Source organism: Paenibacillus sp. F024 (assembly GCF_057814255.1).
This window is the reverse complement of sequence record NZ_JBVASZ010000009.1, coordinates 1-57671: the sequence shown is the minus strand read 5'-3', so window position 1 is coordinate 57671 and position 57671 is coordinate 1. Positions and strand designations below refer to the sequence as shown.

The window sequence follows — 57671 nt, the reverse complement described above, 5'->3', positions numbered from 1 at the left end:
GCCCAAGCGGTATTTTCCGCTCTCGGGATTTTGTTCAATATAGCGATGAACCTGAAGCGTCTTTAAGAGAGAATGAACGGTACTCTTGTGCAGAACCATGCGATCGCTGATTTCAGTGATTTTCAACTCGGTATCATACTCATCGAACAAATCCAAAATCAAAAGTGCGCGTTCTACAGCTTGAATCATCGGCATGTTTGTTCACCCTTTTTACGGAAACCTTTCATTTTACTCGATGACAGGAACACCCAAGCCTGCAGCGCCTTTTTCCGAGGTTTTCAAATCAGGACTGTACCGCTTGATCATATCCAAACCGATTCTTGCGCGTCTGACGCGCTCTTTGCACAGTGCAATCGACGTTTGCTCCAAATGCGTGCCGGAAGGGTAAATGTTAGGCGAGTTGCGCAATCCGAATTTAATATATACCGGAGCGGCTACACGGATGATTTCCGGAATTTCGTAATGCCGGATAAATCCGCCGATATCGTCCGGAACTTCCACGTATATGTCGATCGGAATATCAATGGCCTGACGAATCGCAGCAAGACGGGCCAGGGTAAGGTCGGTCGGAACGTTATAGGTGTCAGCCCCTACGCTTTCGATCAGTTTAATGGAAACGGGGTTGGCCTGCGCCATTTGCACGGAAATTTTCACAACCAGATCTTCCGGCAGCTCGCCCTTCTTTTTAAACTCATTGACAAGCCAAAGCAGCCCTTCATCCGCTACGAGAATACTGCGAATGCCCATGTCGCAGGCCCGCTTAATATCCTCGATCGAATAAACGAGCTGGTCCATGCTTTCTACACGAAGCCCGATGACCTTTCCCGCACTGGCCCAAGGCATAGCGGTGGTATCCCATGTGCCGCGAGGTCCAACAAACAAGCTGACCTCAAGATTTTCGCGTTTGCCGATTTCCGCCATTTGCTTCAGTTCTTCATCTGTAAGAAGCATGATGCCGCTGCCTTGTGATACGCGATGAATCGTTACATCATACTGCTTGCAGGCTTCAATCACCGCTTCAAAGGAAGCAGGTCCTTCGACACTGGGAATTTCAACACGGTATTGAGCGCCATCCGGAAACGTCTTAGTGGAGGATGGCAGATCATGAAGATCACCACGCGGAAATCCGAGTTGTTCAATAAAATCACGAGTTTTTTTCAAGGGTCGCATCTCCTTTTGCATTCTTATGATTTAAATCGTGCGGAATTTGTCGTTAAAACGTTTTAATCATGTCGTTTAACGACAGCATCCATGGATGCTGGTTCCGACACGATATCCATCCGTTGTTGCTCCCGTTTCAGGAAGCATGTTTAGTAAAATAGGTGGGGAGACCGTTATCCAGCTCCCCCACCATAACTACACCCATACTTGCAATGATGGAGTTTAAAATTTATTTCCCACGCGCTTTGTTTACTTCGTCGTACATTTCTTTAACTAAAGCCTCGCCTAAATCTTTGGAGAAAGTATCAAGGACAGGCTTGACGATTTCCTGCATTTTCGCTCTGTCTTCCGGTTTTACCTCATTTACCGCGATCCCTTTAGACTTCAGGTTTTCAAGAGATTTCTTGTTTTGCTCCCGGTTCTTTTCGCGTTGGAATTTACCTGCTTCCGCAGCTGCGTCCTGCATAATCTTTTGTTCATCCGGAGTCAGACCGTCCCAGAACTTTTTGCTGACAAGAAATACGAATGGCGTATAGACGTGGTTCGTCAGACTCAAGTATTTCTGCACTTCATAGAACTTGTTGGATTCGATCGTCGGCAGCGGATTTTCTTGACCGTCAACCGTTTTGCCTTCCAATGCGCTGAATACCTCAGAGAACGGCATTGGGGTCGGATTCGCGCCTAGTGCACTGAATGCTTCAATATGCACTTTACTTTGCAGCGTGCGAATCTTCAGTCCCTGGAAGTCTGCGGCAGTCGCAACCGGCTTCTTGCTGTTGGTCAAATTACGGAATCCGTTCTCCCAATAGCCTAAACCAATGAGTCCTTGCTGCGGCAGCAGATCAAGTAATTTTTTTCCTACAGGTCCATCAAGCACCGTATCCGCTTCTTTTTCGTTATTGAATACGAACGGGTAGTCAAATACGCCGAATTCTTTCACCATAGAGGTCAGCGGAGAAGTCGAAGGAATCGTGATCTCCTGCGTACCGGCTTTTAACGCATTGGTCATTTTTAAATCGTCGCCCAATTGAGCCGCAAAGTACGTTTGCACCTTCATGCTTCCGCCGCTCTTCTGCTCCACCAGCTCGGCGAATTTCTTCAGACCCTGACCCTGCGGATGATCCTCATTCAATCCGATTCCCGCTTTGATGGTATGAGTTTTCTTCTCCGGTGTAGACGCCGGGGTACCCGAATTGCCCTGTGAAGCGTTGTTGCTCGCCGTACCCCCGCCGCAGGCGCTGACTACAAGCAGGCTGGGCAGTGTAATGCCGAGCATCGCTTTTTTGAACCACTTCATGTACCATTCCCCCATTATGATTTTTTTGTTTATCGGTTAAAAGCTTTGGTAACGCTGCTCCGGTTGAGAAGGCTTCAGCTCTACCCGCTCTTTTACCTTTTGGTTCACGAGATACTTCGGATATTCCCCAGCGATCAATACATCGACTACGCCCATGGCCGCTTTGGAGCGCATCTCCTGCGCCGCTTCCTCCGAGTACCAGGCCACGTGAGGCGTTAGAATAACGTTATCCATCGACAGAAGCGGATGATCCTGTGCAATCGGCTCTTCTTCCACAACGTCCAGCGCCGCTCCCGCAATTTGTCCTTTGCTTAAGGCGTCGACCAGCGCTTTTTCGTTAATGACCGGTCCGCGGGACGTATTGATGATAATGGCGTCTTTCTTCATCTGGGCAAATTGCTTCTCACCGATCATCCCGCGTGTGGCCTCCATGAGCGGAGCATGCACGGAAATAAAATCGGATTGAGCGCACAGCTCATCGAGCTCAACCAGCGTAACCCCTTTTTCTTCCGCCAAATGCTTCGGATAAAACGGATCATAGGCAAGGATGTTCAAGCCGAGCGGCTTCACTTTTTCCGCAAGCATCTGCGGGATTTTACCGAAGCCGACTAATCCGATCGTTCTTCCGCGGAGACGGTAAATCGGCTGGGTCACTTTGAAGTCCCAATTGCCGTTTTTCACGTGCTGGTTCGCCAGCGTAACCTTTCGGGTCCAGCTCAGCAGCAGCGCCAGCGCATGGTCGGCTACTTCATCCATGCAGTAATCCGGCACGTTGGCCACGCAGATCCCTTTTTCCGTAGCCGCCTCCAGGTCGATCGTGTTCACGCCTACGCCATAGCGCGTGATGACTTTACAATTTTCCAGCGCTTCGATCACCTTGCGGCTAACCGGTGCATATTGGTTGATCAGCGCATCCGCGTCACGGCAAACGGCAATCATATCTTCCTCGGTTCTGCATTGGGCGGGAACGAGTTCAATGGCTTCATGCTGAAGCAGTACGTTTTCCTCAAAGCGTAAATCTGCATACTCCCAATCGGTAACGACAACTTTCCATTTTTTCATCTCTTATTTCCTCCTCTATGATGTAAACCATTCAAGCGGAACCAACACAATCTGCGGGAATAAGGTGAGCAAAATAAGCACCACGACTTCGACCAGCAAGAACGGCCAGACGCCTTTTACAATGTCTTCCATGCTGAGCTTTCCGACACCGGCGGCCACGTTTAGCACCGTTCCTACCGGAGGTGTAATCAGACCAATCGAGCAGTTCAGTACGAATAATATTCCGAAAAGCACCGGGTCGATTCCTGCAGCGACGACGATCGGCATCAGTACCGGCGTCAGAATCAGAATCGTAGGCGTCAAATCCATCGCCGTACCGACCAGGAAAACCACAAGGTTAATCACCATGAGTAAGAGCAGTTGATTTTCCATGAGCGGTCCGAGCATGTTCGTCAATTCATTAGGAATGTTGGCTACGGTGATCAACCAGGATGATACCAATGCAGCCGCTGCAAGGAACATGACGACACTCGTCGTTTTGCCCGCTGCCACCAGCACGTGGTACAAATCTTTAAGCTTAAGCTCACGATAAACCACAAGGCCGACAAACAGTGCATAGAAGGCTGCAACAACGGCCGCTTCTGTCGGAGTAAAGGCTCCCCCGCGTAAGCCTGCAATAATGATGACCGGCAAAATCAATGCCCATATCGCACTAACCGAGGCCTTAAGAATCTCTTTCCCCGATTTTTTCGGGTACACTTTGTAATTATCCTTGCGTACGATCAAAAACCAAGCGAGAGCCAAACCGACTCCAAGCATTAAACCCGGGACAATACCGGCCATAAACAATTTGGTAATCGAAACACCGCTGGTCACACCAAAAATGATCATAGGAATACTTGGCGGGATGGTCGGCGCAATGATTCCCCCGGCTGCAATCAAGCCTGCGGAGCGGTTTTTGTTATACCCTGCCGCCACCATCATAGGAATTAAGATCGCCCCGAGTGCTGCCGTGTCCGCCACAGCAGAACCGGAAAGCCCAGCAAACATTACGCTTCCGATGATGGCTACGTAACCGAGGCCGCCTTTGATATGACCGACGAGCGCCATAGCGAAGTCAATGATCCGCTTGGAAATACCGCCTGCATTCATCAGCTCCCCCGCAAGGATAAAGAACGGAATCGCCAGCAGCGGGAAGTTGTCGGCACCGTCGATCAAGTTTTGGGCCATAATCTGACTGTCGAAAATATCCATTGAAAGCATTAACACCATTCCGCTTACGAGAAGCGAAAACGCAATCGGAATGCCGAGCGCCATAGCGCCAAGCAAAGAACCAAGAAAGATGGCAACGGTCATCTTGGCACCTCCTTATTCGAAGGAGGATTAACATGCGTCATGATTTCTTCCGATTCTTGGGACTTCATGTATTTATCAATGTCCTCTTTACCTAATAGCACACGGTATAATTTCAATAGGATGATCACGGCCATGCCTATACCCATCACAATACCCGTACCGTAAATCATTGTGATCGGCAGGCCGGTCGCCGGCGCCGTACTGCCGGAGTTCAGCAGCGTTATTTTCCAGCTTCCTTCAACAACCAGGAACAGGACGGTAAGCACAATGATATTACCGATGATAAATACGACCATTTTCAGGGGTCTCGGCAGTCTTTTGGTCAGCATGTCGACACCTAAATGCGCATTGTCCTTAAGTGCGACGACTGCGCCGAGAAGCACGAGCCAGATAAACAAGAATCTGGCCATCTCCTCGGACCATGTAATCCCGGAGTTAAACAAGTAGCGCAGCACGACATTTCCGAATACCAGGATAGCCATGAGCGATAGAGCAAAAGCGATGAAAGCGTGAAATAGATGCTCAACAGCTTTTCCTACTTTATTCACGCGGATTTCCCTCCTCTGTTGTTATAAAAGATCTTGTTGTTAAGGTCATTCTAAGTCGCAAGCGGTTTAAAGCGGTCATTTTTTTATAACATCAGAAGGCTGGTACCGCATTCTGATGTTATAAAAAAAGCTGCTGTTTGAAGCCATGAAGGGTCTGGGCCAACCAGACCCTTCGTCGCTTGCTCCATTTGTTGTTATTTTGCTGCGGCCTTAACCTTTTCTACCATTTCTTTACCCCAAGGATATTTCTTGTAGAATTCCTCGTACAGCGGAGCTGCGGCATCCTGCATCGCCTTCTTGAGGTTGTCGTCCGGCGTTACAAACTGCAAGCCCTTTTCCTGCAGGAATTTCTTATCTGCTTCAAAGCTGTCTTCAAGCAGCTTCCACTCGTGGCTCGCCGATTCTTTCGCTGCATCCTCGATAACCTTCTGCTGTTCAGGCGTCAGGCCATCCCAGAATTTCTTGTTGATGATGTACATATTAGGACTGAACATATGATTGGATTCCAATACATATTTTTGAACCTCATACCAGCCGGATGCGCGAAGCGTAGCGATCGGGTTGTCCTGACCGTCAACGACCTTTTGCTCCAGTGCGGTAAATACCTCGGAAATCGGCAGCGGGGATACATTGGCTCCCAGAGCTTGCCCCAGCGCGATGTAGTTCGGAATGTTAGGCATACGCAGGCGGAAGCCTTTGAAATCCTCAATGCTGTTTAGCGGTTTGTTGCTTGAGAACATCCGGAAGCCGTTAGCGCTCCAAGCGAGCACCTTCACGCCATGCTTGCTCTCCATATCCTCGGACATCTCTAGACCGATCGGACCGTCAAATACTTTTTTGGCATGGGCGAAATTTTCAAAAAGGAACGGCCATTCGCCAACCTGCATTTTCTCAATATCAGCTTGCATGATCAGTCCCGGGATTCCCATCTCGATCGTACCGCTGCGAACCCCGTTATAAAATTCTTTCTCAGCGCCAAGCTTGTTGTTTTCAAAAATTTCGACTTTCAGCGTACCATTCGAATTTTTCTCGACCAAAGGCTTAAATTTCTCACGCAGAGCAACGTTTTGAGGATGTTCGGCTGCAAAGTAATTCGCTACTTTGATCGTTTTCGTCGCTTGACCCGAATTCCCCGCATTACCCGATGATCCCGAGCCCGTACTGGCTCCTTGATTTCCCCCTCCGCAGCCCGCCAGAACAACGGAAGCGGTCAGAAGAAGAACGGCTGTCATTTTAAAACCTCTTTTGACTTTCATAAATGACACTCCCCTTTAATAAAGTTTGAAGCTTATATTATTTCTAGAAATCTTAATGTCGATTTCCAGTAAATAATCAATATGAAAGCGGTTAAATTTCTTTCAGTTGTTTTATATTATAGAACAATGTTTTGATTCTAGCTTGTAAAGATATGTACTTGAGTTCTAAGATACCTAATCGAAACATTAAGGCTTTACGGGAAGGTGCTGCAGTTCATCAAGGAGAAGTATTTCGATGTTGTTTTATAATATAGAACGACGTTTTATATACATGTGCTGAAAACGCTTTAAATGAACTATATACCATGCCGATAACTTTTGTCAAACATTAAATTTTTCATACGGAAGCCCTGCAAGGGCCTGATGGATGATGGCCGGCCGCAGATCGGACAAGACCCATCGGCTTGCAGGGCTAAACGTACTGCAGCTGTACTTATTCGACCGTCATGTTCCCTTTGAACGAATCAAGACAGGCTTTGCAAATGCATGAGACCCCTAACTGCCGCGGCGGCACAAGGTCAAAAATGGCTTGGGAAAAAACGCTTTGCCGCACCAGCATGTCCCGTGAAGCCGACCTGCCAGATTGCCGCAATGATTGTCTTTACCGCAAATCGGACAGCTCCGGGCATTTTCATTTTCTTTGACCACGAACGGCACCTACTCTGTACGAATTACCGCATGCTTGCGCAGTGCGTCTCCATCCGTCCGGTACAGCTGATTTAGTAATTCCGTCTGAAAAGTCCCGGGGCGATCGAGGCCGGATACTTCTACAGCCTTCTCGGCAGCCACGCCGTAATAAGCGAGGGCTGATACCGCAGCCCATGCCAGATCCTTCTCTACAGCCGCAAAAGCGCCGATTACCGAGGTTAACAAACAGCCCGTTCCGGTGACTTTCGTAAGCAAAGGGGTGCCGTTGCTGACTTTATAGACGACCTTGCCGTCACTTACGATATCGTCCTTCCCGGTTACGACCGCCACGGTCCCCAACGTCCGGGCCGCTTTACGGGCAAGCTCCGCCGCATCGCCTCCCGCTTCGGCAGCATCGACGCCCTTGATGCTCCACGCTTCCCCAATGACATTCGCCACTTCGGCCGCGTTCCCCCTAAGAATCGAGACGTTGATTTCCCTCATGATACGGCGGGCCGCTTCCGTTCGATAAGGAGTAGCTCCCGCTCCTACCGGGTCGAACACCACGGGTACTTGATGCTCATTGGCCGATTTGCCGGCAGCCAGCATCGCATAGACGACCTCCTCATCCAGCGTCCCCATATTCAATACCAACGCTCCGGCAATTTGGGCCATATCGGCCACTTCCTCTTTGGCATAAGCCATGACGGGAGAAGCGCCTAAGGCCAGCAGCCCGTTGGCCGTGAAGTTCGTCACAACGACATTGGTAATATTGTGTACCAGCGGGTTCTTTTCCCGCACCTTTTCCAAGGATGTGACTGCTTTTTGGATATCCATCCGATAACCTCCTTGCACGTTTTGATCAATGCATCGTCAATCCGCCGTCCACTCTTAAACATTGGCCGGTAATAAAGGCCGCCCATTCCGAGGAAAAAAACAAAACGGCCCCCGTAATATCATTCGGAGAAGCCAGCCTTCCCATCGGCGTCAGACGGACGAGCGCATTCCTGACATCTTCTTTCGTCTCCCGGCTTGAGTCGGTAGGGTACGTCAATCCGGGCGCCACACAGTTGACCGTAATTCCGAAAGCTCCAAGCTCGGCAGCCAGATTGCGGCTGTAGCCAAGCAGGGCCGATTTGGCCGTGGTGTAGTCATGATACGGAACAACGGGAAAATCAATCAGATTGGTCGTCATATTCACGATCCGGCCGCTGTTTCGTTCTTTCATGTGGGGAATCACCGCTTTGCAAACCTGAAACGCACCGCCCAAACTGCCGTCCAGCTGTCTTTGATAGTCGTCCCATTCGATATCCCAAGCGGTTTGGCGCTGCTTAGGGTTGAAGCTGTAGTGACTGAGCGCATTATTGACGACGATATCGATTCCGCCGAACGCCTCCACCGCCTCGGAAACCATCCGCTGCACCGATGCCCCGTCGGTTACATCGGCCTGCAGGGCGACGGCCTCTCCTCCCGTCTGACGGATGTGCTCCACCACTTCCGCCGCCGCTTTTTCATTGCTGATATAGTTAACGATAACCAAGGCTCCCAGAGCGCCGAATGCCTTGGCAATACTTGCTCCGATGCCCCGGCTCGCGCCCGTGACCAAAACCGTTTTTCCTGCAAAGTCCATTCGTATCCCCCTCTATTCCACATCGGGATCGTATCGTTCGGCATCCCGCTCCGCGCTTCGCTCCAAATCCACCCATCGGACCAAATCGAGCAGATTCAGGCGGCCGTCATGGTGCCAGCCTGAGGGTGTCCGCGGCATCTCCCCGATCGCGCAGATGCGGGTAGCGCCGTACATGCCGAGCAGCCCCGCCATCGGCTCTAACCGGTCCGGTCCGACGGCAAGGCCCACTGTCTGCAAATATTCCCGGTAAGACCGGATTTGATCGGCGGCCGTCTCCAAGGATTCGCACGCAAACACATGGATCGTCCGGTTCAACGGAGAAGCCTCGAAGCCGGGCCGTCCATGATAAATGACCGTCCAGTCCGTTCCCGTCCGACTCGTATAAACCGCAACAGACTCTCCCCGCAAGCACATCATTTCGAACCGCTGTCTTACCGCGTGAATGGCCATCGATTCTTCGTCGGACAGTAGTGCTCTAGGCTTCTTCTCGTGATAGCGCTCCATCTCGGAAGCGAGCAGCTGCCCGAACTGCCGCGGCGATACCGCGCCGCCTTCTTCGACGAATACACTGTGGGGGGCCAAGCAGCCCTGCTGATCATAAACCGAAGCATCCTCCGCCAGCCTGCGTGCCGTTTCCTGGTACCGGTCTGCGGTCAGCGCCTCCTGCCCGATCATCGCGAAGCTGATCTTATGGCCGTAGCTGACAAAGCGCTTGGTCCCGGGCACTCTCGACCGCAGCTTTTCCACCGTTTCCTGCGAGCCGTAAGCGACGACCGCTTCCGCCGCCGCGATGACCGGCTGCTCCAGCTCTTCATTCCCGCCCTTCCATGGCAGTACGGCAAGGCAGTCCGCAAGCGCAGGATCGACTTCCGCCAACGATTCGGCAAACAGCACGGCCATCAGCGGCTCAGCCGAGGAGGTCTTGCCCAGATTGGCCGATTTCAATAATATGCCCATGACCAGACTCCAGATCGGAAGCCCGGGCACATTGCCGGAAAAAACGTGAAATAACAGCTCGGGCCCGTATGCCCGGCTCATTCCGCCGTTTTTCCGCGGCCGGAATTCATCCAGTACCGCCGAAGCATCGAATTCCTCGTCCAGAAAGCGAAGCAGCTCCTTCCGGCGAAAGGTCCGGAAGAAGCGCTTGAGTTCGAGCCGAATCATTTCCCCGTCGTAGCCCGTAATGACCGGAAGCCAAGCCTCCGCCAACCGGCGGAGGTCATAGTCCGGGTCCAACCATTTGCGCACGGCCAGGTCCAATCGCTCAACAATTTGTTCTGTTCTTAAGCGGGACAGGTAGTCCCTTCGCCTCACGGAAATTTCCCGCGCAATGTCCGTGATCAACTCCGGCGTCAATATTGGGTACTGCAGAACAAGTGTTCCCTGAGGTCCATCGAGATGCCGCTCCGTGAATGAGGCCAGCCGGATTACGCTTGGGACTTTATATGCGGGCCTTACGACCACCTTCTCCAATGCGCTCATGCTCTCACCTACTTCTTATTCGAGCTCAACAGCTGATCGACGGCTATGGAGCAGCCGCGGGCTTCCGAGCCTTTGATCCGGCCCAGCAGGTTAAGCCCGTGTTCATTTTTATACCCCATATCCTCCGTGAGAACAGCCAATGCCGAATTCCAATTGCACAGATCATAGTGGGCCAATACACCGGTTTGCCCATCAGGTACCGGATCCAATGTATCGGGGTGAAGAACGAGTGTCCGAATCCAGGGCGGATTCGCTTTTTCATGCACGGCTCGCCCCGTCAGTATGCGGCTGCGTATCGTTTGATCATAGATTTGGGAGCTGAGCTCCGTCATCCCGTACATATTGATGCAGAACTCGCGCTCTAGGCCAAAATGCCCTTCGATCTTTTGGTAAAGCTCCTCCGCGGTAATTTCGCGGGACTGTCCCTTCAGACCGCCGGTGTCAAAAAGACGGCTCCCCTCCGGAAGCTCGACTCGATAGCCATATGCCGCACAGTAATCCAGCAAATGCACATAAGCAAAGGTCGCCCCGATCAGAAGCACCGGTTCGTTACGGGCAGCACATTCCTGCAGCGTCGCAAGAGCCCCTTCCATATCCAAACCGTTGTCTTGCGAGTAAAAATAGCGGCTTCCGGGTGTACCGTAATGCTCCACAGCCTTCGTCAAATAACGGGAGAGGGAAGAATTGCGATTCACGTCGGCTGCCGGAGACAGCACCAGCACGGTGATCCGTTCACGATCCGGAAGCACATAATGTTTGAAAGGAGGTGCCATCGAGGCATCCCATACCTCCAAGGTCGGATGGTAATGCCTTCCCCGCTTGTCCGCATTCGTCGTTCCGCTGGTCATGAATACGGCTTCCGCTTCCTCCGCAGGCTCGCACGATAGCGTCAGCTCTTTGAACGCCTGAATCGGGATCGGCGGAATGTCCCGCCAATCCTTTACCGTTAATGGAGATTTACGCCTGGCTTGGGCATATTTCTTGTACGCTGCATTGTGTTGAAATTGATAGCGAAACAGCTTTAAAGCCGTCTCCTGAAACAAAGCCTCCGATTCGGCCTCCGTCACATCTCCTGCCGAGAAGCGCTCGATATATTCCAAAATATGCTGTACGATTTCTTTCGATTCCGCCTTCAATGTGCATCCCCCTCCCTATAGCACGGTTCCCATATGGACTAATATGGATGCCGGACCGCATCTGTGCGGCTACTTCTTCGGAACTAGGTCGTTCGTTACGATATCGCCAAGATTCAAGTTATTCTGGATCAGACCTAGCTTCTTATATACCTCGGCACCTTGCTGCAGTACCGACGCATCCAGCCAACCGAGTCCGTTTTTGTCCGTATCTGCGGATACTGTGGATGCATTGCGCAGCTTGATGATTTCCACATTGCGGGCTTTATCTTTTCCGTCGATCGCTTTGGTCACAGCTAATTCAGCCGCCGCATCCGGATTTTGAATCATCCACTCGGCGCTTTTTTTGTACACCTCAAGGAAATTTTTCAGCATTTCTTTCTTCTGCTGGAAGGTCTCCTCGGTTACAACGAATACGTCGCTGGGTACGTTCAAGGAGTCCTTCACGTTGATTACATTCACTTCTCCGAGTCCCTTCAGCTTCGCATCGGCCAGACCGGTATCCGTAGCCGCCGTAGCATCAACCTGCCCTTGAATCAGAGGAGCAAAATTGGAAACGCCGGTTTCCACGAGCGTGACATCCTTCTCCGTTAAGCCCGCCTGATTCAGAACGACCAGCAGGTTATGCCGGGTGCCGCTGGACAAGCTGTATACGCCGATTTTTTTGCCTTTGAGATCCTTGGGCTCCTGAATGTTCTTATCCTTCAAAGACACGATATTGAATACGTTTTGAGGATAAATATTATAAATAACGTGCAGCTTCTCGCCTTTATCTAGTGCAAAGTACAGGGACCCCGGATCGGTAAACGCAATGTCGGCCTGCTTGGACAGGATGTTCTTAATCGCATCTCCGCCCCCGGCTCCCGGAACAAAAGTAAAATCGATGCCCTTTTCCTTAAACCAGCCCTGCTCCTCGGCATGATAAAGATTCGTCTGTTCGGTGATCGGCTTGCTCCAGCTGGCCATGACGACCTTTTGCGTTTGCGCCGGCGCTTGAGCGGCCGGTGGAGCCGAATTGGCATCATGGGACGACGAGGTGCCGCAGGCCGATAACAGCAGGCTCCCCGCCAACATCATGGCTGCAATCGAATATTTTTTCATTGATCTTTCTCCCTTTTATATGGTTTTAGCTTGATCCTCTCAACAACAATAACGATCTGATACAGGGCCATGCCGAGCACGGTGAGCAGCAGCAGTACGGCGAACATCAGAGGTGTATCCATCATCCCCTGGGAGGCGATGATCAGCGCCCCGAGGCCTTGGTTGCCCCCGATAAACTCACCGACCACCGCCCCCACCACGGCCAGCACCACAGCGACGCGAAGTCCTGAAAGAATTCCGGGCAAGCCCGCCGGAAGCTTCAGCCGGAGCAACGTCTGCCAGCGGGAGGCGCCCAGCACCCGGAACAAGTCCCGCTTCAACGGGTCTACGTAGTGAATCGCGGTAACGGTGCTTTCCAGCAGAGGAAAGAAGGAAATCAGCGCCGTGATGACGACTTTGGGGGTTGTCCCGAATCCGAACCAGATCATAAACAGCGGAGCCAGAGCCAGCTTGGGCACGGCTTGACTGGCCACGACATAAGGGGATAACAGCCGTCTTAACCACGCCCATTCGCCCATCCCGATCCCGCAAAGAACCCCGAACAAGCCGCCCAGCAGCAAGCCGAGTACAATCTCAAGCAGCGTTTGGCCGATATGTTTTGTAAAATATCCCGTAACCAAGCCCGTCCACAGGGTATCGGCTATGACCGACGGAGCAGGCAGTACCAGCTCCGAAACCCCGCTGGAACGGACAAAGCCTTCCCATGCGGCGATCAGCAGTACAAAAAGCCCGAACGGAAGAACTGCATTCCGAATCACTTCCGGCCTCCTCCTTCCATCGCCTGTCTCACCGCCAGACAAACCCGGTTAAATTCGCTGTCATAGCGCATTTCATAATGGCGCTCATCCGGCAAAGGAACGGAATATTCGCCGGCAATGCCTCCGCCATGAAGAACGATGACACGGTCCGATAAATACACGGCTTCCGTAATGTCATGGGTAATAAAAAGAACCGTGATCTTCCTGCTCCTGCACAGCTGGAGAAGGTCTTCCTGCAGCGACTCCCTTGTCAGAGCATCCAGCGCAGCAAAGGGCTCGTCCATCAGCAGCAAGGACGGCTCCCGGATCAAGGCCCGGGCAATGCCTACGCGGCTTTGCTGACCGCCGGACAGCTCGGCGGGATACTTATCGGCATGCAGAGCAAGCCCCATTCGCTGAAGGTAGGCGTCCGCAGCCTCGCGGTCGGCCCGGGTCGGCTTGCGGAGCAACGACACCGGAAGCAGGACATTATCTCTTACCGTCTGCCACTCCAACAAAGTAGGCGCCTGAAAGACCACGCCGACTTGGGTTTGCGGCTGCGTGACCGGCTTGTCCGCGATCAAGACCGTCCCTTCGTCAGGCGCGAGCAGACCTGCCGCCAGCTTTAACAAGGTCGTCTTGCCGCAGCCGCTTCGACCGGCCAGGGACACAAACTCCCCCTTCTGAACTTGCAGCTGCAGCCCATGGATGACCTGATGCTTCCCGTTATAGTTGTGACTTACATCTTGAAACTCCAGGTAGGCCACCTAGATCCTCCCCCTGCCTTCAACTAACAAAAACACACCTTGCCCATAGCAAAGTGTGTCCCTCACCTCTCCCTACGCTGGCATGACCCAACAGGTTCAAATGGTTAACGGCGGACCAGCCGTACTCTCAGCCCGGTTCTCCGGGCTCCCACGCTGTATACAATTATATTCATGATACGCTATAGGTGGCCGGCGGTCAAGAAAGAGCCTGTATTCCTCCATTGGAACACAGGCTCTTTTGTCTTAGATATCTTTTGGAGCCAATTCGATGGCATCCCGCAGCGCGGCCAGCATACTCCGCTCATCGGCAATATTTTTACCGGCAATATCAAAAGCGGTACCGTGATCTACCGAGGTACGAATGATCCCGCCCTTTAATCCGACCGTAATATTGACTCCTTCTTCCAATCCCAATACCTTGATCGGACCATGGCCTTGGTCATGATAGCAGGCGACCACGATATCGAAGTCCCCGCGGACCGCACGGAAAAACAACGTATCGGCCGGGTACGGCCCTGTTACATTGATGCCCTCCGCTTTGGCTTTCTCAATGGCCGGAATGAGCTTCTCTTCTTCTTCCCCGTTCCCGAACAAGCCGTTCTCACCGGCATGAGGATTAATCCCGCATACCGCAATTCTCGGCTCGGTCTTCCCGGCGCGGGTAAGCGTCTCATGAGCCAGCTTAACGACCGTATACGTTCTTTCCGGGTTAATCATCTCGATCGCTTTAATCAAGCCCACATGGGTCGTCAGATGAATGACCTTCAGATTCGGAGAGGACAGCAGCATCGAGTAGTCCTCGGTACCGGTTAACTCGGCCAAAATTTCGGTATGGCCCGGATACAGATGTCCTCCCTTATGAAGGGCTTCTTTATTCAGCGGCGCGGTGCAGATCGCATGAATTTCCTTGTCTTTGGCAAGCTCCACGGCCTTTTTAATAAATTGGAAAGCCGCGTTCCCCGCTTCACTCGAAACCTGTCCAAACGGCAGATCCGCAGGCAAAATATCCAGATCAACGCAGTCGATAGTGCCATGCTCAAACAGAGCCTCGCTCAGTTGACTGATTTTATTAATCTTCACATCGGCCTGCACGATGCTTCTGGCCCGTTCCAAAATTTTATAATCCCCAATGACGACCGGCTTGCACTGCTCATACACCTGAGCCGATTGCAGCGCCTTTACAATGATTTCCGGTCCGATACCGGCAGCATCACCCATCGTTATCCCTATAACTGGTTTCATACAGTTTATTCCCCCTTGAGCTTTTGTATGGAATTAAGCAGCGATAAATCCGTTCCGAATGCCCCCGCTTTAGTGATGGCATACATCGGCTTGGCTCCAATTGTACGGCCGAGCGGGATGCCGGTTTCCACTTCGGCAATGAGTTGGAATCCGGTCACGCCAAGCTGGGTACAGACCTGCTTGGCCGTATCTCCTCCGGTTAACACCAAGCCCTTCAATTCGCAGGCTTCGATCAGACGGGAGGTTACTGTTCCCAGTGCGGCGGAGATCGAATTGCTCACCGCGCTTTCGTCCATTCCGTTCTTTTTGCCCAGCCGTTGGGCCTCTTCAATATCTTCAGGCTTTCCGGAGGAAAACAGAGCAATATCAGCCTGCTCCCGAAGTGCCTGCATGGCATCCTCATATGCTCTTTGGATTTCCGCCTTACGGGATTCTTCATCGGCTACAAGCAAAGAGGAGCGCAGCTCTATACCTTTAATATGAGGCTGTTCAACGACAATGTCCAGCTGTTTGCGGGTGGTTGGACTTACACTGCCGGCAACGAGCAGCACAGGCTTCTGATCCTGCGGAATTTCCAGCTTGATCTGCTTTGGTTCAAGCCCGTAAACCTCCGGTAAATAATTAGCCAATCCTGCCGAGCCTACCCAACAAACGGAATAGCCGCTTTGGGACACCGTTTGAACAATAAGCCGCAAATCGTCTTCCTGTTCGGCATCAAATACGATGTACCGGATCTGATCCTCTTGACATTGCTTCAGCTTGGCCTGAACCGGTTCGAGCCCGGATCTCAGTTCCTCATAAGTCACCAAAGCCACCGAGCGCTCCGATTGATTCTGCACAAGTCTTGGGATATAGGAATCGCGCACAGGCGTTTTCGGATCTCTTGCGATTTCCGTCTCGCCCAAAGGCTTGCCGTGAAGGTAGTGAATGCCCTTGACGGTGGTTCGGCCATTCTTCGGATAGGCCGGAGCAATCACGACGAAATCCGGTTGAAACGCGTCGTATAGAGCATCGATCTCCGTCCCAAGATTTCCTCTCAGCGTGGAGTCCACTTTTTTGTAGATCACATCAAAGCTGCCCGATTTAAGAACCTGCGACGCTTCTTTGACCTTGTCATAGGCTTGGCTCGGGGGCAGCCAGCGGCTATCCGTATCGATGACAATGGCATCCCGAGCGATAGCGGTTTCATCCAGCGCGAATAAGACCGACGTATTTAAACCGTATCTAGCCAGCTGCACTCCGCTATCATTAGCTCCTGTCAAATCATCAGCAATCATCGCTAACTTCAACGCATTCACCTCTTTTAAATGAAAAATGTTTAATTTTTATACATATATTTCTCAAAAAATCGCTTTCGTTACTCTAAATCATAATATTTAATCGCCAGTAAATCAATAAAAACTTTTAATTTTGTAAAAAAACGAGTGAAAGTGTTTAAAAACAAAACACTCTCACTCGTTTCTGGTCTGCTTTAGCTTTCTCCACAAGGTAGCTCTCGTGATGCCCAGCCGCTTGGCCGCTTTGGATTGATTCATATGCTCCTCTTCGAGCACGCGTTGAATAATTTCGTGTTCGATATCCTCAAGCGTTTGCTGAATATCGATTTCCATAAAGCCGCTGCGGGCCGCGCTTTTCTTTATGCGGGAATGCATTGGAAGCAGGGATAGCACGTTGTCTTCAATGTATTGTCCTTTGGAAATCCTCACAAAGGAGTCGATCATATGTTCCAGCTCTTCGAGGTTCCCTTTCCATGCAAAGTCAGACAGCTTTTCCAGCACCTCGCGGCGAATTCCGACGATTTGCTTTCCGTACTTTTCATTTGATTTTCCAATAAAATAACGAATATATTCATCCAGATCCTCGATTCTCTCACGTAAGGACGGAATATAAACGGGATGCCTCGACATCAGCTTATACAGCTCTTCACATACGATGCCTTTGTCGAGCATGGCCTTGGGAGATTCCTTAAAGGACAGGATCACTTTGTATGGCTGCCGTTCCAACCATTGGCTGACAGCCGATTGACTGAGATAATCAAGCTTTTCCAGCCCTTTGATATAAACCGTTCCCGCTTCCATCCCGGACAGTACATCAGTCAATCTGGAAAGCGCACCGGGGGTGCCGGCCTTAATCTGGATTTCTATAAAAGGTTCGTTGTTCAGCTCCAATGATCCGTGAATCGCTCCCGCGATATATTTCTTGCCCGTCCCTTCCTCTCCGAACAAGGTAATCAGATGCTTGCCGGCTGCTTCTGCCGCTTGTTCGATAGCCTTCCTGCCTTCTTTGGCCGAGCCGAGAATCTGGGTAAACGAATTGACCGGAGGCTGGGTATAATGAATCTCCAGCTCCTCCCCATCCCGCAGCGATTTTATTTTCACAAAGTAAAGGCGCCGATGCCTGTCCTCTTCAAATAACCCCAAACTCCACTGCAGCTGCCGTCCTCCCGCACTAACACGGGATATCGCTTTTTTATTTTCGTTGACGTTGTGCACCATGGGCATCCAATCCGGAAACATTTCTACTAAAGAGAGGCTGGGCGTTTCCCCGAAAAGCCGTACAAACCGGTCAAAGCTGGGGTTTGCAAAGCGGATCCCTCCCTGCTCGTCGGCAATGGCAACCCCTTCTTCCAGTTCATTGAGCAGCGCTTCGTAAGCCCGGTATTTCTTATCTCCTTGCAGCAGCAATTGATAGATCTGCTTGGCATGATGAAAAGCCTCAATAACGGATTCTTTTCCCGATGTAATCAAGACACCCTGTAATCCGTGCTTCTTCGCTATGCGTATGGTAACGGTATCACCCACAATCACTTGAACGCCCTTATCCTTGGCCTGCCGGATAATGCCCTCCACCTGCGACTCCTCATGAATTACCGTATAAGGAATTTCAATTCCCATCAAGTGGGAGACGGCAATCACACCATCGCAAATATTCGGAAAAGCGACCATCTCAAGCTTCCCCTTATAGTCTTTGACCAAGGTTAGCGTGCGAAGGATATCGAAGCCCGATAAGGGGATTTCCACCACAGGCTGGGGCACATGCTCCCGAAGAAGATTCGCCGTTCCTCCCCGGCTGATAATGATATGGTACCCTTCGTTTTCCAGATGCTTATATATGACTAGGGCTTCTTCAAGGTCGCCTTCTTTTACCGTGATATCCAAATCCGTCTGTTCCGATGCCAGGCTTAAAGCTAATTCTTTCAATCCTCGATATGGAGCCAGCAGCAAAATCTTGATCTTCATAGCCAAATCAGATCCTCCAACCTGCTTGATGGTATATTATGACGGCATGTATATATAAGTAAAGCACTTTAAGCCTCCCTTTGTTCGGGTACCTAAAGTGCTTAAACTGTTTAAAGTGTATCACTTTCCGTATGAAAATTCACCATTTCTCTTTTTCCTTGGCGGATCCGGTTTTTTGGCATGGACAAGCCACACCCCGGCAAGAATACATATGATCCCGCCTATGGTCGCAGGCTTGAGACTTTCGTTGAGCACCAGATAACCGGATAATACTCCAATGACCGGAACCATCAGCAGCGAGACCGCCGCTTTGCTTGCTTCTAGTGTGGACAGGATACGAAACCAAAGAATGAACGCAAACGCCGACGCGACAACCCCCGCAAAGACAATGTAAATGACGGGCATGATCCCCCAGCGGCTTGGGCTGTGCTCAAAGCAAAGGGAATACAGGAAAAGCCCCGCGGCCCCCACGGCCATCTGCCATGTCGTAAACTGCATATTGTCGCAATGAACCAGCTTCCGTTTCATAATGATCGTCGATACCGCCCAGGCAACACCTGATGACAAGGCCAGAAGAAAGCCGCTAATCCCGCCTCCCCAGTGCACATCAAGGGCCAAAAACAAACCGGCTATCCCTATGATCACCCCTGCTGCTTTGGAGAGATTCAATCGTTCTCCCGGAAGCCAAAAATGAGCCATAACCGTAAGCCAAAGCGGCATGCTGTAGGTCAGAACGGAGGTTAACCCGGCGCTCATCTCATTTAAAGACAGCTGTATGGCAATATTGAAGTAGGTCGTGTGCAGAAGACCGCAAGCGATAATCCATTTCCAATCTCTTTTACGCGGGAGCGGAACCCTTTTATAAATATAAAAGGCCAGGAGCACCGCCGCGCCCAGCCCGAATCTGTATCCTGCGAACAATACCGGGGGAAAAACCGAATTCGCCTGCTTCATAATCACCCAGTTAAATCCCCATATTAAACATAAGATGACGATCATGATGTTCACTGCCAGCACCTCTTGATGTATAAAGATATTCCGTTTAAAATGCCTTTTCATTCAAAGTCCTGCCGGATTTCATCAGGACCAGCTTCCGATGATGCAGACCGTAATAAATCACTGCCGTTCCGGCAACGACAATGCCTGCGATGAAATACATCGTATGATAGTTTGTAGCCGCTGCTACGATGCCCAATAGATAAGCGCCCAGGCCGTAGCCGGTATCAAACAGCACAAAGTAGGTTCCCGTAGCCACCCCTCTTCGATGATCCGGGGACGATTGAACCGCTATGGTTTGAAAGCTCGGAAGAAGCGCGCCGAATCCGAGCCCGATCACGCCGCCCGTAACCAAAAACACCAACGGTGTTTGAGCCAGGCTTAACCCGATCATGCCCAGAGTAAACAAGAGTATCCCCGGGTAAACGAGTACGTGGGCACCCAAACGGTCGAATATTTTTCCCGTAAAAGGTCTGGATATCACGATCATCGCGGCAAATATCATAAAGAAATAGCTCGCATACGATCCCATTCCGAGGTCCTTGGCATAAACGGAGATAAAGGTGGTTATCGCTCCGTAGGAAAAAGCCAGGATGCTTCCGGCCAAAGAAATAGGCAGCGCCCCCGGTTCGAACCATTTCCTCCAGCCCGCTGCACGCTCTGCTTTCTTTCGCCCCTGCTGCTCGGGGATTCGGACGGCGAGCCCTAAGATACACGATAACAAGGCGAGAAGGACGCAAAAACCGAATAACACAACCTCATTATAATGCTCCATAATCGTCAGTCCCAGAAAGGGTCCGATGACCATCGCCAGGCTCATAAACAGGCTGAAATAGCCGATCCCTTCCCCTTTGCGGTGATCGGGAACCAATCCGACGGCAATCGCTCCGGTCGACGTCGCGGCAATTCCGAAGCCAATGCCGTGAATAAACCGCAACGCAAGCAGTACATAGAAATTATCGACTACCATATATACAGCCGTACAGCCCATAAACAGCAGAAGCGACAGCATAATGATTTTGCGTTTATTCAGCTCATCGATCCATTTGCCCGCCAAAGGACGAAAAATAACGGCCGCAATAATAAAAACCGTCATCACCAGCCCGATTTGCTCCTGACCGCCCTTTAAAGAATCCGTGACAAAGATCGGAAGGGTAACGGCCAAAATGTAAAAGGTCATAAATAAAAAAAAGCTGCTGAAGCATACAGCAACAAAATCACGATTCCATAAATTTTGCTCCCTATTCAAAGCTGTTCCTCCAAGTCTTTAATGCTTCTGTCTGCATTTTTGGTAATTTGGACCAATAAGGCCCTGAGCCGCTCCATGTCTTCCTCCGATAATCCGTCCAGAGTGGAGCTGACCACCTGCCTTTCAATAGGCAGAAGCACTTGATTTAACGATCTCCCTTTGTCTGTTATGAACGTCAAAAAGGATCTCCGGTCCACGGCATTCGGTCTTCTTTGAACCAGACCTTTGCGTTCCAGCTGATCCAGTATTCTTGTGATGTTGGCCTGGTCCTTCTCCGCTCTATGGGCCAAGTCCTTTTGCGTGATGCCATCCCGTTCCGCCAACCGGTTTAATACCGTCCACTGCTCGGTGGTAATGTCGTAAGGCTGATAGTGAAGCGAAAGCAGCTGGCTTAACCTGCGGCCGGCATGATTGATGATAAAGCCTAAGGATTGATCAATTTTCAAAGACAGGCCTCCCCATTTAATTGCTATAGCAATTATAGTTGCGACAAGTATTTTTGTCAATCAAACCAAGGATTGTGCCGGAGCCCTCCGTTTTATCATCAGGTGTTTTTTATAATGTAAAAACCCCGGTGATCGACCAGGGCTCAACTTTTCTCATCCATATTTAATTCATCTCTGTTTTTCATACAAAATAAGCAGAATTCAAGATCCCGCCGCAAATGCTCTTTCATCAGTTTTTCAGCGGTTTCACTTTTTTTATGGATAATGGCTTGATAAATCTCCTCATGCTCCTCTTGCAGATTAGGCCGATTGTAAAATACCACATCATGTCGAAAGAGAAAAATAATCGATCTCATTTTTTCGTACGTTTCCTGCATGTAAGGATTCCCGCTCGCTTCCATAATCGTGTCATGAAAGGCGGTGTTGCATTGCATCGCTTCATCCTTTGATCCCGTTTTCGCTTTTTCTATACATTCATGAAGAAGCGTTATTTTCTCTTCAGATAATCCCGCTGCCGCTTGAGAAGCCCCGTATCCTTCGATTAGCATCCGCATGGAGTAGATATCGCGCAGCATTTTTTCCGTCGGCTTGATGACACGTTTATCGACGACTAGCCCGTCTTGTTCGAGCCGCCGCAACGAATCACGTATGGGCGTCCGGCTGACATTAAGTATGGCTGCAAGAGATTCTTCCGTCAATTTCTGCCCGGCTGCTAATTTCCCCCCGACAATCATTTCTCGTATGATTTCATAGGCTTGTAGATAAGCAGGTTCCACTTTTTTAATGGACTGCATGAAACTCACCTCATCCGCAAGGTTGTTTAACTTAAGAATTATATACGAAACAAAAAAAATATACTAGTCTAGATTTTGTATACAGGATCCAGTATCCTTTTTTATACAGGGTGTCATATAAACCATACAACAGGTGGCTTTACCAAGAAAGGAGAGAAGGATGAATCATTATGAAATCGCCGTCATTCCAGGAGATGGAATCGGAAAAGAAGTCGTTCCTTTCGGAGTGAAAGCGCTGCAGCTAGCAGCAGATATACACGGGGGATTTTCATTCCGGTTTGAAGAATTCCCATGGAGTTGTCAATATTACGTTGAGCATGGCCGAATGATGCCAGAGAACGGGATCGACATCCTGAAAAATTTTGAAGCAATCTTCCTTGGAGCCGTAGGGCTTCCGGACACGGTTGCCGACCATGTATCGCTCTGGGGATTGCTTATCGCCATCCGCAGAGAAATGAAGCAGTATATTAACCTGCGTCCTGTAAAACAGATGCGCGGTGTACGCTCCCCCTTAGCGGCCCCCAACGACTTCGATATTCTCGTAGTCCGCGAAAACGCCGAGGGCGAATACTCCCCTATTGGCGGTCGTATGGCTGCAGGCCATGATGAAATTGTCGTTCAGAATGCCGTTTTCACACGCAGCGGCACGGAGCGTGCCGTTCGTTATGCGTTTGAGCTCGCAAAAAAACGCGAAAAGCAATTTGTAACCAGCGCGACCAAGTCCAATGGAATCATTCACTCCATGCCGTTTTGGGATGAAGTGTTTCAGGACTTAGGCCGGGAATACCCTGAGATCAAACAAGCGTCTACGCATATCGATGCATTAAGCGCTTTCTTTGTGACAAAACCGCATACGCTCGACGTGGTCGTCGCATCGAATTTGTTCGGGGATATTCTAACGGACTTAGGCGCCGCCATTATGGGCTCGATCGGTATCGCTCCATCGGCGAATATCAACCCGGACCGGAAATATCCATCGATGTTCGAGCCCGTGCATGGATCCGCTCCGGATATTTTCGGCAAAGGCATTGCCAATCCGGTCGGACAAATCTGGTCCGCAAAAATGGTGCTTGATTTCTTTGGATACGAAGAGCTCGGACAGCTGCTGCTCGATGCCGTTGAAGATACGATGGAAGCGGGCATACGCACACCGGATCTCGGAGGAAAAGCGAGCACGGCTCAGGTAGGAGAAGCGGTGCTTCAGAAATTAAAAGAAAGAGGTAATGTGTAATGGCCATGATTCAAAACAATGTGGTTACCCATGCCAATATATCCAACAAGCAGCGCTATATCACTTTAGGAGGCTCCTGGGCGTCGTGGTTGTTCGACGCTTTGGATGCCGCCATCTTCGGGTTTGTTATGTTAGCGGTTGCAAATTCTTTCTCCGTCCAACTGGGAGATGTGGTTTCCACCATCGCTTGGTTCCTCCTGGCGACGGGTATAGGCGGGTATTTCCTGGGCAGTATCTCCGACAAGATCGGACGGAAGAAAACGATCCTTGCCTCGGTATTCGCTTATGGAGCCGGTACATTACTATGCGGGTTTGCCGATAGCGTTATAGAATTAAACCTTTATCGTTTTATTGTGGGAATCGCCGTAGGGGGACTATGGTCTGCTGCAGCGTCCTTAGTCTCTGAAATTTGGAAGCCTGACGGCAGAGCGAAAGCGATTTCCTTTATGCAAACCGGTTGGGCCGGCGGGCAGCTGTTAGCCGCGATTTTCGCTTGGTACGTGCTGAGCCCGACAGATCCGGAATCCTGGAGACACCTCTTTATTTACTCCAGTCTCCCGGCCTTCGCCACTTTCCTTTTTGTTCTGATTTTTGTCAAAGAATCGCCGGTTTGGTTAGCAAATCGGGAATTTATGAAGAAAAATGCGAGCAGGACAAGCATGTTCGAAATTTTTAAACCGCAATATCTCAAGGCTACTTTACTGGCTTTAATCATTTCCATCCTTGGAATGTACGGTTACTGGATTATTACCGCGTTTACGCCGACCTATCTGCAAAATATTTTGCATGTGCGAATCGATCAGGCTCCTGTATTTTTAGTGTGGACAGGCATCGGAGCGATCATCGGATATATTGTCTACGGTTATCTGGCTGAAAAAATCGGCCGCCGTAAATCCTTCGCCGCTTTCTTTATTGGAATGACCTTGATGATTCCTATTTTCACCTATGCCGTAAGCCATATGCCGCTGACGGACGGGAAGCTTGAATTCACGACTGAAAACGTTTTGATTTTGGGCGTTTTGGCTGCGCTTCTCGGTTTCTTTACGGGTTATTTCAGCGGCTTCGGCTCCTGGTATTCCGAGCTGTTCCCAACGAGCATTCGTTCCACGGCGTCCGGCTTCTGCTTTAACTTCGGACGTGTCGGGGCGATCTTAGGGATTAAGTTGGTTCCTGTACTGATCCCGGTCATTGGATTTTCATTTACCATCACCCTTGCTTCGATATCTTACTTCGCGGCCGCCATTATGGTATTCACATTAAAAGAAACCAAGGGAACCGAATTAACAAGCGGAAACTAAATAGAGACAGAGGAGAGAGAAACCATGAAAAATTATAGAGTAGGACTAATTGTGCCGAGTTCAAACACGACCATGGAGACGGAAATTCCGGCCATGCTTCAATCCCGTTACGAGCTGTTTCCGGAGGAGCGGTTCACCTTTCATTCGGCTCGCATGAGAATGATGCATGTGACGCCGGAGGAGCTAAAGAAAATGGATGTGGACAGCGACCGCTGCGCGCTTGAGCTCAGCGATGCGAGATGCGATGTTCTTGCTTACGCATGCTTAGTGGCGATCATGTGCCAGGGGCCAGGCTATCATGTGCTATCGGAGGAGCGTTTATCCAAAGTCGTTCACGAAAATCAAGCGCCGGCACCAATCGTAAGCTCTGCCGGGGCTTTAATCGAAGGGATTCAAACGCTCGGCTATAAAAAGGTCGCTATTATTACACCTTACATGAAACCGCTGACGAACCAGGTTATTGATTATATCCAAAGTACAGGGATCGAAGTAACCGATTCCATCAGCCTGGAGGTATCGGATAATCTTGCCGTTGGCCGGTTGGATCCCATGAACTTAATTGAACATGCCGACAGGCTGGATATCAGCCGGGCCGATGCCGTCGTCCTCTCTGCATGTGTTCAAATGCCGTCCCTGCCTGCGATCCAAAAAGTGGAGGACCGGTTAGGAAAGCCGGTTTTATCCGCAGCGACATCAACGGTGTACCGCATTTTGACCAAGCTCGGGCTGGATCCTGTAGTACCGAACGCCGGATTCCTGCTTTCCGGAAAATTCAAAAGCTAGGTTGAAATCATAAAGAGGCAGCTTTGCGTGAATTGCGCAAGCTGCCTCTTTTATAATCGCAGCCTTAGTAACCACCTTCAAAAGGCTGCCTCGTATGTCCATTACTCAAATTTCCAAGCGCTTAAGCTCAGGTTGCCGTATTGATAGCTCCGATGCAGCAGCGTCGCCTTTTTATTGGCATCGCCGCTGCCCATCGCCAGCAGCAACGGAATGAAATGCTCCGGCGTAGGAACCGCTTCTTTCGCATAAGGAGCTATTTCATCATATTTAAACAAAGCTTCCAGGTCCCATGCCGTTAATTTGTCTTCAAGCCATTGGTCGAACTCCGCGGCCCACGGGTTGATATGGGCAGCCCCCCAATCCAGTTTCCTTAAATTGTGAACCGTCCCTCCGCTTCCGACGATCATGATATCCTTCTCCCGGAGCGATGACAACGCCTTGCCGATCCGGTATTGCTCCGCATTCGATAAAAACCGGTTTACAGACAAAGCGATGACCGGAATATCCGCATTCGGATAAAGCAGATGCAGCACGACCCAAGCGCCGTGATCCAGTCCCCGAACGGTATCGATTTCCGCGGGAATGTTTTCTTGCCTGAATAAGGCCTGCACTTCGCTTGCGATGGCCAAATCGCCGGCAGCCGGATATTGGATCTGATACAGCTCCTTTTGGAAGCCCGAAAAATCATAGATGGTTTCATAGGATGACGCTCCGGAAACCTTCTGCTCTCTGCTTTCCCAATGAGCCGAGAACAAGACGATAGCTTTGGGCTTTGGAAACCGGGAAGCCAAGCCCTTCAAATAATCCGTATATTCATTATTCTCTATGGCTAGCGACGGGGCGCCATGGCCGATAAAAAAGGAAGGGATCATAGCAAAGCACTCCTTTATAAGGTGATATTCATCGCATCCTGCTGCAGCCAAATCGTAAAGTCTCTTTTGTTCTCAAGAGGCACCTCATGCCCGGCGGCATAAGTTCTATACGTGACACGATCCGATAATTGACTGAAATAGTCACGATTGTCGTCGCCAAGCTGTCTCGGGAACACCTGGTCATATTCGCCATGCGATATGAAAATGGACGTATGTTTCACGGATCGAAGCGGATACTCGTTTTTAACAAAAGACGGAATATACCCGTTTAACGCCACAATGCCTTTGATTTGTTCTCCCATGACCAGCGCCAGAGACATTGAAAGAATCGCTCCCTGACTAAAGCCGAGAAGATAGCGGCGGGCAGGATCAACGGCGTATTGACCGGCGGCATAATCAATAAAGCTCTGCAGCTGCTGCACCGCTTGATCAAAGAGCTCACGAATCGGGTTGCCGATACTTTTGATATGAAAATAAGCATATCCGTTACCTAAGGGAAGGTCTCCGCGGATACTGATCACAATAAAGTCGTCCTTCAATCCGTCCAGCAGAGGAATCATATTTTGTTCGTTAGACCCTTTCCCATGCATCACAAATACGGCAGGATACTTCTTATCCGGTTGATAATGTTCAGGCAACACGACTTCGTACTGATATAGTGAAGACATCTGAAATCCATCCTTTTTGTCGAGGATACGTTCGAAAAGCGGTTGACCCACGTTACTTATTTTTAAACAACAGCTGGTCTACTCCGAATCCGCGCTCACTCGCCGCTGCAAAATAGGCGGCCAAAGCCAGCAGCGCAAGGTCCAGCTCATAACCGGCCATTTGGCCGTTCCCCAGCAGACCCGCCGGCAGCTTCACCGTAATGATGGCCCCGAGAAGGATAGCAATCAAAGCGATTGATACATACCGGGTTGCAAAGCCCACGATTAAAGCAATACCGCCGATCAGCTCCAAAAACGTGACGATATAAGCGAGAAATTCAGGGAGACCGATACTGCCGAACCATCCGGCGACATTACCGACTCCCATTTGAACTTTAGCCACGCCGTGGGCCGTAAAAATAATTCCCAATAAAACCCTCATAAGTGTAGAAACTGTTGATAAAGTCATTTTAAACCATCTCCTTTTGTTTTCTTATACGAAACTATGATTCATATTTGTTAACTTCAAAATACCACTTCTTGTTTGTGCCGTCAACCATTTGTTTGGTAATATGAATATTATATATTTGATAATAAACCAAGGGGCGTACCGTATGGATATTGGAGCAACAATTCGCGCAATACGAAAAAGAAAGAAACTGACCATTCCTCAGCTGTGTGAAGGGACAGGCCTTTCCAAGGGCTTTATCAGCAATGTGGAAAATAATAAAACCTCTCCTTCCATTGCTACTTTAGAGAGCATAGCCGCCTTTCTTAAAGTGCCCCTTCCCTATTTACTGCTGCAAAAGGAAGAGCGCATGCACGTGACCCGGAAAGAAGAAAGGGAGCGCACGACTACAGGGAAGGAAAAATTAAACGTGGAGCTGCTCTCCGCCAAAGCAGGCCTGCGCATGATGATCGTGGAGTTTCCCCCGGGAGCGACGACCGGGGATAACCCCCATGCCCATGAAGGCGAGGAATGCCATTTCGTATTAAAGGGAACCATTTTAGCAGAGCAAGGTGAAGACCGGGCGGTGCTGGAAGAAGGGGATTCCTTCAGCTGGAATGCAAGTGTCCCCCATAAAGTAACCAATACCGGGAAAGACCCTGCCCTTGTGCTCATCTCGGTGTATAGAGAAGCCTACTTGGATTGAGAGGTTATCACGTATACTTTAGGGGATTCGCTTCTGCTTTTTAACGAATTGACATATCGGGATTTCACGATATAATGAGTGTCATGAACCCTATATTAGTGTTTAAAGCTTTATCGAACGAAACACGCCTGCAAATCCTCCATTGGCTCAAAGAACCGGAGAAACACTTTCCCTCAGAAGGCGGTGAGAGTAAAAAAATCGGGGTTTGTGTCGGTCATATTCAAGAAAAGGCCGGATTATCGCAATCGACGGTTTCCCAGTACCTGCTTATGCTTCAGAGAGCGGGTCTGCTGGAAGCGACCCGTCACGGCCAATGGACATACTACAGAAGAAACGAACCGGCTCTTCAAGAGCTGGCCGGTTATATCAAAGATCAGTTATAGACTACCTTTCCAAATACATGGTGGAGTTCTCATCGGAAATTCTCCATGTATATGTTCTGTTTAAATATCTAAAAAGATAGATATATAAATATTTATATTTATCTTCTAATTGGAGAAGCTGTAATCTAAACCGGAATTCATTGTTATGAAGGTGCATTTCCGGATGAAAGGGGAACCCGCCATGCCTGAAGGCCATCAATCACCTAAACAAGTTCATGAAATTCCTGTTTCTATATTGGATCTTGCCCCTATCGTCGTTGGCAGCACAGCGGCGGAAGCCTTGAAAAATACGCTCGACCTTGCGCGTCATGCCGAAAAGTGGGGTTACCACCGGTACTGGCTTGCCGAGCACCACAACATGACGGGAATCGCCAGCTCGGCTACATCCGTGGTGATCGGACATGTGGCAGCCGGAACGGAGAAAATCCGTGTAGGCTCCGGAGGTATCATGCTGCCTAACCATGCGCCGTTAATGATTGCCGAGCAGTTCGGGACGCTGGAATCCTTATTCCCGGGCCGCATTGACCTCGGTTTGGGAAGAGCCCCCGGATCGGATCAGCTTGCTGCCCGTGCTTTGCGGCGCGGACTGGGAAGCAACGGTGACGATTTCCCGGAACTGCTAAGCGAGCTTCGCGGTTTGCTGAACCCGTCACTCGGAAATCGGCCGATGGGAGTACGCGCCGTTCCGGGCGAGGGATTGGATATTCCGATCTGGCTGCTCGGCTCCAGCGATTTCAGCGCACGGTTAGCCGGCCTGCTCGGACTGCCTTTCGCCTTTGCGAGCCATTTCGCACCGGATTATATCCAATACGCCCTGGAGCTTTACCGCAGCGAGTTCCGGCCTTCAGCAGCGCTGGCTGAGCCTTACGCCATGATCGGTGTTAACGTCATCGCAGCCGACACAGTCGAAGAAGCCCAGAGACTGGCGACCTCGCAGCAGCAGCAATTTCTTAATCTGATCCGCGGCCGCGCAGGCCAGTTAAATCCGCCGGTGGAAAGTATGGACCCTTTATGGACGCCCCATGAACAAGCGATCGTGGAAAAACAATTGAGGTTTACGGTAACCGGAAATAAAGATATGGTTCGGGAGCAGCTGAACGGTTACCTTGAACAAACCCAAGCCAATGAATTGATTGTGACGGCTCAAATCTATGATCATCAGGCCCGTTTGCGGTCCTATGAAATTCTGGCGGAGATCATGAGCGGAAAGTAACCTCATCATCGCCGTGGACATAAGCCACAGCCAAAAAAGAGAGGCAGCGCCAAGCTCCTCTCTTTTTGGTATGGATATTATTCCTTTGATTTTTGCTCCACGGTGTCCAATGGCCCCGCCGGAGCGTCATCGTCCGGCCCATCCGATTCAACATAACGCTTTAATGCCAGCATTTTATTTTCCCAGAATCGTTCATAGTAAGCGAGCCAACGCTTCAGCTCGAGGAGAGGGTCCGGATCCAAACGGTACCGGGTTTCCCGGCCGACCTTCCTCTCTTTGACAAGTCCCGCATCGGCCAAAACGCGCAAATGCTTGGACACCGCCGTCCGGCTCATCGGAAAATGCCCGCTGATGACGGTCACAGGCATCTCCTGATCAACAAGCATCTGGATCAGCTTGCGGCGGGTCGGATCGGCAATCGCCTGAAACACGTCATGCTTCGGTGCCGGCGCCTCCATCTTAGCCCTCGACGTAATGGCCGAGCTTTTCAAGAAGACCGACCCAGCCATTGCCCATCCGTTCGCGAACCATCGCATGAGCTTGTCCGAATTCAGTCACCTTGTCCGCATCCCAGCCGGAATGAATCAGCGTCAGTTCGGTTTGTCCGTTTTTCTCGATTAATTGGAATGTAAGGGTCCAATCTTTGCCCCATGCAAAAGAAAGACGGTGAGGCGGATCAATTTCGGTCACTTTACAAGGAGACTTCCCGAACGCACCTGCTTCCAGATGAAACTCATGCCCGACTACAGGCTGAAAGTCATTCGGCATAAACCAGGCGGCAAGGCCCTCCGAGGTAGCCACGGCCCCCCATACCTTTTGAATCGGAGCATTCAAAAGCTGCGTCTGCCGGATGTCCGGCAGCGTATTTTGACTCTTGTTTTCCATCTTCTTACCTCCAAGATCGATTCGATTTTCCAGTCGGCAGTTGATTTCGTATCGGTTTCCCTAACCGGTTAAGCTTCCCAATGGAACCCATTTCCATTCGAGGCCATTACATTAACAATACGAAACCTTTTGGTTTCATATTCGTCATATTACGATACCTTTTGGTTTCATGTCAACTCTTAGGTATTTGTCACATCCTTCCTCCCGCCGCATATTATTTTTGTATATCAATATTTAGCCAACTACGAATAATACTTGGAGGGAAATACATGAACCAGCCTATCGTGATGGGAATTGACCATGGAAACGGGTACTTTAAGGGTTACAGCGAGGATGTGAACGGATTAGTTCTTCCCAGCGGATTCTTTACCAAGGATAGCGTGAAAAGGGAGGATTCTACAGGCGTAGGCGATATCGAATATAACGAGTTCGAGTCAAGCTTGTATGAGGGTGAACAATATATGTGGGGACCGGAGGTGAATGGAGCCAAAGGAAAATTCCTTTCCACTTATACAAGCGAAGAACGCTATGCTCAAAAATATTACAAGCTGCTGAGTCAATTCGGTTTAGCCAGCCTGATTAAAGAAGAAGAAGGAGCATTTGAGGTTTTTCTTGTTACCGGTTGTCCTTCAAGAGAAAAAGGCACAAAACGGGAAGATGAACTCTCCCGCATATTCAAGGGCAAACACACCGTCCTGATGAATGGCCAACAGAAGATCATTAACGTAAAGGAATGCAAGGTTCTGCCTCAGCCGCTTGGAAGTATTTTGGACTTATACATTGATGAAGGGGGACTGATTGACAGAAAAGAAATCGGAACTTCTTATATCGGTATTGTAGATATCGGTTCCGGTACGACGGATTGTGACGGAATCGATGCCTTAAGGGCAATCCCCGAAGACCGGCATACCATCCATGCAGGGGTTCATGAAATTTATCAGCGTCTTGCCGATTACATCAATTCCCAGAGTCTTGATGCTTATGCCACACCAAAGAGTGTAGAGATGCAATTCGACCGCTCGATTTACCAAGCTTCCAAACGCCTTTCCATCCCTATTCAAGAAATGAAAGAGAAAATCGTCCGTGAAACCGCAGAATACATCATCAATGAGCTTCAAATCCGTTGGAGAAACCGAAGCAAGTTTGACATGGTCATTCTAACAGGCGGCGGTGTAAAGGTGCTGCAGCCATGGTTTAAAGAATTTATTAAAGACATCACCGTTGTCGAGGATTATCAATTATCCAATGCCAGGGGCTTCTGGAAATTCGGGCTATTGCTTTCCAAAAACAAAGATGACATGGTAGAACGCCTGAACCGGCAAGCTGTCCTGACCAGGAGCTGATTAACGTGACGAAGGCCGGATCCATTGTTTTTCAATTAAATTCCAGTGACTTTGAAACCAAGGGCAAAACGGACCGTTTAATGACATTTTATAAACAACTGCTCAGAACCCGCCGTCTGTCGCGATTCTGCAAGGAGGCTTTTATTGAAAAGGCCGACCGGCAGCTCAACGGGTTGGAGGAGCAGTACACCCAGCTTCATAGCTATATTAACTCCAAAGGGATAGACTATATCCTCGAGGCTATCCGGGAAAAGGAAACAAGACCATCCCCTCCAATGATCGATGAGGCAGAAATAAATAAGGCTGTCCAGCTCATCATTCAAGCGCTTATGAAGGGGATTCAAAACGAACTGCGCTTCCCCGACCCCGATCCCGATGCCGACTCCACCGAAGCTTCCCATATACCGGAGCCGCTTCCTAAGCCTCAGCCGGATTTAGTCAAGTTAATGGCCTTGCTGTAAATGCTGCAGCTAAAAATTCAGGCTTGCCGCCAACCTCCTTTCCGCCGGCGGCAAGCTTCTTAGACGCTATCTCATACCGATGGATAAGGGCTTCCTGCCGCCTTAGCTGCGAGGGAGCTCCCCCCTGCCCCAGGCCTGTACACGAAGTACCTATGTACCGCCATGCCGTGTTCGTGTTTACAGGTCCGGCTTTGGCATCATTATGATAAAGTAAACCGGTCCAAAGCGGCCGATAGTTCCTCGGCCAATTGGGACAGGGACCGGGCGGAGCCGGCGACCTCCTCCATGGCCGCGAGCTGCTCCTGACTCGCCGCACTGGTTTGCTGAACGCCTGCCGCTCCCTCCTGGGAAATTCCGCTAACCCGCTGCATGGCCGCTGCGATTTCTCGCGACTCTTGTGAAACCCTCACGACCTGTTCCTCAACCTCATGAACTTTTTTCGTTACGTCGGTGACGGCTGCCTCGATCATCCCAAATGCGATGGAGGCTTGTTGGCTTCGGTCTACTCCATGGCTTACCCGATCGGCTCCTCGCGCCATCGATTCAACCGCTTGCTCCGTCTGTGATCGTATGGTCTCGATGATCCCGGCAATCCGGCTGGAGGATTGAGCGGCTGCATCCGCAAGCTTGCGGATTTCCCCGGCCACGACGGCAAAGCCTTTACCCGACTCCCCAGCCCGAGCCGCTTCTATGGAAGCATTAAGGGACAGAAGGTTCGTTTGTCCGGCAATATCGTTGATTGCCGTGATGATCGTCCCGATTTCATTTGAATGTGAGCTTAAAGCGGTAATGATTCCTTGCGTTTCCCGGACATTTTGATCAATTTCCTTCATTTGCCCAAGAACGGATTCAATCGCCTGAACGCCCGTTTGGGTCGCTGCCGCCGCTTCTTGTGACAGCCGGTTCACTTCGCTTCCGTTTCGTTCGACCATCACGATACTTTTGGCCATATGCGCTACCGACTCCGACGCTTGCACAATATGTTTAACCTGCTCATCAAACCCGGTTGCCATTTGATTTGTAGCGGATGCAATTTGCTCCGACGCGCGGGTCGTGTGCTCGGCACTCGCAAGGAGCTCTTCGCTCGATGCCGATAGGGTAAGGGCGCTATCGTTCACTTTCAAAACCAAGGACTTCAAGCCTTCCATCATGACATTAAAAGATTGGGTGAGCTGTCCGATCTCATCTTTGGACCGGTACGTTCCTTTCACCGTCATATCCCCCGCCTCCGCTTTAGCCATAAAGCTCTGCAGGGCCTGGAGCGGCGCTACAATCGTACGGGAAATATAGTGGCCTGCCCCGAGTAAGATCGACAAGCCAACAGCAATGACAACGATAATGAACTGATTCGCCTTTCTTGCCGCCTCTTCACTGGCCATATGACTCGCATCCGCATCGTTTTGAAGCTGGTCGGAAAGTAAGGTCAAGCCTCCGTTCAGTTGGTCGACCATCGTAATGATATTTAGATATAAAGCATACGCTTCCTGCTCTTTGTTTTGCACGGCAAGGTCAACCACTTTCCCATAGGCTGCCTGATAATCTCCATATATTTTTTTGTAGGCCAGCCACTCTTGGGTTTCAGACTCATTGAAAGAAGTCAATTGATCCATATTTTGTTGCAGCGCTTCGTTCCTGGCTGCGCGATCAGCGATGTTTTTCTTTAAAACGGCATCCCTGTTACCGTCGGACGACAGAATCATCTCCAGCATAAAGGCCTGCAGCGCCCGATTATTGGTGCGCAGCTGGTTGACCCAAGCGACGGAAAGAAGATTTTCCTTATACATACGGTCAGAATTTTCCGCTAGCCGCTGGGAGTTAACATATCCTGTTAGTCCTATAACCAACATCAAAATAAATGCTATGGCTGTTAATAGAAAAATTTTCATGCGCACTTTCATATTTTTCATGCACGTTTGCCCCCATCATTTGTTCAGCAAATTATTTCTTCTAAATCCTTTTACCTGTAAAATAAAAGTCCCAATTGAGTATAATGTTGTTTCTATATAAAAAGAAGTAGTGTAATTAATGTGCGTTAGTATCTTAAAAGATACTAACGATGGCGATCCCGCTAAGATCATGCCGGAATAGTTAGCGCAACAGTAATTTTCATGACTTTATATCGTACTGGCGGGCTGATTTCTGCATAGGTTTCTGACATTATAATTCATTTCCCTTCATTTTGACCTATAGAAGGTTTAAGCTGGAAGACCCATGGGGTAATCAATCTTAGACTGGTCACTTATTTTGAGAGGGGAAATACAAACCATGAGCCGCAATCATACCATGATGCAATTTTTTGAATGGCATGTAGAAGCAGATGGAACGCTTTGGAATCGTCTGAAAGAGTTAGCTCCGGAGCTGAAAGAAAGAGGCATCGATTCGGTGTGGATTCCCCCTGTTACCAAAGGTCAATCCGCTGAGGATACAGGGTATGGCGTATACGATCTTTATGATTTGGGTGAATTCGACCAAAAGGGAACGGTTCGCACCAAATACGGAACGAAACAGGAACTATTGGATGCGATTGCGGCCTGTCATCAGCATGGACTTGCCGTATATGTGGATGTTGTCATGAATCATAAAGCGGGAGCCGACGAGAAGGAGACCTTTCAGGTTATCGAGGTGGATGCACAAAATCGAACCGAAGAAATTTCAGAACCCTTTGATATTGAAGGCTGGACTAAATTTACATTCCCCGGCCGCGGGGAGCAGCATTCCTCTTTCCAATGGAACTTTGAACATTTTAACGGGACGGATTATGATGAACGAGAGGGTCGAACCGGCATTTTTCGAATTGTCGGCGACCATAAAGCCTGGAATGAGAATGTAGATGATGAATTCGGAAATTACGACTATTTAATGTTTGCCAATATCGATTATAACCATACGGAAGTCAAGGAAGAGATGATAAGATGGGGCAAGTGGCTTGCCGATACGCTGAAGTGCAACGGATTCCGTCTGGATGCCATAAAACATATTAACCATCAATTTATTAACGATTTTGCAACAGAAATGATCCGGGAGCGCGGAGAAGACTTTTATATTGTAGGAGAGTTTTGGAACCCGGATCTTGCGGCCTGCCGGCAATTTTTGGATACGGTCGATTACAAGATCGATTTATTTGATGTGTCGCTTCATTACAAATTACATGCCGCATCAACAGCCGGAAGCGAGTTTGATCTCACTACGATATTTGAAGACACCTTAGTGAATTCGCACCCGATGAACGCCGTGACGTTCGTCGACAACCATGATTCGCAGCCTAATGAATCTCTGGAGTCCTGGATAGACGATTGGTTTAAGCAAATCGCCTATGCTCTGATCCTTCTTCGCCAAGACGGTTATCCCGTTGTCTTTTACGGCGATTATTACGGTATTGGCGGCGAGGAGCCGATTGAAGGAAAAAAAGCGGCCATCGATCCCCTTCTTTACGCCCGCTCCCATAAAGCGTATGGGAAACAAGAAGACTATTTCGATCACCCGAATACGATCGGGTGGGTTCGGCGCGGCGTGACGGAGATCGAGCGCTCCGGCTGTGCTGTTGTCATTTCGAACAGCGTTGAAGGAGACAAACGCATGTTTGTCGGAGAAGAACGGGCGGGAGAAGTATGGGTCGACCTGACCAATACCAGAGCAGATCGGATTACGATCGAAGAGGACGGTTTTGCCACCTTCCCGGTCAACGGAGGAAGCGTATCGGTATGGGCGCTTCCTGACGCGGATGTCGAATAAAATAAATCACTTATAAGCTGAAAGACTAAGCCTTTGCAAATAAAGGGCTTAGTCTTTTAGTTATGTTTTCATTTTTTGTGCTGATGAACCACTGATCCGGGGCTCCTTTTTCCGCCCATTGTCATACGGCCGCTAATTTTCAATGTTGAAACCTTGTACGTGTTGGGATACAATGAGTGTACTAAAATGCAACACGTTGTATCCGGAGGTCCTCCCATGTGTAAAATCTTAGTAATAGCGCCTTATCAAGGATTAAAAGAATTGTTTTTGGAAGTCAATGAGGACCTGCGTAAACATATTCACGTTGAAATCGGCGATTTATACAAAGGCTTGGCCATTGCCAAAGAATATGAAGATCAGGGATTTGACGTGATTATCAGTAGGGGAGCTACAGCCAACTTGCTTCAGGAGCATTGTCAGCTTCCTGTCGTCGATGTAAAAATTTCAGGCTATGATATTTTGCGTACGCTTACGCTGATCAAGGGCTACCCCGAAAAAATCGCAGTCATGAGCTATCAGAATACCATTCAAGGCGCCGATGAAGTAGGAAAGCTGCTCGAAATGGATCTCACCTTCTTCCCGATCAGTACAGAGATGGAGATTGAAGACCAGATCCGAGCGGCCATAGAGCAAAATATCCAAGTCATTATCGGAGACCGGATATCCACGTATACCGCATCCCAATTTGGTCTCAAGGCGATTTTGATTACCTCCGGAAGAGAATCGGTGGAAGAAGCGTTAAAGGAAGCCGAGAAGGTAGCTTACTACACGACCAAAGAGAGGACACTTCGTCAATTATACGAATCGATTGTACAGGAGTACCCTGACGGGATTTTGGTTACCAATCAGCAAGGCGAGATTGAGGTATTGAACGACAAGGCGGAAAAGCTGCTGGATCTTACGAAAGATCAAGCCACAGCACAAAAGCTTCATGGGATTCATCCTGCACTGAATGCTCCCTATGATGCGCTTAGCAGGCCCGCTGCCAGGGAAATTATCGAAGTGAACGGGGAAACCGTCGTTTTGAACAAAATGCCTTTAGCCGTTCAGACAAACCACCCAAGCGAGCTGACGATTCTTCAGACGGTAAGCGACATCCAGGAAGCGGAGAGTCTGGTTCGTCAAAAGCAATCGCTTAAAAGCTCAAGGGCGACCAAGCATTTTAATCACCTCGTTGCCATTTCTCCGGCTATGAAGCAGGTCATCCGCACGGCCAAGCAATTTTCCAAATCAAACACGCCTCTGTTGATCTACGGTGAACCGGGCACAGGAAAGCATAGTCTGGCCCAGGCGATCCACAATGAAAGCGGGCGAAGAAGCCAGCCTTTTCTCTTTATTAATTGTGAGGCCTTTTATGAAAAAAACATGGAGTTTGAGCTGCTGGGAGATCATCTGGAGCAGGTGCCGGGGATCTTTGAGCTTGCCCATGGCGGAACGGTATTTATCGATGCCATTGGCAAATTGTCTCACTCACTGCAGGCCAAGCTGATTAACGTCTTGTTGGAGAAGAAGGTTGCCCGTTTAAACGGCGGAAAAACGACCCCTGTCGACGTCCGAATCATTGCAGCCCATTCCGAATCCCTGCACGAGCTCGTGGAAGCAGGCCGCTTCCGTGAAGATTTGTATCATCTTCTACATGGGGGGACCATCGTTATTGCTCCTTTAAGGGAACGCAGAGAAGATATTCGGGAATTGGTGCTTTGGTTTATCGTATCGGCCAATCCGAAATTCGGCAAACAAATTGTCGGCTGCCGCGAAGAGGTTATGGAGAGATTAACCCAGGCTTCATGGCCGGGGAATGTATTGGAATTAAAGCTTATGGTGGAAAGAATGTGCGTATTTACTTCCGGCCCTTTTATCGAACTGAAGGAAGTGCTGCCTTTTTTAGAGGAAATGGATATGAACGCAAACGACCAGCCTCAAGTTCAAGGTATTGATATTGCCGGCAAAACACTGGAACAATTGGAGAAAGAAATTATTTCCAAGGTTCTGGAGGAAGAACAGTATAATCAAACGTCGGTAGCCAAACGGCTGGGCATTAATCGTTCGACGTTATGGCGTAAAATCAAGGAAATTGAAAAAAACGGCACCCAAGATTAACCGCCCTGCATAGGGAATCCGATTTGAAAACATGTCACTTCAACCGTCAGGCAGGTGAATCTCCCCTGTAAACGGGGAGAGTGGCATTTTTCATTTCACTCCATGTTGCGTTATTACACAAACAACAAACAAAATCTGGTTTCATCCTGTCTCATTCCAATTGGAAAACATTTCATTGGTTAAATATGTCTTTAAAGTGTTTTAATTTGAAAAACTTTTAACTTCAAAAATTAAAATGTTTGATTTTACATCACTTTTTATAAAAATAGGTATTGTAATATTCAACATTTTCGTGTATTTTTATTAGTGAAAACGATTTCTTCAAACACCAAGTATCAGGGGGTACACAAATGAAAAAACTAGTTCCTGTTTTGACACTTGCAGCTGTTCTAACATTGACAGCTTGCGGCGGCGGCGGCGGATCCCAGGGCTCTGCAGACGGAGAAGCGAAGAAGGTTTCTTTGAAAATCGGCCATACGCTTGCGGATACGTCCCACTACCAAAAAGGGATGGAGAAGTTCAAAGAATTGGTTGAGCAAAAATCGAACGGTGAAGTTACACTGCAAATCTTCCCGAACGGATCTCTTGGCGGGGAGCGCGACATGATCGAAGGCTTGAATGTAGGCAGCCTCGATATGGTATTGACTTCCACTGCACCGATGAACGGCTTCGTTCCGGAAATTAGCGTCGTTGATTTGCCTTTCTTGTTCCGTGATGCCGACCATGCACACAAAGTGTTGGATGGCGAAGTAGGACAAGAACTGCGTCAGAAGGTCGAGACCAAATTATCGAGCGTCAAGACGCTGGCCTGGTGGGAGAACGGATTCCGTAATGTAACAAATAAAAACGCTGCCATTAACAAGCCTGAAGATCTGAAAGGCATCAAAATCCGGATCCAGGAAAATCCGATTCACAGCGATACCTTTAAGGCCTTTGGCGCCCAACCGACTCCAATGTCCTTTACCGAGCTGTTTACCGCGCTTCAGCAAGGTGTAATCGATGCGCAGGAAAATCCGGTTCCGGTTATTTACACCTCCCGTTTCAATGAAGTTCAAAAGCACCTGACCATGACGCGCCATTTCTACTCTCCGTCGCTTTTGATGGTTTCCAAAAACACATTTAACAGCCTGACTCCAGAGCAGCAGAAAGCGCTTAGCGAAGCCGCTGTGGAAGCAGGAAACTACGAGCGTCAAGTAGTACAAGACATGGAGAAGCAATACCTCACAGAGTTGGCTCAAAAAGGTATGACGATTAACGAAAAGCCGGACATTCAGCCTTTTGTAGATGCCGTGAAGCCGGTATATGACAAATATCAGCCGCAGTTCGGTGATTTAATCAAAAAAATTCAGGATGTAAAATAAGCTATAAAGAGAGCCACCGTGGCGGATGAGATTCTCATCCGCCATTCACCATCCCACAGATAAGGACAGGATGTGAAAGTATGACTACGATCATTAAATATATAGACGGATTGAATAAGCTGTTGCGCTACCTGTGCGCGCTGCTGTTGGCCGTGATGTCGGTTGCCGTCGTATTCCAGGTCGTCATTCGCTTTGCCGGTAAATATATTGATGTTGAAATGCCCGACTGGTCGGAGGAGCTGGCACGTTACTGCATGATCTGGCTTGTGTTTTTGGGTACGGCCTTGGCGGTTCGTTACAGCGCATTAATCGGCGTGGAAGCCATTGTTGAACGCTTGAATTCAACCTTGAAGCGGATTGTCCGCGTTCTGGTTACAGTGATTACCATGATTTTCTTTTTTATTCTCGTCTATTACGGATTCGAGATGCTGGGTCATGTTTCGGCGCAAGAATCCCCAAGCCTGCGTATCCCGATGTCGATTCCTTATGCGGCACTTCCGATTAGCGGAATATTCATGCTCATCAACGCAATCGCTGTATTGCTGGAAACCATTGCGGGAAAAGACGGACAACAAAAAGAAGTATTTTCGGGGAGTGAATAACGTATGGCGCTGATTATGCTTGTTTCTTTATTGATTTTACTGCTGCTCAGCGTGCCTGTAGCACTGTCATTAGGACTTGCTTCTACGATCGCTGTTCTTAGCGACGGCAACATGCCTTTGCTTGTTCTGGTTCAGCGGATGTTTGCGGCATTGGACGTTTTTCCGCTAATGGCTATCCCTTTCTTTATTTTAGCCGGCTCTCTTATGGAAACCGGCGGAATCTCACGTCGATTGGTCAACCTGGCTAACTCCCTCGTTGGGGGCATGACGGGCGGTCTGGCGGTTGTAACCGTCGTAACGGCCATGTTCTTCTCCGCCATTTCCGGTTCCAGTGCGGCTACGACGGCAGCCATCGGGTCGATTCTGATTCCGGCCATGGTGCAGCGCGGCTACGATATCCGGTTTGCTTCCGCTACTCAAGCGGTATCCGGTGAATTAGGGGTTATCATTCCTCCTTCTATTCCAATGATTCTGTTTGGTATTTCCGCAGGTGTATCCATTGGCGATTTGTTCTTGGCCGGTTTTATACCCGGGATTATGATTTCGTTCTCCCTGATCCTCACCTGCTGGTTTATTGCCAAGCGTAAGGGCTATAAAGGAAAATCGGGAATCACCATGGCGATGAAAGTCCAAGCCTTCAAAGAAGCTTTGCTCGCACTTCTTATGCCTGTCATCATTCTCGGGGGAATTTACGGCGGATTGTTTACACCGACGGAAGCGTCCGTTGTCGCCGTTGCCTATGCGTTTATCGTAGGAGTATTTATTTATAAGGAAGTTAAATGGAAGGATCTTGTGAATATCTTCGCCAAGTCGTCCATTACGACTGCGATCATCATGGTCATCATTGCCAATGCCGGTATGTTCGGATGGATATTGACCCGTGAACAGATCCCTCAGCAAATCGGAGACTTTTTCACATCCATCTCCGACAGCCCGATCGTTTTCTTGTTCTTGATCAACTTATTGCTTTGGTTCGTGGGTATGTTCTTTGAAACTTCGGCTGCGATCATCATCCTGGCTCCGCTATTAACGCCTGTAGCAGTTGCGCTCGGCATCGATCCTGTTCACTTCGGTATGATCATGATCGTCAACCTGGCTATGGGAATGGTTACTCCTCCTGTCGGCGTAAATCTGTTTGTCGCTTGTCAGATTGCGGGTATTCGGCTGGACCAAATTATAAGGCCGTTGGTTCCTTTCTTAGTGGTGCTTGTCGTGGATATATTAATCCTTACCTATATTCCAAAAATTTCACTATTCTTACCTGAACTGTTTAAATAAGTGCATTGTCTTTCTTTTTTATAAAGAGTATAAAGAGAAACAAACTATTCGGATTAGAGAGGTGCTGTTTAAACCATGCAGCTTCCAAAATGGGTTAAAATTAAGCAGCGATTCACCGGACCTGTTGTAACTGATATTGATGCGGCTATCGCGCAGGAATTCGCAAAAGTCAGCCTGGCTGAGCAAATCAAGCCGGGACAACGGATTGCGATTACTGTGGGCAGCCGGGGGATTGCCAATATCGCGATCATCGTGAAGGCGGCGGTTCAAGAGCTAAGCAAGCTGGGAGCAGTCCCCTTCATCATTCCTACGATGGGCAGTCACGGCGGTGCGACAGCTGAGGGACAGATCGAAGTGCTGGAAAGCCTGGGTGTTACGGAGGCTTTCTGCGGCGCGCCTATTCTGTCTTCCATGGAAGTGGTTCAGGTAGGTGAAACTCCCCAAGGGATGCCGGTCTATGTAGATAAACACGCTGTAGAAGCCGACGGCGTCCTGCTCATGGGAAGAATCAAGGTGCATACCGATTTCAAATCGCCGATCGGCATTGAGAGCGGACTGATGAAAATGGCGGCGATCGGCATGGGCAAGCACAAGCAAGCTCTGCTGATCCACAGCTACGGAGTGCATGGCATTCGTGACATCATGCCTGAGGTCGCCAAGGTGATGCTCGAGAAGGTAAATATTGTTTGCGGCGTGGGCATTGTGGAGAATGCTTTTGAACAAACCGCGATCATCGAGGCGATCCCGACACCGCTGATTCAGCAGCGCGAAAAAGAGCTTCTGCAGCAATCGGCCGCTTTAATGCCCAAGCTGCCTGTAGAAGATATCGATGTGCTTGTCGTTGATGAAATTGGAAAAAATTACAGCGGTACCGGGATGGATACGAACATTATCGGGCGTATCCGGATTCTGGGCGTTACTGAGCCCACCAGTCCGCGTATCAAATATATCGTCGCGAGCGATGTCAGCGAGGAATCGCATGGGAATGCGCTGGGTATCGGACTTGCGGATCTAACCACCAAACGTCTTTTTAACCAAATTGATTTTCAAAAGATGAATGAAAATGTCATCACAAGTACGTTCTTGACCCGGGCGGCCGTGCCGATTGTGCTCGACAACGACCGGGAAGCCTTAAAAACCGCTCTTCGCTCCAATTGGGGCGTAGAACCGGAGCAGGCGAGAATCATCCGTATTCCCAACACGCTTCATTTGGAATATTTATACGTTTCGGAATCGCTTTTGCCGGAAATTCTCAAACAGCCTCACATCGAGGTGCTGGGGCAACCGGAAGAGATGAGCTTCGATTCGACGGGTTATTTTTCCAAATCAGATTTCAGTCATTCCTAAGGAGGAGAAAACATGGAAACTTACGGTCATTACATTAACGGAACCTGGATTCAAGATGAAAATCACTTTACGGTATACGACAAGTACACGGGTGAAGCAATTGCCAACGTAGGAAAGGCATCGAAAGAAACGGTGAATAAAGCGGTTGAGAATGCGCTCGAAACGTTCCGTTCTCGTAAGCTGAGCCCGACCGAGCGGTATGACATCTTGATGAAAGCCGTCAGCATCATTCAAGAGCGTAAGCAGGAATTGGCGCTCGTGATGGTGCGCGAAGTAGGGAAAGTATTGAAGGACGCGCTGGCGGAAATCGACAGAGGAACCCAAACGCTTATCGCTTCAGCCGAGGAAGCCAAGCGCATTGCAGGCACAGGCATTCCTTTGGGCCAGCCGGGCAATGACCAGAAAATGGCCTTCAGCATTCGGGTCCCGGTAGGCGTGGTCTGCGCGATTACTCCGTTTAACTTCCCGTTCAACTTGACTGTCCACAAAGTAGGACCAGCCATTGCAGCGGGAAATACCATCGTATTGAAGCCAGCAGAAATGACGCCTATCATCGCTTGCAAATTAGCTGAAATCTTGACGGAAGCCGGACTTCCTGCAGGTTATTTAAATGTAGTTAACGGTCTGGGCTCTGAGATGGGTCAGTATTTGCTGGAAGATGAGCGCATCGCGATGTATACCTTCACGGGAAGCCCGGGTGTAGGACGTCATATCAAGAGTGCTACAGGAATTCGCAAAGTAACCTTGGAGCTTGGCAACAACTCCCCTAACATCGTGCATAAGGACGCTCCTGATCTGCAAAGAGCAGCCGAGCTTTGCGTGACACGCGGCTATTCCAATGCTGGTCAAGCTTGCATCTCGGTTCAGCGTGTCTATGTTCACCAAGACGTATTTAACGAGTTTGTAGACAAAGCCATCCAGGTTGCCCAAAAGCTGAAGGTTGGTAATCCGAATGATCCTACGACCGATATCGGTCCGATGATTGCCGAGAAGGAAGCGGTTCGTGCGGAATCCTGGATTAAGGAAGCCGTGGAGCAAGGCGCGAAGATCGCTTTTGGCGGTACACGCGAGGGGGCTGTCCTGCAGCCTACCATCTTAATAAACACCACCCCGGACATGAAAGTCATGTGCCAAGAAGTGTTCGCACCTGTTATCAGTATTGTGCCTTATGAGGACATCGACGATGCATTCCGTCAGGTTAACGATTCCCGCTTCGGTCTTCAGGCCGGATTTTTCACCAACGATCTTCAATTGGCGATGCGCGCGGCTCACGAACTGGAGTTCGGCGGTGTCATCATCAACGATGTTTCCACTTACCGCGCCGATGTTATGCCTTACGGCGGCGTGAAGGATAGCGGAACCGGAAAAGAAGGGCCTCATCATGCGGTTCAAGAAATGACCGATGAGAAAATCGTCGTTATTCATATGCAATAATTAGCGAGGGTTAGGATTACATTTTATAGATAATGGGGTAATGGACATGAGAAATGTATGGGAATATTTTTCCACCGAACAAATCGTATTTGGGAATGGCTCCATCCGTGAATTGGACAGAGTGTTGAAGCGTCTTAAAGCCAGCCGCGTTCTGCTGGTTACCGATCCGGGAATCAAGCAAGCGGGCATCTCCGACAAAGTCGTTTCGATTTTGCAGGATGCCGGATATACGATTGTGGTTTATGATAAAGCCGTACCGGAACCTCCGGTAAGCTCGGTATTGGAGTGCTTCGAATTCGCCAAGGATCAATTGAATCCGGATGCCGTCATCGCTCTGGGCGGTGGCAGCAGCATCGACTTGGCGAAGGTGGTGGCCTTGTTAATGGCGCACGGCGGACATCCGCTGGATTATGTTGGGGAGAATCTGGTTCCTGGACCAATCGCTCCTTTGGTGGCCATACCGACGACAGCCGGAACAGGCTCCGAAGTTACCTCTGTCGCTGTACTCACCGATACGGAAAAAAATCTTAAGGTAGGCGTTTCCGACAATTATCTTCGTCCGGCTGTCGCTTTGTTGGACCCTGAATTAACACTGGGGCTTCCTGCTTACGTGACCGCTTGTGCCGGTATCGATGCGCTGTCTCATGCGATTGAGGCTTACACAGCTAAAAATCATAAATATATTCAAGCCGATGGCACGATCTTATTCCAAGGCTCCATTCCGATCAGCGATGCGCTTGCCATGGAAGCGATCCGCCTGATTGCAGGCAATTTAACGATTGCCGTACAGCAGGGAAGCAACGTGGAAGCCAGATCGAATATGCTGCTCGGCAGCTTGCTGGCCGGATTGGCCTTCTCGAACGCAGGCACGGCTGCAGCGCATGCGCTGGCTTATCCGATCGGCGGTCTAGTTAAGTCGCCTCACGGTGAAGTGACAGGACTCCTTCTGCCTTATGTGATGGATTTTAACGGAGATGTAGAGCCTTATAAAATGGCTAACATCGCAAGAGCCTTTAATATGAATGTAGACGGATTAACGGACCGCGAGATCGCGGAAAAAGCGTCCCTGGCCGTATTGAACACCTTGCGTGCGATCGGTCTGCCTACCAAGCTGTCGGAGATCGGCATTAAAGAGGAAGACATTCCGCATATCGCTCAAACCGCGTTAACGATTGCGCGTCTTGTCCGGAATAATCCAAGAGTACCGACACAAAAAGGATTCGAGGCGCTTCTTCGCAAAGCATTATAAAAAGCTTGGCATAGGCCGCTGCTGTGCATAGTGGGGGGACAGAATATCTGTCCCCCCACTTTTTTTATTCACATTATAAAAAAAATTTTATAAACCAGTACTGGTTTGTTATACTGATAATGTCCGAAAACCACTCAAAGAAAAGACATTTCCGAAAACCCTTACCTCTATTGGTAGGCATACTTTTAAATCTACAGGGCATTGATAACACCCTTGTCTATTAGATCGTCCGCTCCTGGAAATTATATGTCTTCATCTCATTTAAAGTATGGAGGGAGTATGATATGTCTTTAACCAGTGTAAAGGAACATGAGCGTATCAAAGCTCTGCATCGATACCAGATTCTTGATACACCTCCTGACGGCGCTTTTGACAGAATCACTGCCCTTGCTGCCCAGCTATTGAATGTCCCTATCTCCATCACCAGCCTAGTGGATACGGATCGCATTTGGTTCAAATCCCATCATGGAGTGGATATACAGGAGATTGACCGGGTACCGGGACTTTGTGCCTCCGTCATTCTTAACAATGCCCCCTATGTTCTTAATGATGCCAGCATCGATCCCCGGTCATTGGCTAACCCTTTGGTCGCAGGAGAGTTTGGTCTGCGTTTTTATGCCGGCGTGCCGCTGACAACTCACGACAACCACAACCTTGGTGTATTATGTGTCATTGACCACAAGCCCCGAACCATTACCGAACAAGAACTCTCGATTCTCAGCCATCTCGCTCAAGTTGTCATAGACCAGATGGAGCTGCGGTTGGCTTCACGTCACGTTCACGAACTCAGCAAACAAAAATCGCATTTATTAGCGGTCCTAAGCCATGAAATTCGCACCCCCCTGAACGGGATCATGGGAATGGCAAGCCTAATGCAGACTACCGGCTTAACAGAGGAGCAAGAAGAATATACGGACATCATAGAGACGAGCGCCGACTCGCTGCTTACGATGCTGAATCATATCTTGGATTACTCAAAAATGGAAGCGGGAAAAATGGAGCTCGACCGTCAGCCGTTTGACGTCCGTTCCTGCGTGACTCAGGTTCTTGAGCTCTTTACTGCCGAAAGCGTAAAAAAAGGGATTGGGTTGCACAGTGAAGTCGATCCTCAGGTTCCCGCCGCTTTGATGGGCGATAAAGAAAAAATCAAGCAAATTCTCATTAACCTGGTAGGCAATGCCGTGAAATTCACAAACGAAGGAACCATCGGCGTTTATGTAAACTTAACTTTGATTGAACATCATCGGCAGGACGCCCATGTGACCTTCACTATAAAGGATACGGGTATCGGTATCCCTCAAGACCAAATCAGCCGGTTGTTTCAAACCTTCAGTCAACTCCATTCCAGCTATGCAGGAACGGGGCTCGGCCTTTCCATCTGCAAGCAGCTGGTTGAATTAATGAACGGGCGTATTTGGCTTGAGGAATCAACCGAAAGCGGTTCGACCTTTAGCTTTGACATCCGATTGCCGCTGGCCCATGATCTTCACTAGGGAAGGTTTACAGCAAAATAAAGGAGGCTTGACTAAGCGTCAGGCCTCCTTTACTCCTTTCGTGCGTTCTCGACCCCTATTGAAATATAAAGCTGCGGGCCGTTTCACGTTCTTCAGACTTGATCCGGCAGAGCTGTCTTACGGTCGGTTGAAGAAGATGCCGGCCAGCATTCCACGTGATCAAGCCCTTTAATGCTGTCTTTCGTAAAGACGGGGTCTTTGCCGGCCTTTTTCTGTTTGAGATAGTCCCCCAGCACATCAAAAGCTATCTTCGATAATAAAGTAATAGCGATCAAGTTCACTATAACCATAAAGCCCATGAATAAGTCCGCCAAATCCCAAACCAGCTGAACCTTGGCTATAGCGCCAAATACCACCATGGCCAGCACACTCAGCCTGTAAACCCATACCCAGGTCTTATTCGATTTTAAAAATTCAATATTGGTTTCCCCATAATAATAATTTCCGATAAGCGTACTAAACGCAAACAAGAAAACCATAACAGCGAGAAAGTCTGATGCCCACGAACCGATATGAATGCTTAAGGCCGCCTGTGTAAGCTCAACACCGCTCAATCCCGGTTGCTGATAAGCCCCCGATAGCAAAACGATAAAAGCGGTGCTCGTACAAATAACCAAAGTATCTATAAGCACGCCTAAAGCCTGAATCAGCCCTTGCTTTGCCGGATGGCTAGTTGTCGCGGTTGCAGCGGCGTTGGGCGCACTCCCCATCCCCGCTTCGTTGGAAAACAGTCCCCGCTTCACTCCATTCATCAATGCGGCTCCAAACGAGCCTCCCGCGATTTGCTCGAAACCAAACGCGCTTTTAACGATATGAGCCAGAAGCTCCGGCATTTTCGTGATATTCATCAGGACGATAACTAAGGCAAAGCCAATGTAAACGACGGCTAACACAATCACAATGTATTCCGACATTTTAGCGATCCGCTTTACGCCGCCGATGATAATCGCGGCCAAAATCACAGTCATCACGATGCCTACAGTCAATCGATCGGCCCCAAATGAGTTTTCAAATGCAATCGTTATCGTATTGGACTGCACCGCATTAAAGACGAGACCGAAGGATACGGTAATTAAAACGGCAAACAAAGCTCCCATCCAACGCTTATTTAAGCCCAATTGCATGTAATAAGCAGGCCCCCCGCGGAAGCCGTCTTTATCCTTCACTTTAAACACTTGCGCCAATGTGCTTTCAATAAAGCTGGAGGCTGAACCGATAACGGCGATCACCCACATCCAGAACACAGCTCCCGGACCGCCTAACGCAATGGCAATCGCAACCCCTGTAATGTTCCCTGTCCCGACACGGGATGCCATACTAATACAAAAAGCCTGAAAAGGCGAGATGCTTCCCTTAGCACCGCTTTTGGATTCAAATAATACCCGCAGCATTTCCTTCAATAAACGGACCTGCATAAATTTCGTTCTGAATGAGAAATAAAGTCCCACGGAAATCAGCATAATAATCAACAGTTTGGACCAAAGAAAATCATTAAGTACATTGATCCCACCCTGCACCAATGGTTCCATATCATTACCTCACTTTAATTGTTGTTTCTTATATCAATAAAAACTCAATTAGTATACCAATTTTCAAGAAATTTACCAGTCAAAAAACTTTCCAACACGAGAAAAGAGCATAAAGAAATCTTAGTTTCCTTACACTCTTTTGCCCCCCGTGAAACATATTTATTTTACGGAAATCAGACCTACCGAATACAGGAAAATAAGCACAATCAGGATCGGAGATACTACACGAAGCAGGAACATCCACAGCTTATACCAAAAGCCCGACAGTCCCGCCTCCTCGCCGGCACGTTTCCATGCATACCCGGTGAATAACGTAACGATAAGCCCTCCGATCGGCATCAATATATAGGAAGTTGTAAAATCGAACAAATCAAAAATCGTTTTGCCTCCGAGTTGGAAGGGGTTGAGAATACCCGTAACCGAAAGAGCTGACGGTATGCCCACTACAAAACAGAGGATCGATGTATATACGGAAGCTTTGGTCCGGCTCAGCTGCCATTTTTGCATAACGTAAGCTACGGGCACCTCCAGAATAGAGACCGCAGAGGTTAGCGCGGCAATTGCCAGCAGCAGGAAGAATAAGCCCCCGAAGAAAAATCCGAACGGCATTTGCGAGAAAGCCACAGGCAGGGCCATAAAGACCAGTCCTACCCCCTCCCCCGGTTTAAGCCCATAAGAGAAAACGGTAGGGAAAATAACTAAGCCGGCAATAAATGCATAAATCAAATCTCCAAATCCAATGGCAAACGTGGCGACACCTAAGGATTGCTTTTTCTCGACATATGCCCCATAAGTGAGCATACAGCCAAATCCGAGCGATAAGGAGAAGAAGGCATGTCCCAAAGCCACCAGCGCCGATTCGGCGGTAAGCTTGGTGAAATCGGGCTTTAAGAAAAAGCTTACCCCCTCCCCTGCACCCGGAAGCGTGAGAGAACGAAACATCAGAATCAGCAAAATAATCAAAAAGCCTGGAATCAAAATCTTATTGAATTTCTCAATTCCGCCGGAAACGCCTTTGGCCAAAATCGAGCCAGTGAGCAGCATAACAGCGGCTTGCCAAAAGAGCGGCATGGAGCTCCCGGAAAAGGACACAAACTTCTCTTTATAGTCGACGCCTGAATGAAACAATAATCCCGTAAATGACTCTACGGTATAATGCATTGTCCAGCCGACGACCACGGCATAGTAGGACATGACCAGAAAAGCCGTGATCACGGGCAGCAATCCGAGTAAGCCCCAATACTTATTGCCCGAAAGGTTAAACAAAGATGCTGAGGCATTGCCTCTTCCGCCGCGGCCGATCGTCAGCTCTGCGAGCAAAATCGGAAGTCCCGCTACAATCAAACAAATGATAAACAATAGAAAAAATGCGGCGCCGCCGTATTGCCCCGTAATATAGGGAAATTTCCACATATTCCCCAAACCTACCGAGCTTCCGATCGCAGCCAAAATAAACCCAGTGGAGCTAAAGCGTTCCCCTATTCCTGCCTTAGGAGAGGTCTGGGATGCTGATGTCTTTCTCATGCTGGTTCTCCTATTCTATAAAGTTTTGCTAAAATAGCATAAAACGAAATCAGGTTTCTGTCAAAAAAATTCCCTTCATTTACCATCCATAAATAGGAGAAGACGCCTTGGCACTGCTCAAGCAGGCAAAGGCGTCTATCGTATTACGGCTTTAGGGTTAATTAAACACAGCAATGACCGCCTTCAAGAGTACAGCTTGCGTTCTGGTCGCGCGGCTGCGTATCCGTTTCGACGTATTCGATACGGATGTTCGGGTTCACCGTCCGCAGGAGCTTGCAATTTTGCTGCACATGCGTTAACAAATCGCTTTTTTGCTCCGCATTGACGTCACCTTTAATGGTTGCATTAAACGTGATCGCCGTAATGTATCCCTCATCATCCAAATGATCTTCTGCGGTAATCTCGATGCCTTCAACGGAATAGCCCTGCTCTTCGGCATAGCGAGTCATCGTTGTGGCCGAGCAGGAAGATAATCCGATCAGCCACAGCTCCGTCGGCCTAAACCCGACATTCTCCCCGCCCCGGTCCAAGCTTTGATCGATAAGCACGCTTCTCGATTGAGCGACAGCCAACTGTTGAAATTTTTGTAAACGACGCAGGTGGATTTTCACGTCCGTATTCCTCCTTTATGCTCTTGGTGCCCATGAAGCATAACGCTTTTTTAAAGGGTACAGCAAAACGAACTCAAATAGCAGCGCCAGCATACCGATGGTCGCAATGCCTACCATAACGAGCGGAGAATTGCCGATTTGCCCGCTGGAGGAGATCAGCCAGCCGATCCCGGCGCTGCCTCCGATCATTTCTGCCGCAACAAGTGAACGCCATGCGATGCCGAACCCGACGATAACCCCGGTAAAGGCCGACGGCATCACTTCCGGCAGGTAGACGTACCAAGCCAGCTGCCACCGATTAGCTCCAAGCGATTGCGCTGCCCGGATATGCGAGATTCGTATTCTCTCCATCCCTTGCATGACATTCACAACGATGGGAAAAAATGCGGCAATGACGATAACCGCAATCATCGGCGCATTTCCCAAATCGAGAATAAGGATCAAGAGAGGAGCCCATGCCATTGGCGGAGTGGCTTGAAAGATCATGACCATTGGAGTTAAAAATTGCCGAACGGCTTTGCTGATCCCAGCCAGCATCCCGATAAGAAAAGCACAGCTTGCGGCGATGAAAAATCCAAAGAACAGACGATATAAACTTATACCGATGTGATGGTAATAGTCAGCCGATACCAACTGCTTCTTGAATTCTTCCAACGTGCGCAACGGCCCCGGAAAGACCAGAGCGGGATATTGGCTTGAGATCAAAATCCATACCAGAATAATAAACGGAAATGCGAGAATCCCATAGTGAAATTTTTTCATGGTACCACCTTGAATCAATGTATTTAAAATGTGTTACTTGACCCAAGACCGATCGATAACCTTCGATATATCCAACGGCTGATCAATCAGCTTAATTTTGAGATTGGTATCGGCTACCGACTGGTAAAATTGGATATCGGCATCCGTTATCTTATAATCAAATTTATTGCGCTGCAATGCTTTTTGCATGACTTCCGCAGAGGAATATGTCTTGCCGCTGCTGCTAATTTCCGGAACATTGAACGATTTGGCCAAAATTTCCGAGATGTCTTGACTGTTTTTATTCGTCTCTTCAATGGATGCCTTATGGCCTTCGAGGAACTTTTCCACCACATCTTTTTGCTGCAGTACATTTTCAGATGCCAAAATAACAAACGCCGGATCAGGAAGCTCTTTGACAACCTTCAATCCGCGAAGCTCGGCAAATGTCAGGAACGGTTCTCCGGCAACTGCCGCATCGACTGAGCCGTTAACGATAGCCTGCTCCATATTGGCCATGTCCATTTGTACCAATGTCGCCGATTGCTCGTTTAACTGCGCTTCCGGCAGTAGAACGCCGCGAATCAAATAATCGACGCCGCTTCCCTTCACCAGTGAACCCACCTTTTTCCCTTTCAAATCAGCGGCTTCATGAATCCCGGAAGCATCCTTGGTCAAAAGTCCGAATTTACCGTCGTCCACTTTGGCAATGACTTTAAACTGTGCGCCGCGAGATGCCCAGTTGACGGCTGCGGGCATTCCGGCATATGCGACATCCAGCTTTCCGGAAGACAATGCCTTATACAAATCAGGGCCATTGGCAAAAGAGAAAAACTCCGCTTTAAGTCCTTGCTTGTCGATCAGGCCCTTTTCTTTCGCTATAATCGCAGGCGCTGCAGCAATAATATTGACATAGCCGATCTTAATCGTTTGCGTTTGCTCTTGTTGTGAACCGGTTGCAGCTTCGCCCGCCTTATTGCCGGCCTGGCCCGCTCCGCAGCCGGCTAGTAACGAGGCGCTTAAAACGATCGCGCCTACCATGCCCAATACCCGTCGGCGCGCAGAGTGAATGCTGTTTTTCATATTCTATTTCTCCCTTTCTATATTCCAATCCCGACAAAATCACCATTCAATGAGTCATCATGCCGTAAAGATTGCATTAATTGTTTCTTGTAGTCGTTAAAAATCGCTGAGACACGGATGTCTTGCAGACGGGGACGCCCCAAGCCGACTTTAATCACTTGATGGATACGCCCTTTATTTTGGAATACCGCGACACGGTCGGACAAATAGACGGCTTCGTCGATGCTGTGTGTGACCAGAATCACCGTCATGCCGGTTTCCTTCTGAATCCGCAGCAGCTCTTCCTGCAGCTGCTCCCTCGTTTGCTCGTCCAAAGCGCTGAACGGCTCGTCCATCAAAAGAATATCCGGTTCGGTTACAAGCGTACGGGCGATAGCTACACGCTGCTTCATCCCTCCGGACAAATCCGCGACACTTTTATGCTCGGAGCCTGATAAACCTACGATTTGCAAAGCTTGCAATCCCCGATTGACCCGCTCGTTTTTAGGCATACCCGCCATTTTCAAACCGAATGTTACATTCTCCAGCACGTTAAGCCATGGAAATAGCGCGAGATCCTGGAAAACGACACCCCGATCCGGGCCAGGATGCTCTACCGTATTCCCTTTTACCATAATTTTTCCCTTGGTCGGTTTGATAAAGCCCGCGACCATATTCAATAACGAGCTTTTTCCGCATCCGCTATGGCCGATAATGCTCAAAAACTCGCCACGATCTACCGATAATGAAACATTATTTAAGGTCTGATGATTGTTATCATAGGAAAGAGAAACTTGATCTATCTCTAGTATGGTTGTTTGTTGCTGTTCCCCCATCTGATCACCTCAAATTCCAACAAAATAGATATGAATTTATTAAAATAAATTACCACTTTCTTATCATATCGTCAAAGGAAGCAAATTCCATTAATTCCTGCTGCAAGAATCATACGTGGTCATTTTCTTATTGACACTAGCTGTTCTACTCTTATGTTAAAAAACAGACTTCTTATCTAGTATTTTCATACAAGACTCTACTTCATCTCCTGAATAAGTTATCACATGGAGGTGATAAAGATGAGTATGGAGAAAAGTAATAGCTTTGAGAATATGGGAAAAATCAGTAGTGAAGAGATGGCGCAGTCATACAAGGATATCAATGATTTGAATGAGGCCGCAAGTGCGCTCTTTAGAATACCGGTCTTCTTCAGTCACCAAAACCTCTTTACGCTCGGACCACCCCGACCGCCATTATCGATGGAGCAGCAATTTATCATTCGTATGTTTAAAGAAATTAAAAGGGTGCTTCTATTTCCAAGAACATTACCCAATACTGACCAGTATCCCGATACTACATTAGAAAATATTCGTCGAATTGTGAAGTCAAGTTACGGAACGATAGCCGCTCTTTTGAAGCCGACAAGTCCTACAGCTCAAGGAGAGCCCTATTCGCCTTTCTTACAAATTGAACCTTCCATGGCCTATCAATACGGACACCCGCTGCTTCTGGTTAAACAAAGTACGATTCAAGCAGGCGGTGTTTGGGGAGATGCCGGACCGCTTGCTCCTTTCACTCCACTGATATGGTTCTCTAATGCAACAACAGTTGATGAATTTTTTAATAGTGTTTCGTGGAAGGAGGCATTGCAAAACTGGGCTGGACAAGTAAGAAGCGGATATTTCATACAAACTCAACCTGAATATAAATATACCTGCAACGACTAAGTTTGCGGCATGATCTCTAATTCGGCTCCTTTTTTCCAGGATCCCCATGCGGCAGGTGAAACAAAACGTCCATCGTGATCTACCACCTACAACCGTTTGAGTTATAACGGACTAATCTCTTTCCTATTAATAACAGCAACTACTGCCACGAACGTTTCTAAAAGAAATTAAACAACCTTAGTCCAGTTAAATACAGAATGACGGCAGCGCCTGCTTTATGACTGGGTAGCTTCACACTGGGTGCCATTCCTTATTTCAGTTAGTGATAGGTGTCAGTATCACTCTCCTTTTCGTTTGAATAATCATATACAAATCATGAAAAGGCGGTGGAAATATTGTCATCAAGAAAATGGAAGGGGTCTTCTCTTCCTAACAAAACCAAGGACGGCTTCTCCGTCGCCTACGGCTCTGAGATCCCGCGGCCTCCAAAATGCAGCACTAGAAAACACTAATCTAAACTACCCGGCAGTTCTCTCGTTGACTCTTCCTGAATGGAGTGAAATCAAATGGAGCAGCGAAAGGAAATATCTCCGGACCATAGCCGATCCGTGGAAAAGCAAAGCGCAGCGACCATTAAGTCAGCCATTCTAGTGCACCTGCACAATCGGGCAGAGCAGTTTACTTTGAAGATCAATTCCCGGTATTTCGGCACGCTCAAAAATATATTGGAAGATGCTATAAAACTGGATGATGATATACGTTTTACTATTTATCAATCCGGATTTACGGCAACAAAGTACGGCTCCTACAGTATTGCCGATTTTGATATCTCCTACTGGGAATCCAAAAAACAAACGGAATATGTACAGCAACGAATTCAGGAGATTTTGTCCGAGATTTTGCGGCCCGACATGAACGACTATGAAAAAGAAAAGGCCGTTCACGATTATATTGTGCGGCATACGGCTTATGACACTTCATATACCGAGTATTCAGCTTATGCGGCGCTTGCCGGAGGCAGAGCAGTCTGCCAAGGATATGCGATGTTGACATACCGCATGCTCAAAGCAGCGGGCATTGAAAACCGAATTATTTCCGGCAAGGTACGGGGAGAACATCATACTTGGAACATGGTAAAGATTGAAGGAGGATGGTATCATCTCGACACCACATGGAACGACCCTGTACCGGATATTCCCGGACGGGTTCTTTATAAATATTATAACCTTTCGGATGATGAACTGATGACAGATCATACGTGGTCAATCGATACAATCGAAGCGGTGAGCGACTTTACACGGGTACTGCAAAAAAAAATCAAATCGGATCCGGATAAATCGAATTTTTATAACGAGCTCCTTCTGGCGATTCAAAAGTCCCGCTCCCAATCGTCTTTCTAGTCATATATTCGTCAGAAGGCTACCTCTCCAACAAATATATACTTTTTATTCAGTATTTTTGCCCAAGACTCTACTCTATCACCTGAATAAGTTATGACATGGAGGTGATAGAGGTTTTGTAATAGTTAAGTGCAAGGCATGCACTCTACTCGTCTCCCTCTTTACCTGTCCTATGAACAAAGCAACAGAGAAATACCGGAAAGGAGAGATCTAATTTGAGCCCCCAATCTTTTTCTTTGACGAAGTTTGTTGATGCTTTACCCATTCCATCGGTTTTAAGGCCGATTGACATGTGGAAGGGTATCCCTTATTATGAAGTCTCCATGCGGCAGGTGAAACAACAATTACACCGCGACCTGCCGCCTACTACCGTTTGGGGCTATAACGGTTTATATCCCGGCCCAACCTTTGAAGCGATACGGAATCAACCGATTTTGGTGAAATGGATGAATAAATTGCCATTTGAACATCTGTTGCCGGTTGATCGTACCTTGCACGGCGCGGAGCCCGATAAGCCTTCCGTTCGAACTGTCGTACACCTTCATGGCGGCCGAAATCGGCCTGAAAACGACGGTTATCCGGAGGCTTGGTTTACACGTGATTTCGAGAATTTCGGTCCGAAATTCGAGCACAAAATCTACTATTATCCAAACTGCCAACGCCCAACGACACTTTGGTATCACGATCACGCCCTAGGGATTACCCGTTTAAACGTTTATGCGGGATTGGCCGGCTTCTATCTACTGCGTGACCAGAATGAGGAACAGCTGAATCTGCCCAGCGGTCAATTTGAAGTCCCGCTCGTCATCCAAGACCGCTCATTCTATCCAAATGGCGAGCTCTTCTATCCAACCCAACCCGGACACCAGCCGCCGCCTGCCGTACAACCTCCGCCGCCTATTGATCCCGATCTGCCGGATCCTTCAGTTGTGCCTGAGTTTTTTGGGAATACCATATTAGTTAATGGAAAGGTCTGGCCCTTTTTCGAAGTTCAGCCGCGCAAATACCGCTTTCGTATTCTTAACGGCTCTAACGCCCGTTTTTACCGTATCCGGCTGAGCTCGGGCCAACCGTTTGTACTGATCGGAACGGACGGCGGTCTATTGGAACGACCGATTACAACTTCCGATCTCCTCCTTGCCCCGGCAGAACGTGCCGACGTGATCATCGATTTCTCCGGCCATAAGGGGCAGAACCTAATTCTAACTAATGATGCGCCGGCTCCTTTCCCGAACGGAGATGCCCCCACTCCTGACCTTATGCAGATTATGGAGTTCCGGGTGGCTTCACATCTTTTCAAGCCGGACAGAAGCACAATTCCGAATAAGCTTAGTTGTTTGGAACGTCTGAATCCCGCACAAGCAGTGACGACGCGCAGAAATGTATTAATTGAAAGTACGGATCAATTCGGACGTCCGCTGCTGCTTCTCAACAACATGCGTTGGGATGATCTCCCGATCACGGAAACTCCATACAACGGAACGATCGAGATCTGGGAACTGTTCAACACAACGACGGATACACATCCGATTCACTTACACTTGGTTAATTTCCAAGTTCTCGATCGCTCACCATTCAAAGTCGATCCCAATGGGGCTGACCTTATCGTGGGTCCGGCAGTCCCCCCTGATCCGACCGAAATGGGATGGAAGGACACAGTACGGGTCAACCCTGGCGAAGTCACCCGTATCATCGCTCGATTCGGTCCATTTACGGGTATTTATCCGTGGCATTGCCATATACTGGAGCATGAAGATCACGATATGATGAGGCCGTACGAGGTGCTGGGCAACCATAATTTTGATCCTTGCAAGCCCATACCCGGCGTTTGTCCCGACGAATCGTTCTTCCAATGCTGTAATGGCCGCTGCAATCATGCCGAGAGAAAAAACTGGTAACCCATAAATCTCCAAGAACTAATCTGGATGATTTGAACAAAATATTACCTATATTCTACATTCACTCGATCTCTGCGTGAATGTAGAATACAGGTATTGGCATCTCCGCTTTCCCCCTATTTATGGTAGGGTTCACCTTAACCCCTCTAGAGTAAAGGACTGAATTTTTTTTTTTTTTTTTTCAGCCCCTCCTCATCAAACCGTACGTGAAGTTTTCCCTCATACGGCTTTCCGATGTTCGTCATTCATGCGCATGCGATTTACAAAAGCGTCTTTAGTCCATACATTTTGC

At 48.9% G+C, this 57671-nt stretch carries 54 protein-coding genes and 1 riboswitch (1 of these 55 running past the window's edge); of the genes, 20 read left to right on the top strand and 34 right to left on the bottom strand.

Features of this window, described 5'->3' with window-relative positions:
- The 22 genes from ACZYR9_RS11485 to ACZYR9_RS11380 all read right to left on the bottom strand — a co-directional run.
- Positions 1-195, bottom strand: the beginning of a protein-coding gene (locus tag ACZYR9_RS11485) for an IclR family transcriptional regulator (RefSeq protein WP_488978626.1). It extends 594 nt beyond the left edge of the window; only the first 195 of its 789 coding nucleotides appear in the window; its start codon is at positions 193-195; the stop codon falls past the left edge of the window.
- A gap of 33 nt (positions 196-228) precedes the next feature.
- Positions 229-1161 (bottom strand): U32 family peptidase, encoded by a 933-nt coding sequence (locus tag ACZYR9_RS11480; RefSeq protein WP_488978625.1) that lies wholly within the window; start codon positions 1159-1161, stop codon positions 229-231.
- 229 nt (positions 1162-1390) lie between these two features.
- Entirely contained in the window at positions 1391-2458 is a 1068-nt protein-coding gene (locus ACZYR9_RS11475) for a TRAP transporter substrate-binding protein (protein ID WP_488978624.1), read from the bottom strand.
- Positions 2459-2494: 36 nt separating this feature from the next.
- Entirely contained in the window at positions 2495-3520 is a 1026-nt protein-coding gene (locus tag ACZYR9_RS11470; RefSeq protein WP_488978623.1) for a C-terminal binding protein, read from the bottom strand.
- Positions 3521-3535: 15 nt separating this feature from the next.
- Positions 3536-4816 (bottom strand): TRAP transporter large permease, encoded by a 1281-nt coding sequence (locus ACZYR9_RS11465; RefSeq protein ID WP_488978622.1) that lies wholly within the window; start codon positions 4814-4816, stop codon positions 3536-3538.
- Positions 4813-5364 (bottom strand): TRAP transporter small permease, encoded by a 552-nt coding sequence (locus tag ACZYR9_RS11460; protein WP_488978621.1) that lies wholly within the window; start codon positions 5362-5364, stop codon positions 4813-4815. Before ACZYR9_RS11460 ends, ACZYR9_RS11465 begins: the two co-directional genes overlap by 4 nt.
- A gap of 194 nt (positions 5365-5558) precedes the next feature.
- Positions 5559-6620 (bottom strand): TRAP transporter substrate-binding protein, encoded by a 1062-nt coding sequence (locus tag ACZYR9_RS11455; RefSeq protein ID WP_488978620.1) that lies wholly within the window; start codon positions 6618-6620, stop codon positions 5559-5561.
- A 495-nt stretch (positions 6621-7115) separates the two neighbouring features.
- The gene (locus ACZYR9_RS11450) at positions 7116-7268 is read right to left on the bottom strand and encodes a cysteine-rich CWC family protein (protein ID WP_488978619.1); all 153 of its coding nucleotides are present in this window, start codon (positions 7266-7268) and stop codon (positions 7116-7118) included.
- Between the two features lie 9 nt (positions 7269-7277).
- On the bottom strand, positions 7278-8084 hold the full coding sequence (gene thiM, locus ACZYR9_RS11445; protein ID WP_488978618.1) for a hydroxyethylthiazole kinase: 807 nt from the start codon (positions 8082-8084) through the stop codon (positions 7278-7280).
- A gap of 25 nt (positions 8085-8109) precedes the next feature.
- Positions 8110-8877, bottom strand: a complete 768-nt coding sequence (locus tag ACZYR9_RS11440; RefSeq protein ID WP_488978617.1) for a 3-oxoacyl-ACP reductase — start codon at positions 8875-8877, stop codon at positions 8110-8112.
- A 12-nt stretch (positions 8878-8889) separates the two neighbouring features.
- Entirely contained in the window at positions 8890-10359 is a 1470-nt protein-coding gene (locus ACZYR9_RS11435; RefSeq protein ID WP_488978616.1) for an acyl-CoA reductase, read from the bottom strand.
- A gap of 8 nt (positions 10360-10367) precedes the next feature.
- Positions 10368-11495 carry a LuxE/PaaK family acyltransferase gene (locus tag ACZYR9_RS11430; protein WP_488978615.1) on the bottom strand — a complete coding sequence of 376 codons (1128 nt, stop codon included), beginning with the start codon at positions 11493-11495 and terminating at the stop codon, positions 10368-10370.
- Positions 11496-11564: 69 nt separating this feature from the next.
- Positions 11565-12593 (bottom strand): ABC transporter substrate-binding protein, encoded by a 1029-nt coding sequence (locus tag ACZYR9_RS11425; RefSeq protein WP_488978614.1) that lies wholly within the window; start codon positions 12591-12593, stop codon positions 11565-11567.
- The gene (locus ACZYR9_RS11420; RefSeq protein WP_488978613.1) at positions 12590-13351 is read right to left on the bottom strand and encodes an ABC transporter permease; all 762 of its coding nucleotides are present in this window, start codon (positions 13349-13351) and stop codon (positions 12590-12592) included. Before ACZYR9_RS11420 ends, ACZYR9_RS11425 begins: the two co-directional genes overlap by 4 nt.
- Complete coding sequence (locus ACZYR9_RS11415; protein WP_488978612.1) at positions 13348-14097, bottom strand: ABC transporter ATP-binding protein; 750 nt, start codon at positions 14095-14097, stop codon at positions 13348-13350. The genes ACZYR9_RS11420 and ACZYR9_RS11415 overlap by 4 nt, the downstream gene beginning before the upstream one ends.
- 52 nt (positions 14098-14149) lie before the next feature.
- A riboswitch (TPP riboswitch) is annotated at positions 14150-14259 on the bottom strand.
- 81 nt (positions 14260-14340) lie between these two features.
- On the bottom strand, positions 14341-15339 hold the full coding sequence (gene pdxA, locus ACZYR9_RS11410; protein WP_488978611.1) for a 4-hydroxythreonine-4-phosphate dehydrogenase PdxA: 999 nt from the start codon (positions 15337-15339) through the stop codon (positions 14341-14343).
- Positions 15340-15344: 5 nt separating this feature from the next.
- Positions 15345-16628 (bottom strand): four-carbon acid sugar kinase family protein, encoded by a 1284-nt coding sequence (locus ACZYR9_RS11405; RefSeq protein WP_488978610.1) that lies wholly within the window; start codon positions 16626-16628, stop codon positions 15345-15347.
- Between the two features lie 162 nt (positions 16629-16790).
- Complete coding sequence (locus ACZYR9_RS11400) at positions 16791-18578, bottom strand: sigma-54-dependent Fis family transcriptional regulator (RefSeq protein ID WP_488978737.1); 1788 nt, start codon at positions 18576-18578, stop codon at positions 16791-16793.
- Between the two features lie 120 nt (positions 18579-18698).
- Positions 18699-19637, bottom strand: a complete 939-nt coding sequence (locus ACZYR9_RS11395; protein ID WP_488978609.1) for a DMT family transporter — start codon at positions 19635-19637, stop codon at positions 18699-18701.
- Positions 19621-20823, bottom strand: coding sequence for an MFS transporter (locus ACZYR9_RS11390; RefSeq protein ID WP_488978608.1), 1203 nt, complete (start codon positions 20821-20823; stop codon positions 19621-19623). The genes ACZYR9_RS11395 and ACZYR9_RS11390 overlap by 17 nt, the downstream gene beginning before the upstream one ends.
- Positions 20820-21269: a MarR family winged helix-turn-helix transcriptional regulator gene (locus tag ACZYR9_RS11385; RefSeq protein WP_488978607.1), complete on the bottom strand. Its 450-nt coding sequence runs from the start codon at positions 21267-21269 to the stop codon at positions 20820-20822. Before ACZYR9_RS11385 ends, ACZYR9_RS11390 begins: the two co-directional genes overlap by 4 nt.
- 143 nt (positions 21270-21412) lie before the next feature.
- Entirely contained in the window at positions 21413-22063 is a 651-nt protein-coding gene (locus tag ACZYR9_RS11380; RefSeq protein WP_488978606.1) for a GntR family transcriptional regulator, read from the bottom strand.
- Positions 22064-22223: 160 nt separating this feature from the next.
- On the opposite strand from ACZYR9_RS11380, the gene ACZYR9_RS11375 reads away from it, so the two are divergent.
- From ACZYR9_RS11375 to ACZYR9_RS11365, 3 genes are read left to right on the top strand one after another with little or no spacing between them, the layout of a single operon-like run.
- Positions 22224-23294, top strand: coding sequence for a tartrate dehydrogenase (locus ACZYR9_RS11375; protein ID WP_488978605.1), 1071 nt, complete (start codon positions 22224-22226; stop codon positions 23292-23294).
- Positions 23294-24592, top strand: a complete 1299-nt coding sequence (locus ACZYR9_RS11370) for an MFS transporter (RefSeq protein ID WP_488978604.1) — start codon at positions 23294-23296, stop codon at positions 24590-24592. The genes ACZYR9_RS11375 and ACZYR9_RS11370 overlap by 1 nt, the downstream gene beginning before the upstream one ends.
- 24 nt (positions 24593-24616) lie before the next feature.
- Positions 24617-25375, top strand: a complete 759-nt coding sequence (locus tag ACZYR9_RS11365; protein WP_488978603.1) for a maleate cis-trans isomerase family protein — start codon at positions 24617-24619, stop codon at positions 25373-25375.
- 101 nt (positions 25376-25476) lie between these two features.
- Here ACZYR9_RS11365 and ACZYR9_RS11360 read toward each other — a convergent pair whose 3' ends face one another.
- From ACZYR9_RS11360 to ACZYR9_RS11350, 3 genes are read right to left on the bottom strand one after another with little or no spacing between them, the layout of a single operon-like run.
- Positions 25477-26247 (bottom strand): dioxygenase family protein, encoded by a 771-nt coding sequence (locus ACZYR9_RS11360; RefSeq protein ID WP_488978602.1) that lies wholly within the window; start codon positions 26245-26247, stop codon positions 25477-25479.
- 14 nt (positions 26248-26261) lie between these two features.
- Positions 26262-26915, bottom strand: coding sequence for an alpha/beta hydrolase (locus ACZYR9_RS11355; protein ID WP_488978601.1), 654 nt, complete (start codon positions 26913-26915; stop codon positions 26262-26264).
- A 52-nt stretch (positions 26916-26967) separates the two neighbouring features.
- Entirely contained in the window at positions 26968-27363 is a 396-nt protein-coding gene (locus ACZYR9_RS11350) for a DoxX family protein (RefSeq protein WP_488978600.1), read from the bottom strand.
- Between the two features lie 145 nt (positions 27364-27508).
- Here ACZYR9_RS11350 and ACZYR9_RS11345 point away from each other — a divergent pair, with 145 nt between their 5' ends.
- From ACZYR9_RS11345 to ACZYR9_RS11335, 3 genes are all read left to right on the top strand, one after another.
- Positions 27509-28048 (top strand): helix-turn-helix domain-containing protein, encoded by a 540-nt coding sequence (locus tag ACZYR9_RS11345; RefSeq protein ID WP_488978599.1) that lies wholly within the window; start codon positions 27509-27511, stop codon positions 28046-28048.
- Positions 28049-28131: 83 nt separating this feature from the next.
- On the top strand, positions 28132-28431 hold the full coding sequence (locus ACZYR9_RS11340) for an ArsR/SmtB family transcription factor (protein ID WP_488978736.1): 300 nt from the start codon (positions 28132-28134) through the stop codon (positions 28429-28431).
- Between the two features lie 181 nt (positions 28432-28612).
- Positions 28613-29644, top strand: coding sequence for an LLM class flavin-dependent oxidoreductase (locus ACZYR9_RS11335; RefSeq protein WP_488978735.1), 1032 nt, complete (start codon positions 28613-28615; stop codon positions 29642-29644).
- 77 nt (positions 29645-29721) lie between these two features.
- Here ACZYR9_RS11335 and ACZYR9_RS11330 read toward each other — a convergent pair whose 3' ends face one another.
- Positions 29722-30102 (bottom strand): ArsR/SmtB family transcription factor, encoded by a 381-nt coding sequence (locus ACZYR9_RS11330; protein WP_488978734.1) that lies wholly within the window; start codon positions 30100-30102, stop codon positions 29722-29724.
- Position 30103: 1 nt separating this feature from the next.
- Positions 30104-30529, bottom strand: a complete 426-nt coding sequence (locus tag ACZYR9_RS11325) for an SRPBCC family protein (protein ID WP_488978598.1) — start codon at positions 30527-30529, stop codon at positions 30104-30106.
- A gap of 269 nt (positions 30530-30798) precedes the next feature.
- Here ACZYR9_RS11325 and ACZYR9_RS11320 point away from each other — a divergent pair, with 269 nt between their 5' ends.
- Both ACZYR9_RS11320 and ACZYR9_RS11315 read left to right on the top strand, forming a co-directional pair.
- Positions 30799-31872: a ParM/StbA family protein gene (locus ACZYR9_RS11320; RefSeq protein WP_488978597.1), complete on the top strand. Its 1074-nt coding sequence runs from the start codon at positions 30799-30801 to the stop codon at positions 31870-31872.
- A 5-nt stretch (positions 31873-31877) separates the two neighbouring features.
- Positions 31878-32333: a hypothetical protein gene (locus tag ACZYR9_RS11315; protein ID WP_488978596.1), complete on the top strand. Its 456-nt coding sequence runs from the start codon at positions 31878-31880 to the stop codon at positions 32331-32333.
- 200 nt (positions 32334-32533) lie between these two features.
- Here ACZYR9_RS11315 and ACZYR9_RS11310 read toward each other — a convergent pair whose 3' ends face one another.
- Entirely contained in the window at positions 32534-34240 is a 1707-nt protein-coding gene (locus tag ACZYR9_RS11310; protein WP_488978595.1) for a methyl-accepting chemotaxis protein, read from the bottom strand.
- A gap of 358 nt (positions 34241-34598) precedes the next feature.
- On the opposite strand from ACZYR9_RS11310, the gene ACZYR9_RS11305 reads away from it, so the two are divergent.
- From ACZYR9_RS11305 to ACZYR9_RS11265, 9 genes are all read left to right on the top strand, one after another.
- Complete coding sequence (locus ACZYR9_RS11305) at positions 34599-36065, top strand: alpha-amylase (protein WP_488978594.1); 1467 nt, start codon at positions 34599-34601, stop codon at positions 36063-36065.
- Positions 36066-36281: 216 nt separating this feature from the next.
- Positions 36282-38165 (top strand): sigma-54-dependent Fis family transcriptional regulator, encoded by a 1884-nt coding sequence (locus tag ACZYR9_RS11300; protein WP_488978593.1) that lies wholly within the window; start codon positions 36282-36284, stop codon positions 38163-38165.
- 350 nt (positions 38166-38515) lie between these two features.
- Positions 38516-39526, top strand: coding sequence for a TRAP transporter substrate-binding protein (locus ACZYR9_RS11295; protein ID WP_488978592.1), 1011 nt, complete (start codon positions 38516-38518; stop codon positions 39524-39526).
- Between the two features lie 80 nt (positions 39527-39606).
- The gene (locus ACZYR9_RS11290) at positions 39607-40128 is read left to right on the top strand and encodes a TRAP transporter small permease (RefSeq protein WP_488978591.1); all 522 of its coding nucleotides are present in this window, start codon (positions 39607-39609) and stop codon (positions 40126-40128) included.
- Between the two features lie 3 nt (positions 40129-40131).
- Entirely contained in the window at positions 40132-41406 is a 1275-nt protein-coding gene (locus tag ACZYR9_RS11285) for a TRAP transporter large permease (RefSeq protein WP_488978590.1), read from the top strand.
- A gap of 75 nt (positions 41407-41481) precedes the next feature.
- On the top strand, positions 41482-42753 hold the full coding sequence (locus tag ACZYR9_RS11280; RefSeq protein ID WP_488978589.1) for a nickel pincer cofactor-dependent isomerase, group 22: 1272 nt from the start codon (positions 41482-41484) through the stop codon (positions 42751-42753).
- Between the two features lie 12 nt (positions 42754-42765).
- Positions 42766-44187: an aldehyde dehydrogenase family protein gene (locus ACZYR9_RS11275; RefSeq protein ID WP_488978588.1), complete on the top strand. Its 1422-nt coding sequence runs from the start codon at positions 42766-42768 to the stop codon at positions 44185-44187.
- 46 nt (positions 44188-44233) lie between these two features.
- Complete coding sequence (locus tag ACZYR9_RS11270) at positions 44234-45436, top strand: hydroxyacid-oxoacid transhydrogenase (RefSeq protein ID WP_488978587.1); 1203 nt, start codon at positions 44234-44236, stop codon at positions 45434-45436.
- A gap of 284 nt (positions 45437-45720) precedes the next feature.
- Positions 45721-46929 carry a GAF domain-containing sensor histidine kinase gene (locus ACZYR9_RS11265; RefSeq protein WP_488978586.1) on the top strand — a complete coding sequence of 403 codons (1209 nt, stop codon included), beginning with the start codon at positions 45721-45723 and terminating at the stop codon, positions 46927-46929.
- A 113-nt stretch (positions 46930-47042) separates the two neighbouring features.
- On the opposite strand, the gene ACZYR9_RS11260 is transcribed toward ACZYR9_RS11265, so the two are convergent.
- The 6 genes from ACZYR9_RS11260 to ACZYR9_RS11235 form a co-directional block, all read right to left on the bottom strand.
- On the bottom strand, positions 47043-48479 hold the full coding sequence (locus tag ACZYR9_RS11260) for an alanine/glycine:cation symporter family protein (RefSeq protein ID WP_488978585.1): 1437 nt from the start codon (positions 48477-48479) through the stop codon (positions 47043-47045).
- A gap of 159 nt (positions 48480-48638) precedes the next feature.
- Positions 48639-50003, bottom strand: coding sequence for a sodium-dependent transporter (locus ACZYR9_RS11255; RefSeq protein WP_488978584.1), 1365 nt, complete (start codon positions 50001-50003; stop codon positions 48639-48641).
- A 161-nt stretch (positions 50004-50164) separates the two neighbouring features.
- On the bottom strand, positions 50165-50614 hold the full coding sequence (locus tag ACZYR9_RS11250) for an OsmC family protein (protein ID WP_488978583.1): 450 nt from the start codon (positions 50612-50614) through the stop codon (positions 50165-50167).
- A 15-nt stretch (positions 50615-50629) separates the two neighbouring features.
- The gene (locus tag ACZYR9_RS11245; RefSeq protein WP_488978582.1) at positions 50630-51376 is read right to left on the bottom strand and encodes an ABC transporter permease; all 747 of its coding nucleotides are present in this window, start codon (positions 51374-51376) and stop codon (positions 50630-50632) included.
- Between the two features lie 33 nt (positions 51377-51409).
- Positions 51410-52438, bottom strand: a complete 1029-nt coding sequence (locus ACZYR9_RS11240; protein ID WP_488978581.1) for an ABC transporter substrate-binding protein — start codon at positions 52436-52438, stop codon at positions 51410-51412.
- Positions 52439-52455: 17 nt separating this feature from the next.
- Positions 52456-53253 carry an ABC transporter ATP-binding protein gene (locus tag ACZYR9_RS11235; RefSeq protein ID WP_488978580.1) on the bottom strand — a complete coding sequence of 266 codons (798 nt, stop codon included), beginning with the start codon at positions 53251-53253 and terminating at the stop codon, positions 52456-52458.
- A 240-nt stretch (positions 53254-53493) separates the two neighbouring features.
- Between ACZYR9_RS11235 and ACZYR9_RS11230 the strand changes: the two genes are divergently transcribed.
- The 3 genes from ACZYR9_RS11230 (at position 53494) to ACZYR9_RS11220 (ending at position 57379) form a co-directional block, all read left to right on the top strand.
- Positions 53494-54141 carry a hypothetical protein gene (locus tag ACZYR9_RS11230; RefSeq protein WP_488978579.1) on the top strand — a complete coding sequence of 216 codons (648 nt, stop codon included), beginning with the start codon at positions 53494-53496 and terminating at the stop codon, positions 54139-54141.
- Positions 54142-54647: 506 nt separating this feature from the next.
- Entirely contained in the window at positions 54648-55481 is an 834-nt protein-coding gene (locus ACZYR9_RS11225; RefSeq protein WP_488978578.1) for a transglutaminase domain-containing protein, read from the top strand.
- Between the two features lie 290 nt (positions 55482-55771).
- A complete protein-coding gene (locus tag ACZYR9_RS11220) occupies positions 55772-57379 on the top strand; it encodes a multicopper oxidase family protein (protein WP_488978733.1) in 1608 nt (535 codons plus the stop codon).
- Positions 57380-57671: the final 292 nt, after the last annotated feature.

Bases quoted from the DNA above. Each gene is read 5' to 3' on its own strand.
- ACZYR9_RS11305 (WP_488978594.1), top strand. From the start codon at position 34,599: ATGAGCCGCAATCATACCATGATGCAATTTTTTGAATGGCATGTAGAA.
- ACZYR9_RS11465 (WP_488978622.1), bottom strand. From the start codon at position 4,816: ATGACCGTTGCCATCTTTCTTGGTTCTTTGCTTGGCGCTATGGCGCTC.
- ACZYR9_RS11325 (WP_488978598.1), bottom strand. From the start codon at position 30,529: ATGGAAAACAAGAGTCAAAATACGCTGCCGGACATCCGGCAGACGCAG.
- ACZYR9_RS11275 (WP_488978588.1), top strand. From the start codon at position 42,766: ATGGAAACTTACGGTCATTACATTAACGGAACCTGGATTCAAGATGAA.
- ACZYR9_RS11265 (WP_488978586.1), top strand. From the start codon at position 45,721: ATGTCTTTAACCAGTGTAAAGGAACATGAGCGTATCAAAGCTCTGCAT.
- ACZYR9_RS11370 (WP_488978604.1), top strand. From the start codon at position 23,294: ATGGCCATGATTCAAAACAATGTGGTTACCCATGCCAATATATCCAAC.
- ACZYR9_RS11435 (WP_488978616.1), bottom strand. From the start codon at position 10,359: ATGAGCGCATTGGAGAAGGTGGTCGTAAGGCCCGCATATAAAGTCCCA.
- ACZYR9_RS11355 (WP_488978601.1), bottom strand. From the start codon at position 26,915: ATGTCTTCACTATATCAGTACGAAGTCGTGTTGCCTGAACATTATCAA.
- ACZYR9_RS11320 (WP_488978597.1), top strand. From the start codon at position 30,799: ATGAACCAGCCTATCGTGATGGGAATTGACCATGGAAACGGGTACTTT.
- ACZYR9_RS11365 (WP_488978603.1), top strand. From the start codon at position 24,617: ATGAAAAATTATAGAGTAGGACTAATTGTGCCGAGTTCAAACACGACC.
- ACZYR9_RS11440 (WP_488978617.1), bottom strand. From the start codon at position 8,877: ATGGACTTTGCAGGAAAAACGGTTTTGGTCACGGGCGCGAGCCGGGGC.
- ACZYR9_RS11340 (WP_488978736.1), top strand. From the start codon at position 28,132: ATGAACCCTATATTAGTGTTTAAAGCTTTATCGAACGAAACACGCCTG.
- ACZYR9_RS11290 (WP_488978591.1), top strand. From the start codon at position 39,607: ATGACTACGATCATTAAATATATAGACGGATTGAATAAGCTGTTGCGC.
- ACZYR9_RS11395 (WP_488978609.1), bottom strand. From the start codon at position 19,637: ATGAAAAGGCATTTTAAACGGAATATCTTTATACATCAAGAGGTGCTG.
- ACZYR9_RS11300 (WP_488978593.1), top strand. From the start codon at position 36,282: ATGTGTAAAATCTTAGTAATAGCGCCTTATCAAGGATTAAAAGAATTG.
- ACZYR9_RS11380 (WP_488978606.1), bottom strand. From the start codon at position 22,063: ATGCAGTCCATTAAAAAAGTGGAACCTGCTTATCTACAAGCCTATGAA.
- ACZYR9_RS11375 (WP_488978605.1), top strand. From the start codon at position 22,224: ATGAATCATTATGAAATCGCCGTCATTCCAGGAGATGGAATCGGAAAA.
- ACZYR9_RS11235 (WP_488978580.1), bottom strand. From the start codon at position 53,253: ATGGGGGAACAGCAACAAACAACCATACTAGAGATAGATCAAGTTTCT.
- ACZYR9_RS11400 (WP_488978737.1), bottom strand. From the start codon at position 18,578: ATGAAGATCAAGATTTTGCTGCTGGCTCCATATCGAGGATTGAAAGAA.
- ACZYR9_RS11310 (WP_488978595.1), bottom strand. From the start codon at position 34,240: ATGAAAAATATGAAAGTGCGCATGAAAATTTTTCTATTAACAGCCATA.
- ACZYR9_RS11240 (WP_488978581.1), bottom strand. From the start codon at position 52,438: ATGAAAAACAGCATTCACTCTGCGCGCCGACGGGTATTGGGCATGGTA.
- ACZYR9_RS11230 (WP_488978579.1), top strand. From the start codon at position 53,494: ATGAGTATGGAGAAAAGTAATAGCTTTGAGAATATGGGAAAAATCAGT.
- ACZYR9_RS11285 (WP_488978590.1), top strand. From the start codon at position 40,132: ATGGCGCTGATTATGCTTGTTTCTTTATTGATTTTACTGCTGCTCAGC.
- ACZYR9_RS11330 (WP_488978734.1), bottom strand. From the start codon at position 30,102: ATGGAGGCGCCGGCACCGAAGCATGACGTGTTTCAGGCGATTGCCGAT.
- pdxA (WP_488978611.1), bottom strand. From the start codon at position 15,339: ATGAAACCAGTTATAGGGATAACGATGGGTGATGCTGCCGGTATCGGA.
- ACZYR9_RS11360 (WP_488978602.1), bottom strand. From the start codon at position 26,247: ATGATCCCTTCCTTTTTTATCGGCCATGGCGCCCCGTCGCTAGCCATA.
- ACZYR9_RS11280 (WP_488978589.1), top strand. From the start codon at position 41,482: ATGCAGCTTCCAAAATGGGTTAAAATTAAGCAGCGATTCACCGGACCT.
- ACZYR9_RS11350 (WP_488978600.1), bottom strand. From the start codon at position 27,363: ATGACTTTATCAACAGTTTCTACACTTATGAGGGTTTTATTGGGAATT.
- ACZYR9_RS11335 (WP_488978735.1), top strand. From the start codon at position 28,613: ATGCCTGAAGGCCATCAATCACCTAAACAAGTTCATGAAATTCCTGTT.
- ACZYR9_RS11260 (WP_488978585.1), bottom strand. From the start codon at position 48,479: ATGGAACCATTGGTGCAGGGTGGGATCAATGTACTTAATGATTTTCTT.
- ACZYR9_RS11345 (WP_488978599.1), top strand. From the start codon at position 27,509: ATGGATATTGGAGCAACAATTCGCGCAATACGAAAAAGAAAGAAACTG.
- ACZYR9_RS11470 (WP_488978623.1), bottom strand. From the start codon at position 3,520: ATGAAAAAATGGAAAGTTGTCGTTACCGATTGGGAGTATGCAGATTTA.
- ACZYR9_RS11270 (WP_488978587.1), top strand. From the start codon at position 44,234: ATGAGAAATGTATGGGAATATTTTTCCACCGAACAAATCGTATTTGGG.
- ACZYR9_RS11220 (WP_488978733.1), top strand. From the start codon at position 55,772: ATGTGGAAGGGTATCCCTTATTATGAAGTCTCCATGCGGCAGGTGAAA.
- ACZYR9_RS11245 (WP_488978582.1), bottom strand. From the start codon at position 51,376: ATGAAAAAATTTCACTATGGGATTCTCGCATTTCCGTTTATTATTCTG.
- thiM (WP_488978618.1), bottom strand. From the start codon at position 8,084: ATGGATATCCAAAAAGCAGTCACATCCTTGGAAAAGGTGCGGGAAAAG.
- ACZYR9_RS11225 (WP_488978578.1), top strand. From the start codon at position 54,648: ATGGAGCAGCGAAAGGAAATATCTCCGGACCATAGCCGATCCGTGGAA.
- ACZYR9_RS11255 (WP_488978584.1), bottom strand. From the start codon at position 50,003: ATGAGAAAGACATCAGCATCCCAGACCTCTCCTAAGGCAGGAATAGGG.
- ACZYR9_RS11455 (WP_488978620.1), bottom strand. From the start codon at position 6,620: ATGAAAGTCAAAAGAGGTTTTAAAATGACAGCCGTTCTTCTTCTGACC.
- ACZYR9_RS11295 (WP_488978592.1), top strand. From the start codon at position 38,516: ATGAAAAAACTAGTTCCTGTTTTGACACTTGCAGCTGTTCTAACATTG.
- ACZYR9_RS11475 (WP_488978624.1), bottom strand. From the start codon at position 2,458: ATGAAGTGGTTCAAAAAAGCGATGCTCGGCATTACACTGCCCAGCCTG.
- ACZYR9_RS11425 (WP_488978614.1), bottom strand. From the start codon at position 12,593: ATGAAAAAATATTCGATTGCAGCCATGATGTTGGCGGGGAGCCTGCTG.